The sequence below is a fragment of the Nonomuraea sp. NPDC050022 genome, assembly GCF_044460705.1.
Classification (GTDB): Bacteria; Actinomycetota; Actinomycetes; order Streptosporangiales; family Streptosporangiaceae; genus Nonomuraea.
Genome location: NZ_JBITKE010000012.1, coordinates 1 through 57671, shown reverse-complemented (window position 1 = coordinate 57671; position 57671 = coordinate 1). Strand labels below are relative to the sequence as shown.

Annotated in this window: 47 protein-coding genes (1 of these 47 running past the window's edge); 26 read left to right on the top strand and 21 right to left on the bottom strand. The window is 70.2% G+C overall.

Translation table 11 applies throughout. The annotated features are described in order from the left end of the window. Positions 1-506, bottom strand: the 5' portion of a protein-coding gene (locus ACIBO2_RS42970) for an NAD(P)H-binding protein (protein ID WP_358553417.1). Its footprint begins 394 nt before the window's first position; only the first 506 of its 900 coding nucleotides appear in the window; the start codon lies at positions 504-506; its stop codon lies off the left edge, out of view. A gap of 107 nt (positions 507-613) precedes the next feature. Here ACIBO2_RS42970 and ACIBO2_RS42965 point away from each other — a divergent pair, with 107 nt between their 5' ends. After that, entirely contained in the window at positions 614-2380 is a 1767-nt protein-coding gene (locus ACIBO2_RS42965) for a thiamine pyrophosphate-dependent enzyme (RefSeq protein WP_397304053.1), read from the top strand. 52 nt (positions 2381-2432) lie between these two features. Here ACIBO2_RS42965 and ACIBO2_RS42960 read toward each other — a convergent pair whose 3' ends face one another. The 3 genes from ACIBO2_RS42960 to ACIBO2_RS42950 all read right to left on the bottom strand — a co-directional run bounded on the left by ACIBO2_RS42960 (position 2433) and on the right by ACIBO2_RS42950 (position 5198). Further along, a complete protein-coding gene (locus ACIBO2_RS42960; protein WP_358553413.1) occupies positions 2433-3293 on the bottom strand; it encodes a PmoA family protein in 861 nt (286 codons plus the stop codon). Further along, a complete protein-coding gene (locus tag ACIBO2_RS42955; protein ID WP_358182992.1) occupies positions 3290-4372 on the bottom strand; it encodes a Gfo/Idh/MocA family oxidoreductase in 1083 nt (360 codons plus the stop codon). Before ACIBO2_RS42955 ends, ACIBO2_RS42960 begins: the two co-directional genes overlap by 4 nt. Before the next feature lie 76 nt (positions 4373-4448). Then, entirely contained in the window at positions 4449-5198 is a 750-nt protein-coding gene (locus tag ACIBO2_RS42950; RefSeq protein ID WP_225289773.1) for an IclR family transcriptional regulator, read from the bottom strand. 80 nt (positions 5199-5278) lie between these two features. Here ACIBO2_RS42950 and ACIBO2_RS42945 point away from each other — a divergent pair, with 80 nt between their 5' ends. The 8 genes from ACIBO2_RS42945 to ACIBO2_RS42910 all read left to right on the top strand — a co-directional run bounded on the left by ACIBO2_RS42945 (position 5279) and on the right by ACIBO2_RS42910 (position 15745). Further along, positions 5279-6433 (top strand): 4-hydroxybenzoate 3-monooxygenase, encoded by a 1155-nt coding sequence (locus ACIBO2_RS42945; protein WP_397304052.1) that lies wholly within the window; start codon positions 5279-5281, stop codon positions 6431-6433. A gap of 19 nt (positions 6434-6452) precedes the next feature. Then, complete coding sequence (gene pcaH / locus ACIBO2_RS42940; RefSeq protein ID WP_358553405.1) at positions 6453-7121, top strand: protocatechuate 3,4-dioxygenase subunit beta; 669 nt, start codon at positions 6453-6455, stop codon at positions 7119-7121. Beyond that, positions 7118-7642, top strand: coding sequence for a protocatechuate 3,4-dioxygenase subunit alpha (locus tag ACIBO2_RS42935; RefSeq protein WP_358553403.1), 525 nt, complete (start codon positions 7118-7120; stop codon positions 7640-7642). Before pcaH ends, ACIBO2_RS42935 begins: the two co-directional genes overlap by 4 nt. 55 nt (positions 7643-7697) lie before the next feature. After that, positions 7698-9257, top strand: coding sequence for a lyase family protein (locus ACIBO2_RS42930; RefSeq protein WP_358553401.1), 1560 nt, complete (start codon positions 7698-7700; stop codon positions 9255-9257). Between the two features lie 8 nt (positions 9258-9265). After that, positions 9266-10495 (top strand): 4-carboxymuconolactone decarboxylase, encoded by a 1230-nt coding sequence (gene pcaC, locus ACIBO2_RS42925; protein ID WP_397304164.1) that lies wholly within the window; start codon positions 9266-9268, stop codon positions 10493-10495. 157 nt (positions 10496-10652) lie between these two features. Continuing rightward, the gene (locus ACIBO2_RS42920) at positions 10653-10895 is read left to right on the top strand and encodes a DUF6229 family protein (protein ID WP_357951270.1); all 243 of its coding nucleotides are present in this window, start codon (positions 10653-10655) and stop codon (positions 10893-10895) included. Positions 10896-10901: 6 nt separating this feature from the next. After that, positions 10902-13835, top strand: a complete 2934-nt coding sequence (locus tag ACIBO2_RS42915) for a type 2 lanthipeptide synthetase LanM family protein (protein ID WP_397304051.1) — start codon at positions 10902-10904, stop codon at positions 13833-13835. Continuing rightward, positions 13832-15745, top strand: a complete 1914-nt coding sequence (locus ACIBO2_RS42910; RefSeq protein WP_358553395.1) for an ABC transporter ATP-binding protein — start codon at positions 13832-13834, stop codon at positions 15743-15745. Before ACIBO2_RS42915 ends, ACIBO2_RS42910 begins: the two co-directional genes overlap by 4 nt. Here ACIBO2_RS42910 and ACIBO2_RS42905 read toward each other — a convergent pair. Continuing rightward, the gene (locus tag ACIBO2_RS42905; RefSeq protein ID WP_397304050.1) at positions 15711-17804 is read right to left on the bottom strand and encodes an AAA family ATPase; all 2094 of its coding nucleotides are present in this window, start codon (positions 17802-17804) and stop codon (positions 15711-15713) included. The two genes, ACIBO2_RS42910 and ACIBO2_RS42905, sit on opposite strands and share 35 nt — an antisense overlap. Positions 17805-17952: 148 nt before the next feature. Next, positions 17953-18654, bottom strand: a complete 702-nt coding sequence (locus tag ACIBO2_RS42900; RefSeq protein WP_358553391.1) for a Glu/Leu/Phe/Val dehydrogenase family protein — start codon at positions 18652-18654, stop codon at positions 17953-17955. On the opposite strand from ACIBO2_RS42900, the gene ACIBO2_RS42895 reads away from it, so the two are divergent. Continuing rightward, on the top strand, positions 18614-19132 hold the full coding sequence (locus ACIBO2_RS42895; RefSeq protein WP_358553389.1) for a substrate-binding domain-containing protein: 519 nt from the start codon (positions 18614-18616) through the stop codon (positions 19130-19132). The genes ACIBO2_RS42900 and ACIBO2_RS42895 overlap by 41 nt on opposite strands. Here ACIBO2_RS42895 and ACIBO2_RS42890 read toward each other — a convergent pair. Continuing rightward, positions 19108-19356 (bottom strand): SCO4226 family nickel-binding protein, encoded by a 249-nt coding sequence (locus tag ACIBO2_RS42890; RefSeq protein WP_358553387.1) that lies wholly within the window; start codon positions 19354-19356, stop codon positions 19108-19110. The two genes, ACIBO2_RS42895 and ACIBO2_RS42890, sit on opposite strands and share 25 nt — an antisense overlap. 212 nt (positions 19357-19568) lie before the next feature. Here ACIBO2_RS42890 and ACIBO2_RS42885 point away from each other — a divergent pair, with 212 nt between their 5' ends. The 3 genes from ACIBO2_RS42885 (at position 19569) to ACIBO2_RS42875 (ending at position 21923) form a co-directional block, all read left to right on the top strand. After that, the gene (locus tag ACIBO2_RS42885) at positions 19569-20372 is read left to right on the top strand and encodes an SAM-dependent methyltransferase (RefSeq protein WP_397304049.1); all 804 of its coding nucleotides are present in this window, start codon (positions 19569-19571) and stop codon (positions 20370-20372) included. Positions 20373-20666: 294 nt separating this feature from the next. Next, the gene (locus tag ACIBO2_RS42880; protein WP_086663560.1) at positions 20667-20870 is read left to right on the top strand and encodes a cold-shock protein; all 204 of its coding nucleotides are present in this window, start codon (positions 20667-20669) and stop codon (positions 20868-20870) included. A gap of 165 nt (positions 20871-21035) precedes the next feature. Beyond that, positions 21036-21923, top strand: coding sequence for an ACT domain-containing protein (locus ACIBO2_RS42875; RefSeq protein ID WP_358553383.1), 888 nt, complete (start codon positions 21036-21038; stop codon positions 21921-21923). Between the two features lie 11 nt (positions 21924-21934). On the opposite strand, the gene ACIBO2_RS42870 is transcribed toward ACIBO2_RS42875, so the two are convergent. Continuing rightward, on the bottom strand, positions 21935-22519 hold the full coding sequence (locus tag ACIBO2_RS42870) for a glycoside hydrolase family 2 TIM barrel-domain containing protein (RefSeq protein WP_397304048.1): 585 nt from the start codon (positions 22517-22519) through the stop codon (positions 21935-21937). Positions 22520-22559: 40 nt separating this feature from the next. On the opposite strand from ACIBO2_RS42870, the gene ACIBO2_RS42865 reads away from it, so the two are divergent. Genes ACIBO2_RS42865 through ACIBO2_RS42845 form a run of 5 tightly spaced genes read left to right on the top strand, consistent with a single transcriptional unit; the run spans position 22560 to position 28483 of the window. Then, complete coding sequence (locus ACIBO2_RS42865; protein ID WP_397304047.1) at positions 22560-24152, top strand: ABC transporter substrate-binding protein; 1593 nt, start codon at positions 22560-22562, stop codon at positions 24150-24152. Then, positions 24149-25093: an ABC transporter permease gene (locus ACIBO2_RS42860; RefSeq protein WP_358553377.1), complete on the top strand. Its 945-nt coding sequence runs from the start codon at positions 24149-24151 to the stop codon at positions 25091-25093. Before ACIBO2_RS42865 ends, ACIBO2_RS42860 begins: the two co-directional genes overlap by 4 nt. 2 nt (positions 25094-25095) lie before the next feature. Next, a complete protein-coding gene (locus ACIBO2_RS42855) occupies positions 25096-25965 on the top strand; it encodes an ABC transporter permease (RefSeq protein WP_358553375.1) in 870 nt (289 codons plus the stop codon). 47 nt (positions 25966-26012) lie between these two features. Continuing rightward, positions 26013-26810, top strand: a complete 798-nt coding sequence (locus ACIBO2_RS42850) for a creatininase family protein (RefSeq protein ID WP_358553373.1) — start codon at positions 26013-26015, stop codon at positions 26808-26810. Positions 26811-26836: 26 nt separating this feature from the next. Beyond that, complete coding sequence (locus tag ACIBO2_RS42845; RefSeq protein ID WP_358553371.1) at positions 26837-28483, top strand: ABC transporter ATP-binding protein; 1647 nt, start codon at positions 26837-26839, stop codon at positions 28481-28483. 20 nt (positions 28484-28503) lie between these two features. Here the strand turns inward: ACIBO2_RS42845 and ACIBO2_RS42840 are convergent, their stop codons facing one another. After that, a complete protein-coding gene (locus ACIBO2_RS42840; protein ID WP_357951292.1) occupies positions 28504-29184 on the bottom strand; it encodes a GntR family transcriptional regulator in 681 nt (226 codons plus the stop codon). Positions 29185-29243: 59 nt separating this feature from the next. Between ACIBO2_RS42840 and ACIBO2_RS42835 the strand changes: the two genes are divergently transcribed. Both ACIBO2_RS42835 and ACIBO2_RS42830 read left to right on the top strand, forming a co-directional pair. Continuing rightward, positions 29244-29993: an HpcH/HpaI aldolase/citrate lyase family protein gene (locus ACIBO2_RS42835; RefSeq protein WP_397304046.1), complete on the top strand. Its 750-nt coding sequence runs from the start codon at positions 29244-29246 to the stop codon at positions 29991-29993. Positions 29994-30003: 10 nt separating this feature from the next. Continuing rightward, complete coding sequence (locus tag ACIBO2_RS42830) at positions 30004-30798, top strand: carbon-nitrogen hydrolase family protein (protein ID WP_397304045.1); 795 nt, start codon at positions 30004-30006, stop codon at positions 30796-30798. Between the two features lie 106 nt (positions 30799-30904). Here ACIBO2_RS42830 and ACIBO2_RS42825 read toward each other — a convergent pair whose 3' ends face one another. The 9 genes from ACIBO2_RS42825 to ACIBO2_RS42785 form a co-directional block, all read right to left on the bottom strand. Beyond that, complete coding sequence (locus ACIBO2_RS42825; protein ID WP_397304044.1) at positions 30905-32311, bottom strand: DHA2 family efflux MFS transporter permease subunit; 1407 nt, start codon at positions 32309-32311, stop codon at positions 30905-30907. Between the two features lies 1 nt (position 32312). Further along, positions 32313-33860: an AMP-binding protein gene (locus ACIBO2_RS42820; protein WP_358553362.1), complete on the bottom strand. Its 1548-nt coding sequence runs from the start codon at positions 33858-33860 to the stop codon at positions 32313-32315. Positions 33861-34201: 341 nt separating this feature from the next. Beyond that, entirely contained in the window at positions 34202-35050 is an 849-nt protein-coding gene (locus ACIBO2_RS42815; protein WP_397304043.1) for a family 3 encapsulin nanocompartment shell protein, read from the bottom strand. Positions 35051-35062: 12 nt separating this feature from the next. After that, entirely contained in the window at positions 35063-35791 is a 729-nt protein-coding gene (locus ACIBO2_RS42810; RefSeq protein WP_397304042.1) for a hypothetical protein, read from the bottom strand. Further along, positions 35788-36771, bottom strand: a complete 984-nt coding sequence (locus ACIBO2_RS42805; protein WP_358553356.1) for an aldo/keto reductase — start codon at positions 36769-36771, stop codon at positions 35788-35790. The genes ACIBO2_RS42810 and ACIBO2_RS42805 overlap by 4 nt, the downstream gene beginning before the upstream one ends. A gap of 2 nt (positions 36772-36773) precedes the next feature. Continuing rightward, positions 36774-39917 (bottom strand): amino acid adenylation domain-containing protein, encoded by a 3144-nt coding sequence (locus ACIBO2_RS42800; RefSeq protein WP_397304041.1) that lies wholly within the window; start codon positions 39915-39917, stop codon positions 36774-36776. Beyond that, the gene (locus tag ACIBO2_RS42795) at positions 39914-41122 is read right to left on the bottom strand and encodes an FAD-binding oxidoreductase (protein ID WP_358553352.1); all 1209 of its coding nucleotides are present in this window, start codon (positions 41120-41122) and stop codon (positions 39914-39916) included. The genes ACIBO2_RS42800 and ACIBO2_RS42795 overlap by 4 nt, the downstream gene beginning before the upstream one ends. Before the next feature lie 266 nt (positions 41123-41388). Continuing rightward, a complete protein-coding gene (locus ACIBO2_RS42790; protein WP_397304040.1) occupies positions 41389-42252 on the bottom strand; it encodes an amidohydrolase family protein in 864 nt (287 codons plus the stop codon). 195 nt (positions 42253-42447) lie between these two features. Continuing rightward, positions 42448-42948 carry a calmodulin-binding protein gene (locus ACIBO2_RS42785; protein ID WP_397304039.1) on the bottom strand — a complete coding sequence of 167 codons (501 nt, stop codon included), beginning with the start codon at positions 42946-42948 and terminating at the stop codon, positions 42448-42450. Positions 42949-43206: 258 nt separating this feature from the next. Between ACIBO2_RS42785 and ACIBO2_RS42780 the strand changes: the two genes are divergently transcribed. Then, positions 43207-43761: an ATP-binding protein gene (locus ACIBO2_RS42780; protein WP_358553346.1), complete on the top strand. Its 555-nt coding sequence runs from the start codon at positions 43207-43209 to the stop codon at positions 43759-43761. A 250-nt stretch (positions 43762-44011) separates the two neighbouring features. Here the strand turns inward: ACIBO2_RS42780 and ACIBO2_RS42775 are convergent, their stop codons facing one another. Next, positions 44012-46006 (bottom strand): ATP-binding protein, encoded by a 1995-nt coding sequence (locus ACIBO2_RS42775; RefSeq protein WP_397304163.1) that lies wholly within the window; start codon positions 46004-46006, stop codon positions 44012-44014. Between the two features lie 257 nt (positions 46007-46263). On the opposite strand from ACIBO2_RS42775, the gene ACIBO2_RS42770 reads away from it, so the two are divergent. Beyond that, positions 46264-48621, top strand: a complete 2358-nt coding sequence (locus tag ACIBO2_RS42770; protein ID WP_358553342.1) for a LuxR C-terminal-related transcriptional regulator — start codon at positions 46264-46266, stop codon at positions 48619-48621. On the opposite strand, the gene ACIBO2_RS42765 is transcribed toward ACIBO2_RS42770, so the two are convergent. After that, on the bottom strand, positions 48622-50124 hold the full coding sequence (locus ACIBO2_RS42765; RefSeq protein WP_358553340.1) for a CYTH and CHAD domain-containing protein: 1503 nt from the start codon (positions 50122-50124) through the stop codon (positions 48622-48624). Between the two features lie 366 nt (positions 50125-50490). Between ACIBO2_RS42765 and ACIBO2_RS42760 the strand changes: the two genes are divergently transcribed. The 4 genes from ACIBO2_RS42760 to ACIBO2_RS42745 all read left to right on the top strand — a co-directional run bounded on the left by ACIBO2_RS42760 (position 50491) and on the right by ACIBO2_RS42745 (position 55831). Continuing rightward, positions 50491-51087 carry a helix-turn-helix domain-containing protein gene (locus ACIBO2_RS42760; RefSeq protein ID WP_358553338.1) on the top strand — a complete coding sequence of 199 codons (597 nt, stop codon included), beginning with the start codon at positions 50491-50493 and terminating at the stop codon, positions 51085-51087. Then, complete coding sequence (locus ACIBO2_RS42755) at positions 51087-52823, top strand: ABC transporter ATP-binding protein (RefSeq protein ID WP_358553336.1); 1737 nt, start codon at positions 51087-51089, stop codon at positions 52821-52823. The genes ACIBO2_RS42760 and ACIBO2_RS42755 overlap by 1 nt, the downstream gene beginning before the upstream one ends. An 85-nt stretch (positions 52824-52908) precedes the next feature. Next, complete coding sequence (locus tag ACIBO2_RS42750) at positions 52909-54861, top strand: ABC transporter ATP-binding protein (protein WP_397304038.1); 1953 nt, start codon at positions 52909-52911, stop codon at positions 54859-54861. 97 nt (positions 54862-54958) lie between these two features. Beyond that, a complete protein-coding gene (locus ACIBO2_RS42745; RefSeq protein ID WP_358553332.1) occupies positions 54959-55831 on the top strand; it encodes an LLM class F420-dependent oxidoreductase in 873 nt (290 codons plus the stop codon). Between the two features lie 55 nt (positions 55832-55886). On the opposite strand, the gene ACIBO2_RS42740 is transcribed toward ACIBO2_RS42745, so the two are convergent. Beyond that, a complete protein-coding gene (locus tag ACIBO2_RS42740) occupies positions 55887-57029 on the bottom strand; it encodes an SGNH/GDSL hydrolase family protein (protein ID WP_358553330.1) in 1143 nt (380 codons plus the stop codon). Positions 57030-57671: the final 642 nt, after the last annotated feature.

The following is a 57671-nucleotide window of genomic DNA, read 5'->3' as shown; positions in this document are numbered from 1 at the left end:
ACGGGCTGCCAGGGGAGCGTGCGGTCCACCGGGATCGCGGGGAAGGCGGCGGCCAGTTCCCGGAGCAGCTGGTCGAGGTGCTGGTGGAAGGTGGTGCAGCGCAGGATCGTCCAGCCGACCCCGCTCTCCCTGATCAGCCGCTCGGCTTCGAGCTTGTCCTCGAGATACCCGGTCGCGGCCTGGTCGGCGCCGACGATCGAGGTGAACACCAAATGCGGCACCCCGGCTTCCTTGGCCGCGTCGAGCAGCACCGCGGTACCCGCTACATCGACGGAGCCGGCCCGGTGGGCCTTACGGGCGAAAGTGGCGAGATGGATGATCGCATCGACGTCCCGCACGGCGCTGTACACGCCTTTGCCCCAAGTCAGGTCACCCCATACCCATTCGATGTCCCGGCCCGAGTGCGCCTGGCGGCTCAACGCCCGCACCGCGTGACCCGTCCTGAGGAGTGTGGGCACTACTGCTTTGCCCAGCATGCCGGTTGCGCCCGTGACCAGAATGTGCATTCCCCGCCCCTACCCGCAGCCTGGGAATTCTCCCGAAATGACAACGAAATTCATCGCATGCTTGGTCAAAGGGTCTGTCTACTTCGGTCGAGGGTAGGGCCGGGGTCATGGCACGCATAGCAGCGGAATCCCTGGTAGAGCGGCTCGCCGAGTGGGGCGTCGACACCGTCTTCGGCATGCCGGGCGACGGCATCAACGGCATCATGGAGGGCCTGCGACGCCATCGCGACAAGGTGCGCTTCGTCCTGGTGCACCACGAGGAGGCCGCCGCGTTCATGGCCACGGGCTACGCCAAGGCGACGGGGCGGATCGGCGTCTGCCTGGCCACCTCCGGCCCCGGCGGCATCCACCTGCTCAACGGGCTCTATGACGCCAAGCTCGACCACGCTCCCGTGCTGGCCATCACCGGGATGCAGGAGAGCTCCGTGCTGGGCACCGCCTACCAGCAGGAGGTGCAGCTGGATCGGCTGTACGCGGACGTGGCCGAGTACAACATGATGATCACCAATCCGGCCCAGCTGCCGGCGCTGGTGGACGTGGCGATCCGCACCGCCTACGCGCGGCGCGGGGTCGCCCACCTCACGCTGCCCAACGACCTGCAGGTGGCCGACGCGGACGCCGACCCCTGGCAGCACGTCGCCCCCGCCAGGACCCCGCAGACCGCGCCCGTCTACCTTGAGGCCGCCGGGATCCCCCGCCAGGAGGACATCGAGTGGGCGGCCGAGGTGCTCAACACGGCCGAACGGCCCGCCATCCTGGTCGGGGCGGGCGCGCTGCACGCCAGGGACGAGGTGCTGGCGGTCGCCGAGGCGCTCGGCGCGCCGGTGGTCAAGACGCTACCCGGCAAGGCGGTGGTCCCCGACGACTCGCCGTACACGACGGGCGGGATCGGGCTGCTCGGCACCCGGCCGAGCGAGGACCTGATGGAGGAGGCCGACGTCCTGCTCATGGTGGGCACCAACTTCCCCTACTCCAAGTTCCTGCCGGAGCCGGGAGGGACGCGGGTCGTGCAGCTGGAGGCCGACCCCGCCAGGGCCGGGGCGCGGATCGCCACCGACGTGCCGGTCGTGTGCGACGCCAAGGAGGGCCTGCGTGCCCTCCTGCCGCTGCTCTCCGCCCGCGACGGGAACGCCCATCTGGCGAAATATCAGAAGCAAATGGTCAAGTGGCGTGAGGACATGGACGCGCTGGAGAACGCCGACCGCGACCCCATCGCGCCCCAGTACGTGGTGTCGGTCCTCGACGACCTGGCCGCCGACGACGCCATCATGACCTGCGACAGCGGCACGATCGCCACCTGGGCCGCCCGGCACTGGACGATCCGCGGCGGGCGCGCGTTCTACCTGTCGGGCAACCTGGCCTCGATGGCGCCCGGCCTGCCGTACGCGAACGCCATGCAGCACGCCTACCCGGGCCGGCAGGTGATCGCGTACGTCGGCGACGGCGGGTTCGCCATGCTCATGGCCGAGTTCCTCACCGCCGCCCAGCAGCGGCTGCCGGTCAAGGTCGTCATCAACAACAACCGCTCGCTCGGCATGATCCTTTGGGAGCAGATGGTCCTCGGCTACCCCGAGCACGGTGTGCGCTTCCCTGAGCCGGCCGGCGACTTCGCCGGCTGGGCCCGGGGCTGCGGCGGGTTCGGGGCCAAGGTCACCAAGGCGGGCGACCTCGTGTCCGCGGTCCAGCAGGCGCTGGCCTACGACGGGCCCGCGCTGGTGGACGTGGAGGTGAATCCGAACGAGCCGCCGCTGCCCGCCAAGGTCTCCTACGACCAGGCCAAGAGCTTCGCCCAGGCGTTCATCAAGGGCCAGCCGCACCGGGCCGCCATCGCCACCACCCTGTTCAAGGACCGGATCCAGCGGCTCGGCGACTAGCCAGGCGCCCGGTGATCAGCAGCGGCTCGGCGACCAGCCGGCGAGTCAGCGGCTAGTCGGCGGCTCGGCGCTTGGCCAGGTGCTCCTCGATCCGCTCGGTGCCCCACCAGCCGGTCGCCAGCACGATCCGGTAGCGGCGGGCGATCGTCTGCCCGCGCGCCAGCTCGAACTCCTGGTGGAAGGCCCATGAGGGATTGACGGCGGCGAACGGGCCACTGCGCACGAACCAGTGCGATTCCGGCCCCGGATCCGGTACGAAGATCAGCGTGGACGACCGGTCCACCTCGTCGTGCCGCCCCTGGAAGGCCAGCCAGCGGGCCCGCTGCCCCATCATCTCCTCGCCGCCCATCCCGTCGGGGCCGAGCACCTCGCCGCCGGTGAACGAGCGCGGGCCGCGCCAGAACAGGCCGCTGTATCCGGCGAGCGGGCGGCCGTGCGTGGTGGGGCTGCCGAAACGTAGCGGCTCCTCACGCAGGCCGGTGAGGGTTGTGTGCCAGACCAGCTCCCAGGAGCCGTTGGCCGGATCGACCGCCTCGACGGTGAGCTCGCGCCGCTCCTCCACCCAGGGCTCGCCGCGCGAGCTGCGCCAGGTCAGCTGCCCCGACAGGCCGTCTTCGCGTACGTCGAGGCTGTCGTGGCGCATCGTGCCGTTGTTGTCCAGGTCGATGTAGCGCTTCTCCTCGCGGACGAACGTGCCGCCGCCCCAGAAGTTCTGGCCGGACACGTGCGAGGCGGTCAGTTGCAGGCCCTTGTGCCAGCGGTGGTCGTGCGGCCGGTAGGAGGTCACCACGTCACCGGCCAGCGTACGCATCGGGTGGATGTACGGCTTGGGCGCCTCGAACGGCTGCGGGTCGGGCTCGTGAACGTAGCGCATCAGCTCCACGCCGTGCGCCTCGAAGACGATCGCGCTCATGAAGGGCTCCATCCGGGGGTGTCGCCGTGCAGGCTGCGGTAGAAGGGATCGCCGGGGCCCACCTCGCCCGCGTGTACCGTACCGCCGGTCAGCGCCGCCTTGTACATGGCGGTGATCAGCTCCAGCGACCGGCGCCCGTCCCGGCCGCTGGCCCGGGGCCGCCGGCCCGCGCGCAGGTCCGTCACCAGGGCCCGCAGCTGCTTCAGGTGGGAGGTGGGCTCGTCCTCGGCGGGCGGCCACTCGATCGGGCCGGCGTGCTCGGCCGGGGTGCAGGTCCAGTCGTCGTTGGTGTAGCCGTACAGGTGGGTCAGCTCCAGGGTGGCGTCGGCGAGGTCGATGCGTATGTGGCTGACCTGCCGCGGCGACAGCACGCTGTTGACCACCGTGGCCAGGGCGCCGGACTCGAAGCGGACCAGCGCGGTCGTGACGTCGTCGGTCTCGACGTCACGCGCCAGCCTGGCCGCCATGGCGCGCACTTCGCTCCACTCGCCCAGCAGCTCCAGCAGCAGGTCGAGCTGGTGGATGCCGTGGCCCATCGCCGGGCCGCCGCCCTCGGTCTCCCAGCGCCCGCGCCACGGCACCGCGTAGTAGGCGTCGTCGCGGTACCAGGTGGTCTGGCAGTGCGCGACGTACGGCGTGCCGAGCGCGCCCTTCTCGATCAGCCGCCGCAGGTGCTGCGCGCCGGAGCCGAAGCGCTGCTGGAACACGATCGCCGCGTACGGCCCGCCCTCCTGCTCGGCCGCGACCATGGCGTCGTACTCGGCCAGCGACAGGCACGGCGGCTTCTCGCACCACACCCACGCGCCCGCGCGCAGCGCGGCGGCCACCTGGGCGGCGTGCAGGGAGGGCGGGCTGCAGACGTCGACCAGGTCGGGGCGTACCTCGGCGAGCATGCCTTCGAGGTCGTCCGAGGCGTACGGCACGCCGAACCGGTCGGCGAACGCCTGGGCCAGCTCGGCGGTCGCGTCCACGACGGCGACCACCTCGATGTCGTCAGACAGCTCCTGGAAGGCGGGCATGTGCGCGAAGCTCGCGATCGCGCCGCCGCCGACGATGGCGACGCGCAGGGGGGACGGCACGGGCGACCTCCTTGGGAGACCTTTGGAAAGCGCTTACCGGAGCACGTTATGGCCCACGGGCAGTTCTGGGCAAGGGCTACGGCGTGGCGGCACACGCTCTGGCGATGCCGTTCGCGGCGGTCAGCAGGGGCTCGACCAGCCGGGGGAGCTCGCGGGCGCGCCTGGAGGACAGCACCATGCCGAGCGCGGCGATGGCCCGGCCGTCGACCAGGACCGGGGCCGCGGCCGAGCAGGAGCCGAGCGTCATCTCCTCATACGTCAGCGCGTACCCCTGGGCGCGTACGGTGGCCAGCTCGCGCGCCAGCCGCCCCGGCTCGGTGATCGTGTGCGGGGTCGGCCGTTCGAGCACGCGGTCCAGGTACGACCGGACGAACCACTCGGGCTCATAGGCGAGCAGGGCCTTGCCGACGCCCGTCGGATGCATGGGCAGCCGCCCACCCGTCCTGGACACGATCGGCACGGCCCGCCGCCCGGCCACCTTGTCCACGTACAGCACCTCCAGCCCGTCTCGGACGGCCAGGTGCACGTTCTCGCCGGTGCTCGCGAACAGCTCCTGCAACCACGGATGAGCCAGGTCCTGGAGCTTGGCGGGCGCGAGCTGGCCCAGCTCCCACAGCCGCAGCCCGATGCGGAGCCGCCCGTCGGGCGCGCGGCTCAGCGCCTGCCACTCCTCCAGCTCGCCGACCAGCCGGTGCACCGTGCTCAGCGGGACGCCGCTGCGCCTGGCCAGGTCGGTCAGCGTGAGCTGCGGGTGCCCGGAGTCGAACGCGCCCAGGATGGCGAGCACCTTGGAGGTCACTGTGCGCCCCTGGGATCCACCTGACATACCGCAAATCCTGCACAATTCTTCCGCTCAGTGGAAGAGGCAGCTCGAACAATCGGCCGCCGAAGCAGGATGCTTCCTTCATGCGCACTCAGGTAGGGATCATCGGGGCGGGGCCCGCCGGTCTGCTGCTGTCCCACCTGCTCCACCTGCGCGGCATCTCCTCCGTGGTGCTGGAGAAGCGCGGCCGCGAGTACGTGGAGCGCCGCGTGCGCGCCGGCGTGCTGGAGCAGGGGACGGTGGACACGCTGGTCGAGGCGGGCGTCGGCGCGCGGTTGCTGCGCGAGGGCCTGCCGCACCGGGGCATCGAGCTCAGGTACGGCGGGCAGGGCCACCGCATCGCCTTCGAGAAGCTGGTGCCCGGCCGGTCCATCACCGTGTACGGCCAGCAGGAGGTGGTCAAGGACCTGATCGCCGCCAGGCTGGAGGCGGGCGGTGACGTGCGGTTCGAGATCGAGGACGTGGCCGTGCATTCGCTGGAGGCCGAGCCTTACGTGACGTTCGGCGGCGAGCGGCTCGACTGCGACGTGATCGCCGGTTGCGACGGCTTCCACGGCGTGTCCAGGCCGTCCATCCCGCCGGGCGTTCTGCGGCTGTTCGAGCGGGACTATCCCTTCGCCTGGCTCGGCATCCTGGCCCGGGTGGCGCCGTCGTCCGAGGAGCTCATCTACGCCAGGACCGAACGCGGCTTCGCGTTGCACAGCATGCGCTCGCCCACGGTCAGCCGCTTCTACCTGCAAGTTCCGCCCGACGCCACCGTGGCGGAGTGGCCGGACGAGCGGATCTGGGCCGAGCTGAAGGCGCGGCTGGAGACCGTACCCGGCTTCGTCCTGGACACCGGCGAGATCTTCGACAAGGGCGTCACGCCGATGCGGGCCTTCGTCGCCGAGCCCATGCAGTACGGCCGCCTCTACCTCGCCGGCGACGCCGCCCACATCGTGCCGCCCACCGGCGCGAAGGGGCTGAACCTCGCCGTGGCCGACGTACGCGTCCTGACCGAGGCGCTGGACCGGTTCTTCGCCACCGGCTCGGCCGACCTGCTCGACGCCTACTCCGAGTCCTGCCTGAAGCGGGTCTGGCGGGCCCAGCACTTCTCCTGGTGGATGACGACCCTGCTGCACACGTTCGACTCCGACGACGACTACGGGCGGCGGCTGCAGCTGTCCTACCTGGACTACGTGACCTCCTCCGAGTCGGCCGCGACGACGCTGGCGGAGAACTACGTGGGCTTGCCATGATCAACTTCGAAGGGCGGCCATGACCCATCCTCCTTACCTGAGCCCCGGCTACCGCAGCACGATCCTGCGCGCGCCCGCGCGGCCACCGGTGGCCTTCAGGAGCGATCCCGACGCGATCGAGCTGACCGGCCCGGTCTTCGGCCACGACGAGGTCGGCTCGCTCGACTCCGACCTGACCAGGCAGCACGTCGGGGAGCCGCTCGGCGAGCGCATCTCCGTCACGGGCCGCATCCTGGACTCCGCCGGAAAACCGGTCCGCGGCACGCTGGTGGAGCTCTGGCAGGCCAACGCCGCCGGCCGCTACGCCCACGAACTCGACCAGCACCCCGCCCCCCTCGACCCGAACTTCACCGGCGCCGGCCGCTGCCTCACCGACGAGGACGGCCGCTACCGGTTCGTCACGATCAAGCCCGGCGCCTATCCCTGGCGCAACCACCACAACGCGTGGCGGCCCGCGCACCTGCACTTCTCCGTGTTCGGGCGGGCCTTCACCGAGCGGCTCGTCACGCAGATGTACTTCCCCGGCGACCCGCTGATGCCCTTCGACCCGATCCTCCAGTCGATCCCCGACGAACCGGCCAGGCAGCGGCTCGTCTCGGCCTTCTCCATGGAGCTGACCGAGCCCGAATGGTCGCTGGGCTACTCCTTCGACATCGTGCTGGGCCGAACCCCGATGGAGTCGTCATGAACCTCACGCCGTCCCAGGACGGAGCCTTCATAGAGCTCACGCCCTCCCAGACCGTGGGGCCGTTCTTCAGCCACGCGCTGCCGTACCCGCACGACTGGGAGCTGGTGCCTGCCGGGCACGCGGGCGCGATCATGCTGACCGGCCGCGTCCTGGACGGCGCCGGTGAGCCGGTGCCGGACGCGCTGCTGGAACTCTGGCTGGGCCGCACCGGCGACCGCGGCGCGCTGCTGCGGGGCGACGGGGAGGTGTCCGGCTTCGGGCGTTGCGCTACGGCTCCTGATGGTTCGTTTCGCTTCCGTACGGCGCGGCCTGAGGGGGCGTACCTGTCGCTGCAGGTGTTCGCCCGGGGGCTGCTGCGGTCGTTGCTGACCCGCGTCTACCTGGAGGATCTGCCCGATCCGCTGCTGGACGGCTTGGAGCCGGAACGGCGGGGGACACTGATCGCGACGGGGTCGGGGGACCGGTACCGGTTCGACGTGCGGCTCCAGGGGGATGGGGAGACGGTGTTCCTTGACTTCTGACGGGACTGCCGCTTTTGGCGGGGTTGCCGGCGGAGCTTCTGACAGCGCTGCGGGGGTGGCCTCTGGCGGCCACTCCGGCGGGGCTGCCGCGGACAGCGGGCTGCTGGCGCCGGTGCGGGCGGGCACCCGGGTGGAGGCGGTGACGTCGGACGCGGCCTGGCTGCGCGCCATGCTGGACGCCGAGGCGGCGCTGGCTCGTGCGCAGGGGCGCGCCGGGCTGATCCCCGGTGCGGCGGCGGCCCTGATCGACCGGGTGGCCTCGGGGTTCACCGCTGACCTACCGGACCTCGCCCACCGAGCCAGACAGGCCGCCAACCCCGTCGTCCCCTTGGTCGCCGACCTGCGCAAAGCCGTCACCGCAGCCGGGGCCAGCGCCGCCTCCTCCGAAGCCGCCGCCTCTTCCGGTGCCTCCGGTGCCACCGGGCCCCGAGGGGTTGGTAGCGCGGCTACCGGAAGCGCTGGGGACGCGCGAGAGGCCATCGGGAGCGGAGGGGCGGCCGTCTTCGTCCACCGGGGGGCCACCAGCCAGGACATCTGTGACACGGCCGCCATGCTGGTCGCCGCGCGTGCCGTCAGCTTGATCGCGGCGGATCTGGACGCGGCCATGGAGGTGCTCGCCGGATTGGCGGAGCGGCATCGCGACACGCTGATGGCGGCTCGCACGCTGAGCCAGCAGGCGGTCCCGACGACATTCGGGCTGAAGGCGGCGGGCTGGCTGACCGGCCTCCTGCGCGCCCGCGACCGCCTGACCGCGCTACGCCTCCCCGCCCAGCTCGGCGGCGCGGCCGGCACACTAGCCGCCCTCGTCGAAACCGTCCGCACCGCCGACCCCGAACTCGCCCACGCCGAACCAGGCCGCACCGCCGACCCCGAACCCGGTGGTGGCGAGAGTGCGCAGGCGCGGGTGCTTCGGCTGGTCGAGCTCTATGCCGGGGAGCTCGGGCTGGCCGCTCCGCTGGCGCCGTGGCATGCCGAGCGGTCCGTGGTCGCCGAGCTGGGCGCGGCCCTGGCCGGTACGGCGGGCGCGCTCGGCAAGGTGGCGACCGACGTGATCCTCATGGCCCAGACCGAGGTCGGCGAGGTGGCCGAGTCATCCCGGGGCAACTCCTCGGCCATGCCGCAGAAGCGCAACCCGGCCCTGTCGGTGCTGATCCGGTCGGCGGCGCTGCAGGTGCCCGCGTACGCCCAGCTGCTGGGACAGGCGGGGGAGCACGAGCGGGCCGCGGGCGCCTGGCAGGCGGAGTGGTCGCCGCTGCGCGAATGCCTCCGCCTGACCGGCGGCGCCGCGGAGACGGCCGCCGAGCTGGTCGCCGGGCTTCAGGTGTTCCCGGACAGGATGCGGGACAACGCCTGCCTGACCGGCGGGCGCATCGTGTCGGAACGGCTCGCGGTCCACCTCGGCCGCGATGCGCTCAACGAGGCGCTGAGCCGTCCAGGTCCGCTGGAAGGGCCGGAGGAGCTGCTGGATCCCGAGGGCTATCTGGGCGCCGCGCCGGAACTCGTCGATCGCCTCCTGGCCGACTACCGAGAGCGTCGCGTCCCCTCCGACTACCGCAAGCGCAGCGTCCCGGGCGAACACCGCGAGCGCCGCGTCCCGGACGACTACCGGAAGTGATCGTGAGCATGAAGCTGCATCACCGCGTCGACGGTCCCGCCGGAGCGCCGTTGCTGGTTCTCGGGCCGTCGCTCGGCACCACGCTGGACATCTGGCAGCCGCAGTTGAGCGCGCTCACCCAGTCGTGGCGGGTGCTCCGGTATGACCTGCCGGGCCACGGCGGCTCGGCCCCTGCCACCTGCGGCCTGACGATCGACGACCTGGCGCGGGCCGTACTGGACCTGGTGGGCGATGTGGAGGACACGGAGGCCGGAGAGTTCGCGGTCGGCGGCATCTCTCTAGGCGGCGCCATTGCCACCACGATCGCGGCCGGTCAGCAGGAATCCGGCGAACAGCAGGCCAGTCAGCAAGAGCCGGGTCAGCAGGAATCCGATCAGCAGCCGGCCGGACAGCGGCAGGCCGGTCGGCGGGGTCGGGTGCGGAGTCTGGTGCTGTGCTGTACGTCGGCGCGGTTCGGGGAGCCGGGGCCGTGGCTGGAGCGGGCGGCGCTGGTACGTGCCTCCGGTGTGGCCCAGCTCGCCCCGGCGCTGGCGGCCCGCTGGTTCACCGTCGGCTACGACGGCCGCTGGGTGACGGACATGCTGGATCGCGTGGACGCCGAGTCGTACGCGGCCTGCTGCACCGCCATCGCGTCCTGCGACCTGACCGGACGCCTGGCCGCCATCACCGCCCCCACGCTGGTCGTCGCGGGTGCCGACGACCCGGCCACGCCCTTGGACCAGGCTCTCACGCTGGCCCAAGGCATCCCGGGGGCGCTGTTGCGCGTGGTGCCCGGCGCGGCTCACCTGGCGAGCGTGGAGCGGGCCGACACCGTCACGTCCGCGATCGTCGGCCACCTTGGCGGCGACTCCGGTCACACGGCCGGGATGCGTACCAGGCGTGAGGTGCTCGGCGACGCCCACGTGGACCGGGCCGTCGCCGCCACGACCGGCTTCACCCGCGACTTCCAGCACCTCATCACCCGCTACGCCTGGAACGAGATCTGGAACCGGCCCGGCCTCGACCGCCGTACCCGCAGCTGTGTCACCCTGACCGCGCTGGTCGCCCGCGGCCACCTGGACGAGCTGGCCATGCACGTGCGCGCGGCCCTGCGCAACGGCCTGACCCCGGACGAGATCGGCGAGGTGCTCCTGCAGACGGCGATCTACTGCGGGGTCCCGGCCGCCAATGCCGCCTTCGCCGTCGCCCAGCGCGTCCTGGCCGAAGTCCCGACAGAAGTCCCGACAGAAGAAGACTGATCCCACGAGCGGGTCGAGCGCGTGTCTCCCATGAGCTGGCACGAGCATGCGCCACGGCAAGCCACGCCCGTGCTCGATGTCCTGGCTGCAACGGATTTGCAACGTCGGTTGGCAGCATCTTGAGCGGATTGTTCGGCTCAAGGAAGGGACCGATCTCATGCCCAAACTGACCCCGGAGCAGGCCGACCGGATCGTGGCCGGCTGGCGGAGCGGTACGCAGCTCGTCGAAGGATGGGACAACCCGGCTGGCCCGCTGTTCGCCAGCGGTGAGTACGCGGAAGCGGACATCACCCTCGAATCCATCCTCGCCGCGTCGGGCTGCAACCCGCCTCCCCCTCCGCTCACCGAGGGCGGCTGCGGCACCGCGTGCAGCGCCTCCGCCGGGCGCTTGTGCTGCTGACCTGACATGGGGGAATACACCGTAAGCGACACCGTGCTGGACCGCCTGCTCGAACCTTCACTGGAGCGACTGGCGGCCCGGCTCGGGTCCGTCGCGGGCCTGGCGGAAACGGAGCGCCGGGCCGTACACGCGGGCGCCGCCACGGCGCTGTTGAACACCGTGCGCATGAGGACCAACCGGGTGCTGCTCCTGGAGCTGAACGCGGCCAGGATCACCGGCAGGCTCACGGGCGCCGACCCGGAGGCCAGGTGGCGGGATTGGGAGTCCCAGGCGGCGAACCCGGAGTTCTGGGAGTCACTGGGCGGCCACTACCCGACCCTGCTCCCACGCCTGCGACGGCTGATCGGCCACAGGTGCGCGGCGGCGATGAGCCTGGCCTGCCGCTTCGCCGCCGACCGCCCACTGCTCACGACGCTGCTCCGGCCGCTCGAGGGGGGCGAGCCGGGGGAGCTGGTGAGCGTCGAGTTCGGCGCGGGCGACAGCCATCGCGGCGGGCAGAGCGTGGCGATCCTGACCTGCGCCGCGGGCAAGGTCGTCTACAAGCCGCGGTCCGTAGCCGTTGACCTGGCCGCGGCGCGGCTGCTGAGCCGGCTGCTGGCCGACGAGCCCGCCGACACCCGGATCAGGGTCCCCGACGTGGTGAGCGGCGACGGCTACGGCTGGGCCGAGCACGTCGCCCATCGGTACTGCGCCGACGACGAGGAGACGCGCTGCTTCTACCGCAACCTCGGGCACTGGCTGGCCGTGATGCGGCTGATCGGCGGCACCGACCTGCACGCCGAGAACCTGATCGCCGCAGGACCGATCCCGACCGTCGTGGACTGCGAGACGCTGTTCACGCCCCAGCCGCCGACGCGGGTCTCCGGCTACGGGCTCGCGGCGGACCGGGCGGGGGCGCTGATCGGCGGTTCGGTGCTGGGCACCGGGCTGCTGCCGGGCCGGGGGCTGGCGCTCGGCTGGCGCGGCGTCGACATGTCCGCCATCGGCTCACTGCCCGGCCAGCAGCCGGTCACGGAGCTGCCGGTCATCCTCGGCGTCGGCACCGACGAGGCGCGGATCGGCCTCGCGCCCGTACGCGTCCCGCTCTCGCTCAACCACCCGAACCCCGAGCCCGTGCTGAGCAAGCACTGGGACCTGGTGGTCGACGGGTTCACCCGGCTGACCAGGCGGCTCAGGAAGCTCGACGAGGGCGGCGAGCTGGCGGGGTGGCTGGGGGAGTTCGCCGACCTGCCGATCCGGGTCGTACTCAGGTCCACCGAGAGCTACGCCGAGCTGCAGCGGATGCTCTGGCACCCGCACTCGCTGCACGACGAGCCCGCCGCCCGGCGGCGCGCGGCGGACCTGCTGGCCAGGCAGGCGGCCAACGCGCCCGGTCGGCCGGACGACCCCGAGGTGATCGAGGCGGAGGTCGAGGAGCTGCTGGACGGCGACGTGCCGTTCTTCGCCACCACGCCGCGCCGTGGCCGGCTCACCGGGCCGCGCGGCACGCAGTGGGGTCCCGCCCAGGACCTGATCGCGGGGACGCTGGACCGGTGGCGGTCGGCCGACCTCGCGCTGGAGCACCAGGTGATCCAGTCCGCCCTGGTCAGCGCGTACCTGAACGAGGGCGGCGTACCCGACCAGCGGCGCCTGCTCCCGGCCGTACTGAACACCGACGACCTGGACCGCAGGCGGCGGACGCTGGCGGCCGACATCATGCGATCGCTGTCCGACGCCGCCGTACGCGCCGAGGACGGCACCGTCACCTGGATCGCGCCGGTGCTCAACCCGACCGGATGGGCGGTGCTGCCGCTCGGCCTCGACATGTACGGCGGCGCGGCCGGCATCGCCGTACTGCTGGCGGGCTATCTGCGTGAGATGGAGGCGGGACGGGCCGACCCGGTGCCGGACGTCGGGCAACTGCTGGCCGACGTGCTGCGTACCGTGCGGATGGCGGAGGAGCAGTGGGCCAAGGACCGGGCCGAGATCAAGACGCGACGGCCCGCGCCCGCCGGCGGCTACCTCGGGCTCGCCTCGCGGATCTGGGGCTGGCTGCTGCTGGTACGCCTGGGCGTGATCGAGCCGGCCGAGGCGTTCTCACGGTCGGCCGACCTCGTCCGCGAGCTGCCCGCCGCGCTGGAGTCCGACCCGTCGCTCGACCTGGTACGCGGCATGGCGGGCGCGGTGGTGCCCCTGCTGCGGCTCCACGAGAGCGCGGGCGACGCCGAGGCGGGGGACCTGGCCAGGACGATCGGCCGCAAACTGGTGTCGGCGGCACAGGTACGCGGCGGCACCGCGTGCTGGACGATCGACGGCTTCCCCGACGGCATCGGCGGCCTGGCCCACGGGGCGACCGGCATCGGCTGGGCGCTGTCCCGGCTGGCGGCGGCCACCGGCGACACCGACTGCGCGAGCGTCGCCGAGGCCGCCTTCGCCTACGAGGAGACCCTGTACGTCCCCGAGACCGGCAGCTGGCGCGACCTGCGCGGCCCGGACCAGATCGGGGCGGCGTGGTGCCACGGGTCCGTCGGGATCGCGGTCGTGGCGGCCGACCAGCTCATGGAGGGCCGCGGCGACCCGGAACGACTGCGTGACCTGCTGCGGCGCGCGGCGCAGGCCAGCCAGGCCGACGGCATCGGCTGGAACCACACCCTGTGCCACGGCGACTTCGGGGCCTGGGAGGTGCTGGACCTCGCCGTCACCGCGGGGCTCGGCGCGGGCGGACTGGACCGGCCCCGGCTGGAGGCCCACCTGCTCGGCAGTGTCGAGGAGCATGGGCCGGTCAGCGGGTTCGCCAGGGACGCGTTCGTTCCGGGGCTGATGCCGGGGCTCGGCGGAGTCGCGTACCAGTTGCTCCGCATGCATCCCGAATGCCCACTGCCCTCGGTGCTGCTGCCCGACCCCGGCCCGGTCTCCAGCATGGTTCCCAGCACAGTCTCCAGCACGGCGAAGCCGTCTTGAGCGCGTCCGCCGATGCCCAGATGGTGTCGCCTTACTGGCAACTCGACGACGCGGGCGACATGGGCTTCTGGCGGATGTGCCGGCGGCTGCCGGCCACCAGCCGGGCGGTGCTCGCGATCGTGGCGCGGGCGGCGCCCCGGCAGGCCGTCACGGTCGTACTGCTGCAGGTCGTGTCGGGAGCCGCCACGGCCTTCGGCCTGCTGGCCACCACGGGGGCGCTGGAACGGCTGCTCGCCACCGGCCCCACCGTGGAGGTGGTGGCGGCCGCGCTGCCCATGATCCTCCTCGTCGGCGGGGCGTACCTGCTGCGGGGGGCGGTCGAGACGGCCATCGCGGCCGCGTACGCCCGGCTGACGCCCGCGGTGCGCCGGATGGCGGAGGGGGAGCTGTTCGCGGCCGGGCTCCGCGTCGAGCTGGCCGCCTACGACGACGCCGGCTTCTACGACCGGATGCAGCGGGCACGCGACCGGGGCCTGTTCCACCTCGCGCGGGCCGTGGACAACCTGGTCGACCTCGTCGGCGCGGCCCTGGCGTTCGCCGCCGCGTTCACCGGGCTGGCCGTCCTGCACGCCGCGCTGCTCCCGGTGCTGGTGCTGGGCGTACTCCCGTCGGCCTGGACGGTGCAGCGCTCGGCCCGGCTGGCGTACGCGCACATGACCCGCACGGTCACCTTGAACCGCCGGGTCCAGATGATCACCGAGCTGGGCACGCAGCGCGAGCCCGCCCCGGAGATCCGCGCCTGCCAGGCCGAGGAGTTCCTGCTGCGGGAGTACGCCGAGGTCGCCGATCCGCTGCGCGACCAGGAGGTACGGGTGAAGGCCGGCCAGGTACGCGTCGGCACCGTCGGCCGGGCGCTCACCGGGCTCATGTCCGCCATCACGTTCACCGTGCTCGGCCTGCTGCTGCAGGCGGGCTGGATCCCGCTGGCGGTGGCCGGCGGCGCGGTGATAGCCGTGCGGACCGCGAACGCCGCGCTCAGCCGGCTGGTCCACTCGGCACACCAGCTGCTGGAGCAGGGCATGTACGTGGCGGATTACCAGGAGTTCGTCGACGACGCCGCCTCCAGGAGCCGCGCGGCGGCCACCCGCACCCGCATGGCGCCGGTCGCGCCGGAGGTGATCACGCTGAGCGGCGTCGAGTTCGGCTACCCGGGCGGGACCCGCGAGGCGCTGCGCGGCATCGACCTCACCGTCCGCACCGGTCAGACCATCGCCCTCGTCGGCGAGAACGGCTCCGGCAAGACCACGCTCGCCAAGATCATCGCGGGCCTGTACGAGCCCACCAACGGGCAGGTCAGCTGGGACGGCGTGGACATCCGCGAGATGGACCCGCACAGCGTCGGCGACCGGATCATGATGGTGCTCCAGGACCCGATCCGATGGCCGCACACCGCCCGCGCCAACGTACGAGCCGGCCGCCACGACCGCGACGACCCCGGCGACCTGGCATTGCGCGCCGCCGCCGAGCTGGCGGGCGCCGACACCGTGGTGGCCGACCTGCCCAACGGCTGGCAGACGCTGCTCTCGAAGTACTTCCGCGGCGGCCAGGAACTGTCGGGCGGTCAGTGGCAGCGGCTGGCCGTCGCCCGCGGCGTCTTCCGCGACGCGCCCGTACTGATCTGGGACGAGCCGACGGCGCCGCTGGACGCCAAGGCGGAGTTCGCCGTGTACGAGTCGCTGCGCCGCCTCGCCACCGGCCGGATCGTCATCCTGATCACGCACCGGCTGGCCAGCGTACGCAACTCCGACCGGATCTACCTCCTGCACGAGGGCGCGCTGGCCGAGCAGGGCACGCACGACGAGCTGATCACCCGATCCGGTCGATACGCGGAGCTGTACGAGCTGCAGGCCCGCATGTACGCCGACGAACTCCCCCTCAGCGGAGTTCGGGGCGGTGGCTCCGGCCGTTGAGCACCGGCCTGTTGCCGCGGTGTCCGAGCAGGTCGGCGGCGCGGCGGCGGTAGACCAGCTGGGTCGGGACGGGCGTGGCGGCGTACAGGGCCTCCCTCGTCACCTCGTTGGCGAACTCGTACCCGCTGCCCGTCACCACGAGCAGGCCCACCCTCAGCGCGCGCTCACACAGCTCGGCGGCCACCTGCGGCGGCAGGCCGAGCAACTCGCCGGCCAGCGCGGGCTCGAAGGCACCCCGGAACACCGAGGCGGCCCGCAGCAGGCGCTCCACCAGCGAGCCGGTCCGGTGAACCCGCGCGAGCACCGCCGCGCTCAGCCTCGCCGGCACCCCGTGCTCACCCGCCGCCAGGCCGCGCAGCAGCTCGACGACGTACAGCGGGTGGCCGTGCGTACGCCGGAAGACGTCGTCCGCCCACCTGCCCTGACCGCTCCGCGTGGCCAGCCGCCCGACCGCCCGCGCGGGCAGCGGCCCCAGCTCCAGCCGTACGACTGCATGCCCGAGCGCCTCCAGCGCCGCCGCGCCCTCCCCTGAACGCGCCGTCGCGACGACCAGCAGGCGCGCGCCGGAGACCCGGCGGGCCAGGTAGTGGACGAGCTCGACGGTCGCCGTCCCGGCCAGATGCAGGTCCTCCAGCACCAGCAGCACCGGCTCCCTGGCCGCCAAGGCCCGCAGGAACGCGGTCACCGCCTCGTACGACGATCTCCGCCCGGTCTCGCCGACCGTGCCGTGGCGTCCCTGCCGCAGCGTCGGCGCGGCCTCCGGGATCACCCTGGCCAGCGCCTCCGCCCCATCACCGACCATGTCGCGGAGCACGGGCCCGGCCAGACGGGTGATCGGTGGTGTCAACGCGTCGGTGAACGGCTGGAGGAAGAGCGAACGCTCGCTCTCATGGCACCGCGCTCGCAAGATGGTCCCGCCGGTGGTCCGCGCGACCCGTACCGCCTCCTCGGCCAGCCGGGACTTGCCGATGCCCGCCTCACCCACGATCAGCAGCGCACCGGTCCGCCCCGCCACGGCCGCCGCCCAGGCCTGGGAGATCCCGGCCACCTCCTCCGCCCGCCCTGGCAGCGCGGCCTCCGCCTCCGCCCGCGCCGCCAGGGCGGCGGCCCCCTCCTTCGCCGCGCCCTCCTTTACGGCTCCGTCCTTCACCGCTCCGGCCTTTACGGCTCCCGTTAGGGGACCGGCCCCTTCCTTGGCGGTCCCCTCCTTCGCGGCTCCGGCCTTCGCGGCTCCGGCCTGCACGGCTCCGGGCTTTACGGCTCCGGGCTTTACGGCACCGCCCAGGGGAGCGGGCGGCTGCTCGCGAAGGACCGCCAGGTGCATGGCCCGCGTCTCGGCCGCCGGATCCGTGCCCAGCTCGGCCGCCAGGAGGTCGCGCAGCCGCTCGTAGGCCAGCAACGCCCGCGCGGGCTCGCCCGCCTCGGTGTGGGCCCGCATCAGCAGCCGGTGCGCGGCCTCGTCGAACGGGTCCGCGGCCACCGCCGCCTCGGCCGCCCGCCGCGCCCGCCCCGGCTCGGCGATGCGCAACGCCGCCGTCGCCGCCGCGTGGAGCGCCCGCCTGAGCAGCCCTGCCGCCTCACCACGCGCCGGCGCCGCCCAAGGAGCGTCGTTGTCCCCATCCAGTACGGCACCGCCGTCGAGCAGGTCGATCGCCCGTGTCGCCGCGGCGACGGCCACGGCCGCCTCGTCCTTCGCCAGCCGACTCTCCGCCTCCGCGGTCAGCGCGGCGGCCTCGTCGAGATCCACACTCACGGCCGGTGGCACGCCCAGCCGGTAGCCCCGCCTGCCGCCCGTCACGGCCTCAGGGCCGAGCGTCCTGCGCAGCCTGCTCACCAGCGTGGCGACGTTCTCCACCGGCCGTTTCGGCGGGCAATCGCCCCATAACACCTCCACGACGCGGTCGGTGGGCACAGCGTGGCCGCGCTCGACCGTCAGCAGTTTCAGGAGTGTCGCGGCCCGGCCGCCGACCGCCCCGCGCATACCGTCCTTCTCGACCGCGAACGAGCCCACCAGCCGGATCAGCACCCTGCTCTCGCGGCCGTCTGTCCTGTCGATCATGTTCTTCCGCCGCCTCCCCGAGCCCCTCACCTTGAGGCGTGACATCGAGGGACAGCGATGTTCCACGGAGCGGGGGGCGGCTCGGCCGGCGCGTACCCCGGTCACCAATGGCGACCAAGAGCTCTGACCGCGCACCGGCGACGTGCCGTCACTGGGCTCCGGCGACGCGACCCGCGGTGAGTCTCGCGTGGGCGATCGCGGTGGCGGCTTCCACCGTCGTGATGTGTTCACGGTCCGCCCGCTCGAAGACGTCGGCGACGATCCCGCCCACGCGTTCGACTCGCGCGGCCGAGCGGGCGTCGTCGTGCCCGAGGAGCTGCCCTTCCAGGTACACCAGCCCACCGGCGTTGACGAGGAAGTCCGGCGCGTACAGGATGCCCCTTCGGGTGAGCGCGTCGGCGAGGCCGGGTTCGGCCAGTACGTTGTTCGCGCCCCCGGCGATGACGCGGCACCGCAGCCGCGGCAGCGTCTCACCCGTCACCACCTCGCCGAGAGCGCAGGGGGCGAACACGTCACAGGAGGCCGAGAGGATGTCCTGTGGTGACATCCGTCGCGCGCCATACCGTTCGGCCACGTCGCGGGCACGTCGATCGACGAGGTCGGCGATCAGCACCTCGGCCGACTCCGCGCGCAGGAGGCGCGCGAGGTGGGATCCGACGTTGCCTGCTCCCTGAACGGCCACGGTCGCGCCCGCGAGATCGCCGGAGCCTGCGGAGGCGCGCAGCCCAGCCCGGATCGAGGCGAGAACTCCGAGCGCCGTGTACGGGGAGGGATCGCCTTTGTCGCAGACGGGCGCCGTTTCGCGGCCGATGACCTCGATATCCGCCTGCACTGTCCCGACGTCGTTCACCGGGATGAACCGGCCGCCCAGCGCGGCGATGAACCTGCCGAGGGCACGCAGAAAGACACCTGGATGTCGACCCGACCACCCGCTCGTGGCCGGGCGCCAGCTGGATCGCCGTCGACTGGCCGAGCACCCATGGATCACCTTTCCGCCGCGCCCCGGTGAAGCCCGCCAGCCCTACGCCGACGCACTGGAACGGCTGCTGGGCAGAGACGCGCTCACCACGACGGAGATCGTGCCGATCGACAGCCTGACCGCTCAGCTCAAGATGGTCGAAGCCGGATTCGGCCTGGCCCTGCTGCCACGCAGCGGAGTCGAGGACGAGGTCAACTCGGGCCGGATCCGCGTCCTGGACATCGCGGAGGCCGCGTTCTCGATCCCGGTCGCGCTCGTCCACCGACGCCACGGCTTCCTGAGCGGTGCCGCCAAAGCCCTCCGGGACCTGCTCCTGGAGGGTGATCAGAGCGACAGCGGTACGGGGTGAATCTCGTCGGCGGGGTGGCCCGACCGCTGGTGAATCCGTTGTACGGCCTCCGCGCTCGGTGCGTCGGACAGGCAGTAGATGACGCCTTCCTCGGGGTCCGCCCACGCCTGCACGAAGGACACTCCCTCGTCGGCCTGTATCGCGAGGTCGGCCTCGTGCGCTTCGCGGAACTGCTCGTCAGTGATACCCACCATGTCGTGGTGGACGTCCATGAACCTCGTCATGGCTTCCTCCTGTAGACATCTGTCGCCGCAGACATGCTGTAGACACCCGGCGCACGTCGTTCTCAGCCTAGATCCGACATAAGTCATCAATCACCCCAACATTCCTCAAATGGCATATCCGGGAAACATCCGCCTCCCGGCTTACCCGGCATATGATCATTCAACGGCCTTATGATCATTTCGACTGTTCCCGATCTCGCGAGGAGTCCACCGTGACCGAAAATTCGGACTTGTGGGCAAAAGGCATCGACACCACCCGGCCCAGCATCGCCAGGGCCTATGACGTCGTGCTCAACGGCAAGGACAACTTCGAGGTCGATCGCACGTTCGTCGCCGAGATCGTGAAAGTCGTCCCCGAGATCTACGATGTGGCCACGTACAACAGGGAGATCCTCGGCCGGGGCGTGCGCTTTCTCGTCGAGCGCGGCATCACCCAATTCATCGATCTCGGCTCCGGTTTGCCGACGGTGGAGAACACGCATCACGTCGCGCAGCGCGCCAACCCGGACGCGCACGTGGTCTATGTCGACAACGACCCGATGGTGCTGGCCCACGGCCGGGCGATCCTGGCCGAGAACGACCGGACCGGGGTGGTCACGTCCGACCTGCGTGAGCCGAAGGCGATCCTGGCCGACGAGACGGTCCAGCGGCTCATCGACCTGGACCAGCCGGTAGGCGTGATGCTGGTCGGCATCCTGCACCACCTGCACGACAGCGAGGACCCGAAGGGTATCGTCGAGGAGTACATGGCGGCGGTCCCGTCCGGCAGCTACGTCTTCATCACCCATTTCTGCTCCGCCACCCAGGACGCGCGTGACGCGGAGAAGAAGTTCCTCGCACTGCTCGGCACCGGCCGCTTCCGGACCCCCGAGGAGATCACCTCGTTCTTCGATGGGTACGGACTGGTCGAGCCCGGGGTCGTCCCGCTGCCCTTGTGGCGTCCCGAGGACACCGTCCCCGAGGTGCTCAGTGTCGGCCAGCGCCTCATGTACGGCGGCATCGCCAGGAAGCCCTGACCCGCCCGCACTGGTGGGGCCGGGGGTCTCGCCCCGCTGCCCCCTGCTCCCCGTCCCCGGCGCCTCGCCGATCGTGAGCGGCGCGCCGACGCGGGGGCGACACGTCGGTGTGGCGGCCATGGTAAGCTGGTCTCAGTTGCAGTTCTGGTACCCAAATGAACTTTGTGTGCGCCTGACGGGACGTAAACCTCAGGCGCATTTTGTTTGCCGGTCATTTCCGGATGGGTCATTTCGGCGACGTGGGGCCCGTGACCTGCGGGTTCTGTCTATTGCGCCTACCTAAAGGAGATCGACATGGCGACTGGCACCGTGAAGTGGTTCAACTCTGAAAAGGGCTTCGGCTTCATCGAGCAGGACGGCGGCGGCGCTGACGTCTTCGCCCACTACTCCAACATCGCTGCCCAGGGCTTCCGCGAGCTGCAGGAAGGCCAGAAGGTCAGCTTCGACATCACGCAGGGCCAGAAGGGCCCGCAGGCCGAGAACATCGTTCCCGCCTGACGCTAGTCACGCACGACGAGCCGGGGTTCGCACCTGAAGAGGTGCGGGCCCCGGCTCGTCGCATTGAGGGCATGTGTCGCGAGCCCGGCCGCCCCGGGCGAGGGTTAATGTCGGTGAAACCGCACGTCGCGTGGTTGCGAAACAGCGGACTGCCATCCTGCCCGCATGAGCGATGCGAAAGACGTAGATCGGGCGCACACTCCTGAGCAGGGCGCCGCCTCGTGGAAGCGTGAGGTTGTAGAACTGGCGGTGCTCTTCGTCGCGGTCGGTCTGGCCCACCTGTTCGCCACTCTTATGGGGCACGCCGCCCCAGGCCCCGCGGTGCTGGTCACCCTCGGTGCGGGGCTCATTATGTGCACCTTCGTCCACAAACGCCTGGCCCACCGACGACCCGGCCGCAAACGCCTGGGCCGCAAACGCCTGGGCCGCGAAGGCCACAAACGATGTGGAACCGAGCGCCAAGCCGCTGAGGTGATCGATATCGAAGGAGGCCGGCCGATGAAGTTGTGGCGCATCCGCACGCGGGTGGTCGACCGGCCGGGCCGTCTGGCGGAGTTGGCCACGGCGTTCGCCAGGCTGGACTGCAACGTGCTGGCCCTGCACATCGCCGCGACCGGCAGCAGCGCGATCTCTCCGTCCGGCTGCGACGCCCTGGACGAGTTCGTCGTCGAGGCGCCCACGCAGCTGAGCGAGAAGGACCTGTGGTCGGCGGTCGAGAAGGCCGGCGGGCTCGACATCGTCATCGTCCGCGCCTACGTCAAAGACCTGGTCGACCCCGGGGTCCAGGCCCTCGTCCTGGCCAATGCCGTCAGCGACGACCCGGAGCAGCTGCCCCATGCGATGGCGGAGCTGCTGCGCGCCCCGGACGTCCAGTGGCGACGCCCCGGAGACACCCTCGCCGACAGCGGCGAGTCCGGCACCACTCTGGTGATTTCCGTCCATCCCGAACGGGCGCTCCTGGTCAGCCGCCCCGCTCTGCCGTTCACCCCGACGGAGGCGGCCAGAGCCGCCGCACTGGCCGCCAGCGTGAGACAGCGGCGCTACTCCGACTGAACGCCGCCCGCTCAGCCAAGGCTGCCTCGTGTACGCGTCACCGCAGCGACCCACCAGATGCCGCCGTACTCACTGACGAAGTACGGCTGCCCCCGATAGGCAGCGGACATCGGGCCATCCGGGCTCGTGTTCATGAACGGCCGCCGGGAGACGAGGCCGGCATGGTTCGCGGCGAAGACCGCCGGATCCTGCTCGTAGTCGTGCGAGTCCACGACGTCCGTCTCCGCGACGCGGTGCGCGTAACCCGACACATCCAGGACGGGACGCGTCGGGTCGGCGAGCTTCGTGGCCAGCCACATCGCTCGCGTCACGTCGTCGAGCTGGGTGATCCGGTCTGTCAGTATCTGCGAGGTCTCGTTCAGCGGGCACCAGCCGACGATCGACGGATGGCTCAGGTCGCGGCGCACGGCTTCGAGCCACTGCGTCACCATCGACGCCGTCGGCCGCTGGTTGTCCCCGGCCGGTGAAGCCGGACGACGCCAGTTGGGGCGATCAAGGCCTTTCTGAAGATCGGTTTTTGCCCTGCTCCTACCGCACATTCGGCTCGCCCGCAACCCGTTGACCCTCGAGGTAAACGCCATGTATACCTGGGCCATACCTGATGCATCCTCCAAGCGCCGACGAGGTGGAGATGTCATGGCAGTAATCAGCAGGCGGACCTTTCTCGCAGGCAGTGCCGCCGCGCTGGGTACCACCACCCTGGCGGCCTGCGGCAATCCCACGACCTTGCCCGAATCCATGCAGGTGGTCCGCGCCGGTAGCGGTGGCCCGAGCCGGGGCGGAATCCTGTACTTCGGTCTCTCCACGGACCCGGCCAATCTCGACCCGCATCTCAGCACCGGCAGCGCCTCCGACTACCTGCGGCAACTCGCCTACAACGGGCTGGTGCAGTACAACGGCGCCGGAGAGATCGTCGGGGACCTCGCGGCCGAGTTCGGCTGGGCGGATGAGCTGACCTACAAGGTCAAGCTCCGCTCAGGAGTCACCTTCCACGACGGCTCCCCGATGACGGCCGAGGACGTGGTCTTCTCCTTCCGCCGCATGATGGACAAGGAGACCGCGGCGGCATCGGGGCCGCTGCTCACGCAGGTCACCTCCGTCGAGGCGCCCGACGCCACGACCGTGACCTTCACCCTGAAGCAGCCCGACGTGGCCTTCCCCTTCGCGCTGGCCGCGCCCACCTCCAACGTCGTCTCCAAGAAGTGGATCGAGGCGGGGGCGAACACCAAGACGCAGGTCATGGGCACCGGCCCGTTCCGGTTCGTGGAGCGCATTCCGGGAGTGAGCACCACCTTCGTCCGGTTCGAGCATTACTTCGAGTCCGGCCTGCCGTACCTCAACGGCATCGTCTTCCAGCCGATGAGCGACGACTACGCCCGCGTGATGGCCCTGCGCACGGCGACCGTGGACATGATCGACTATGTCCCGGCCACCCACGTCGGCGTCATCTCCGAGAACCCCCGGCTGCGGTTCGCCTCGGACAAGACCTTCGGCTTCGGCTTCGTCGGGTTCGTGACCAGCAAGCGGCCCTTCGACGACGTGCGGGTCCGCAAGGCGATTGCCATGTCGATCAACCGGCAGTCGGTCCTGGACACCGCGCTGCTCGGGCACGGCAGGCCGATGGACGGCGCCCTGATGTCGGAGACGTTCGCTCCGTACGCGCGCGGGCTCGACGGCACCATGCCGTACGACCCGGAACAGGCGAGGTTCCTGCTGAAACAGGCCGGGCAGGAGGGCCTGACCCTGCCGGTGGTCACCACCAGTTCCTACTCGGTCATCGCCCGGCCCGCCCAGGCGATGCTGCCGGGCCTGCGCGCGGCCGGCCTGAACGTGAACCTCACGCAGCAGGAATGGCTGACCTTCCGGGCCAGCGTGACCGACAAGGTCTTCCCCGTCCACTCCTGGGGGACGGCGCCGAAGTTCGGCGACCCCGCGTCGCTGGGCGACTTCATCGGCAGCACCGGCACCTTCGCCAAGTACCTCGACTTCGCGGACGACAAGATCGACGAGCTGCTCGCCCAGGGGCGCAAGACCTCGGAGCAGAGCCTGCGCGACGAGATCTACCTCGACATCGAGAAGCGGGCGCTGGAGCTGGTTCCGATGACCTACACCGTCCGCCGCGAGCAGGGCGAGGCTCACTACACCTACGTCAAGGGTTACGAGCACCCGCCGAAGGGCGCCTGGACGGCCACGGCCCTGCGCCGGACCTGGATGGAGAAGACGGCGTGAGGCGATTCCTGGCCAAGCGGTTCGCGCAGGCGATCCTGCAGTTGCTCCTCGTCGGCACCATCGTCTTCTTCTTGGTACGCCTCATCCCGGGCGATCCCGCCAAGGCGGTGCTGGGCGAGGCGGCCACCGAGCAGCAGATCGCCCAGACCCGGCTGGCGATGCACCTCGACGAGCCCTTCTTCGGGCAGTTCATCGGCTTCTGGGCGCGGCTGTTCCAGGGCGATCTCGGCACCTCGCTGATCAGCGGGCGCCCGGTGATGCAGGACCTGCCCTCCCGCATCGGCAACTCGCTGGAACTGGTCCTGATCGCGCTGGCCGTCTCGCTGGTGGTCGGCATCGTCCTGGGCCGGATGGCCGCCACGCGCGCCGACAAGCCGTCGGACCACGTGCTGGTCGCCGGATCCATCTTCGGGATCTCCCTGCCCGTCTTCGTGGTCGGCACCCTGCTGCTGCTGGTGTTCGGCATCCTCATCCCGATCCTGCCGCCGGCGCGCTTCGCCTCACCGTTCGAAGATCCCCTCACGCACCTGCACATCCTCATCCTGCCGGTGGTCACGCTGACGGCGGCCTCGTGCGCGGTGGTCACCCGGATGACCAGGGCGTCCATGCTGGAGACCCTCAACGCCGACTACGTCCGTACGGCCCGCGCCAAGGGGCTGGTGGAGAAACGCGTCATCAACCGGCACGCCCTGCGTACGGCGATGCTGTCCGTGGTCTCCGTGACGACGGTGGAGCTGACGACACTGATCGGCAGCACGGTCCTGGTGGAGACCATCTTCGGCTGGCCGGGGATGAGCTCCCTGCTCATGAACGCCGTCGGGCAGCGCGACTACCCCGTCATCCAGGCCGTCGTCCTCGCCGCGGCCACCATCGTCATCCTGGTCAACCTGGTCGGAGACCTGGTCGTCAGGGCACTCGACCCCCGGGCGGAGGACAACTGATCATGGCCACTGTGCTGTCAGGCGCACCGGCGATCACGAGCGCCGACAGGAAGACCTTCCTGCGGCGGCTGCTGGCCAACCGCAGAACGTCCGTCGCGGGCGCCTTCCTGCTGCTGGTCGCGCTCGTCGCGCTGTTCGCCCCGTTCCTCGCGCCCTACGACTACCGCGACATCGTCGGCAAGCCGCTGACCTCCGGCTCGGCGCTGGGCATCGACGACTTCGGCCGCGACGTACTGTCCCGCCTGCTGATCGGGCTGCGGGTCTCCCTCGGGGTGGCGCTGTCCGCGGTCCTGGTGGCGGCGGTCATCGGCGTCGCGCTCGGACTGGTGGCCGGGTACGTCGGCCGCTGGGTCTCGACGATCATCATGCGCGGCATCGACGTCCTGCTGAGCTTCCCCCCGATCGTGCTGGCCATCGCGGTGGTGGCGATCCTGGGGCCGGCCCTGGTGAACGTCGTCCTGGTGATCGGCGTCCTGTACATCCCGAGATTCACCAGGATCGTGTACACCCAGGTGCTGTCCATCAGGAATTTGGAGTACGTCGAAGCCTCGAAGATCATGGGCGCGAAACCGGCCGGCATCCTGGTCGGCACGATCCTGCCGAACGTGGCCGCGCCCATCATCGTCCAGCTCAGCCTGTCGGTCAGCTTCGCCATCCAGATGGAGGCCGGACTGAGCTTCCTCGGCCTCGGCGCGCAGCCGCCGCTGCCCTCGCTGGGCACGATGGTCGGCTCGGGACGCGACTTCCTGGAGGTCCAGCCGACGCTGCTGATCTACCCGTCCGTGCTCATCATCCTCGTCGTCCTCGCCCTCAACGTGTTCGGGGACGGCCTGCGTGACCTGCTCGACCCGCGCCGCCGTGGCACCAGCTGAGTCGTGGCACCCACCGAGTCCTGGCACTAACCGAAAGGAACCACCACATGACCCTCCCTTCCACCCACAGGCTCGGTGAGCTCTCCTGGACCCAGGTCAAGGAGCTGGCGGAACGGGACCCGATCATCCTGCTGCCGATCGGCGCCGTCGAGCAGCACGGCCCGCACCTGCCCATCCACGAGGACTCCATCGTGGCCGAATGGGTCGCCGACAAGCTGGCGGCGGAGAACGGGTGCTATGTCGCCCCGGCCCTCCACTATGGGCACTCCGGCACCTTCCGCGGCTACAACGGCAACCTCTCCTTGAGCCAGACGACCCTGCGCAACGTCACGTACGAGATCATCGAAGCGCTGGTCCAGTCCGGATTCCGGCGCATCATCATCGTCGACAACAACGGCGGCAACGTCGGGCCCGTCACCGGCGCCGCCCTTGACGCGCGCCGCGACCTCGGCGTGCTGATCGGGCACCTGTACCCGTGGCAGCTCGGCTACGCGCTCATGCGCGACGTCTACGAGGACCCCGCCACGGCGTACGGACACGGCGCCGAGCCCGAGCACTCCGCGATGCTCGCGATGTTCCCCGAGCAGGTGCGCAGTGAGCTGGCCGTCCCCGGCGGCCTGGCGTCCGGCAGCGGCTGGACGCCGACGAGCTACCTGGAGACGGCGATCCCCGGCCAGACCGTACGCGGGACCGTCTTCTGGGACTTCTCCGAGGTGAGCGAGACCGGATGCACCGGCGACGTGAGCCTCGGCGACGCCAAGATCGGCGAGATCTGGATCGAGCGGGTCATCGGTTTCTGCTCCGCCTACATCCAGGAGTACGACCGCAACACCAAAGCCGAGTAGCCCTGCATGAGCATTTGGGGAGACACATGACAACCGACACGATCCTCTCGGTCGAGCAGCTCTCGGTGGACTTCCAGATCGCGGGCGAATGGACCTCCGCCGTGAAGGACGTCAGCTTCTCGGTCGCCAAGGGCGAGGTGGTGGCGCTGGTCGGGGAGTCCGGCTCGGGCAAGTCGGTCAGCTCGATGTCGGTGCTCGGGCTGCTGGCGCCGAACGCGCGGCGTCGCGGGAGCATCCGGTTCGGCGACACCGAGCTGATCGGCCTCGGCGAGGAGCCGCTGCGCGCCATCCGGGGCAAGCGGATCGCGATGATCTTCCAGGAGCCGATGACCGCGCTGAACCCCGTCTACACCATCGGCGAACAGATCATCGAAGCCATCCAGTGCCACGAGCGCCTGCCCGTCGCCGAGGCCCGCTCGCGGACCCTGGAACTGCTGCGCAAGGTCGGCATCCCGGAGCCGGAGTCGCGGATCGACAGCTACCCGCACCAGCTGTCCGGCGGTCAGCGGCAGCGCGCGATGATCGCCATGGCGATCTCCGGCTCGCCGGAGGTCATCATCGCCGACGAGCCGACCACCGCCCTCGACGTCACCGTGCAGGCGGAGATCCTGGAGCTCCTGCGCCGCCTGCAGAAGGACCTCGGCTCGGCGGTCATCGTCATCACCCATGACATGGGAGTGGTGGCCGACCTGGCCGACCGGGTCGTGGTGATGAAGCAGGGCGAGGTCGTGGAGGAGGCGCCGGTCGCCCGGCTGTTCGCCGACCCCCGCCACGAGTACACCCGCAAGCTGCTGGCCGCGGTGCCCCGGCGCGGGCAGGCGGAAGCGGCCCGCGCCACGGCCGCGCCCGCTGATGGCATGACGCTGCGGGTCATCGATCTCGAGGTCGAGTACCCGGGCCGCCTCGGTCGCAAGGGCTTCAAAGCGGTGCACGGCGTCAGCTTCGCCATCGAGAAGGGGAAGGTCCTCGGTCTCGTGGGGGAGTCCGGCTCGGGCAAGTCCACGATCGGCCGGGCGATCGTCGGGCTGGCGCGGGCCTCTGCGGGCGCGATCGAGATCTGCGGGCGCGAGGTGACGGGGCTCAAGGCCGGGCAACTGCGCGACTTCCGCCGGACGTACTCGATGGTCTTCCAGGACCCCGGCTCCTCGCTCGACCCGCGCCGGTCGATCGGCGACTCGATCGCGGCACCGATGATCATCAATCGGTACGCCGGTCGCGCCGCCGTACGCGCGCGGGTGCTGGACCTGCTGGAACAGGTGGAGCTGCCCAAGAGCTGGGCCGACCGGTTTCCGCACGAGCTGTCGGGCGGTCAGCGGCAGCGCGTCGGGATCGCCCGCGCGCTGGCGCTGGAGCCCGAGTTGCTGATCGCCGACGAGCCCACCTCGGCGCTGGACGTGTCGGTGCAGGCCACCGTCCTGCGGTTGTTCCAGGAGTTGCAGGACAGGCTCGGGTTCTCCTGCCTGTTCATCAGCCATGACCTCGGCGTCGTCGAACTGCTCGCGCACGACGTCGCCGTCCTGCAGCACGGGCGGCTGGTCGAGCACGGCCCGGCTCGCGAGGTGCTGAACGAGCCGCAGACCGACTACACCAAGCGGCTCGTCGCGGCGGCGCCGGTGCCCGATCCCGTCGAGCAGGCCGAGCGCCGCGAGCTGTGGCGGGCCATGGCGAAGTGATCGAGCTGTCTATCGGGTGTTCACTTCAGGCGGGAGACCACCGACTCGTCGGGGCGCAGATGGTTGCGCAGCGTACGTTCGGCGGCCTCGAAGTCGTGCTCGGTCAGCGCCGCGAGCAGGGCGCGGTGCTCCGGGCCGATGACCGCCAGCCGGTTGGGCCGCAGCGAGATCGCGCTGACCCCGATCCGCTGGTGGCGCGGCTGGAGGCTGGTGAACAGGTCGGTCAGGACGGTGTTGCCCGTCGCCTTCACAAACGAGTAGTGGAAGAAGAAATCCATCTTCGCGTGCTCGGCGATCGCGTCGCGGTCGCCGGCCCGGCACCGCGCCAGCGTCGAGGGCTCCTCCATCAGGTCCAGGTGCGCGGACAGGCCCGCCGGGATGTCGGTCTTCGTCTCGCACAGGATCCGGAAACCGTGGATTTCGAGCACCTGCCGCATCTCGTAGGTCTCGAACAGCTCGCCGGCCGTGACGCTGCGCACCTGGGCGCCGCGCCTGGGCTGCAGGTCGATGTACTTCTCGGCCGCCAGACGGTGGAACGCCTCCCGGACGGGAGTCCGCGACACGCCGGCCTCGTCGCAGACCAGCTTCTCCTCCAGGAAGGAACCCTCAGGAAACCGGCCACCGAGGATCGCCTCCCTCGTCCACCGGTAAGCACGCTCACCGGCCGTCGTCGCCGGGACCCTGTCCGGTTCCCAATCCATGCCACCCCCCATGTTCATGTGTATACACAGCGTATACCAATTTCTGTTAGGAGTATCCATTGCAGGACCAGCAAGACCGGAGATACGCCGCCTGGCTGTCCGGTCCGAGCTTCGCCGCGGCCGAGATCGTGGCGGACCTGGGTTACGGGGCGGTGGTCCTCGACATCGAACACGGCTCGTTCGATCTGGCCGATCTGGAACGCTATATCCCGTTCCTGCGCGCTCTCGACCTGGAGGTGCTGGCCAAGGTCCTGGGGCCGGAGCGGGGCCCGATCCAGCAGGCCCTCGACTTCGGCGCCACCGCCGTCGTCGTGCCCCACATCGAGGGCGTCGCGCACGCGGCCGCCATCTGCGCGTTCGGAAAGTTCCCGCCGCTGGGCGACCGGAGTTTCGCGGGCGGCCGTACGACGCGCTACGGCGGCTTCGACGACGAGTGGACCGCCCGGCAGGACCGCGAGACCCGCGTCTACCCCATGATCGAGGACGCCGGCGCCCTGGAGCAGATCGCCGACATCCTCGCGCTCCCCACGGTCGACGGCGTCTTCGTCGGCCCCAGTGACCTGTCCCTGCGCCGGGAGCGCGGCGCCTACAGCCGGTCGGCAGGCGACTTCGCCGACCTCAAGATCGTGGCGGACGCGGCCCGCGCCGCCGGCAAGCCCTGGGTGCTGCCCGCGTGGTCGGCGGAGGAGAAGGCGTTCGCGCTGGAGAACGGCGCCGACCAACTCGTCCTGACCATGGAGCACGGCGCCATCATGGCCGGTTTCCGGGCCGCTCTCGACCAGACCCGCGAACTCACCCGCAATCGTTAGGAGACACAGCATGCTCGTCACCGTCGGCCAGTTCGGCGCCACCACCGACAAGTCCGCCAACCTGAAAGCGGCCACCGCACTGATCGAGCAGGCGGCGGCCCAGGGCTCCCAGCTCATCGTCCTGCCGGAGAACGCCATGTACTCCAACTCGGACGTCACGGCCGACATCGTCTCGGAGACCGAACCCCTTGACGGCCCCTTCGCGACCACGATCGGCGCGCTGGCGAAGCAGCACGGCATCGCCGTCGTCGCCGGCATGACCGAGGCGCCGGGGGGAGGGTCCGGCAAGCCCAGTAACACCGTGATCGCCGTGGACTCCGGTGGCGACCTCGTGGGCGTCTACCGCAAGGTCCACCTCTACGACGCCTTCGGCTACCGCGAGTCCGACCGGGTCCAGGCGCACAAGCCCGAGCCGCTGATCTTCACCCTGGGCGACCTGACCTTCGGCGTCATGACCTGCTACGACCTCCGCTTTCCCGAGATGGCCCGGTTCCTGGTCGACGCCGGGGCCGAGGCGCTCGTCGTACCCGCCGCGTGGGTCGCCGGGCCCGCCAAGGAGGATCACTGGATCACGCTGGCCCGCGCTCGCGCGATCGAGAACACCGCCTACGTCATCGCCTGCGGGCAGACCGGCCCGAACTACACCGGTCACAGCTCCGTCGTGGACCCGATGGGCCAGATAGCGGCCTCGGCGGGCGAGGCTCCGGGAGTGGCGTCCGCGGTCATCGGCGCGGAGCGGGTGAAGACCGTACGCGCCAAGAACCCCAGCCTGACCAACCGCCGCTTCGAGGTCGTCCCCGCCTGAGGACCGGCACCTGAGGACCGGCGTCTGAGGGACAGCGCCTGAGGGACAGCGCCTGAGGGGGCGCCGCGCGCCGGAGGGACGCCGCCCACCTGAGGGGCGGCGTCCGTCACGGCGTCTTCGAGCCGGGTTCGTGCCGGCCGGCGTCCGCCGTGGCGGGTGCTTCGGGGCTGCGCAGCCCCGAGGCGGCGATGGCGATGAGGGCGCAGAGCCCGAGCATGGTCGCCCAGACGCCGTGGTACGCGGCGGTCGAGCCGAGCCGATCCCCCGACAGCACCAGGACGAGCGCGGAGACGCCGATGACCGCTCCACAGGCGCGCGAGGTGACGGACATGGCGGTGCCGGTGGCCAGCCGGGCGGGCGGAATCTCGGCGACGGCGGCACCGCTGAGCGCGTTGACCAGCACGGCGATGCCCATACCGGTGGCGACGACCGCGGGCAGGACCACCGTGAGGTACGCCTGACCGCCCCCGGCCGCGAGCGCCAGGTAGCCGGTGGCGAGCGAGAGCAGCACCACCCCGCCCAACGCCAGCCTGCGATGCCCGGTCTTCGCCGCCAGCCGGCCGGCGAGCGGCGCGGTGAGGACCTGTACGACCGCGCCGGGAGTGACGGCGAGCCCGGCCTGGGCCTCGGAGTACCCCCAGATCTTGGTGAGGAACAGGATGTTGGCCAGCGGTAGGGCGAACATCACCAGCCCGAGCAGGAACATCGCGAGGTTGGCCCGCTGGGTGCTCCGTGCCCGAAGGATCTTCAGGTCCACGATGGGAGCGGGATGCGAGCGCGCCCGCCGGACGAAGACCACGCCGACGAGGACACCGGCGACGAGGGCGAGGATCGTACCCGGGCTGCCCGGCCCCCACGCGTCACTCTGCACGATGGCCAGCGAGGGCAGGCCGATGGCCGCCACCAGCAGGACCAGGCCCACGATGTCCGGCATCCGCGACGGGGCGGACGGCGGCGTCCGCGCCAGGGTCCGCCACGCGCCGAACAGCACGACGAGCCCGACCGGCAGGTGGAGGAAGAACACCGTGCGCCAGTCCCAGACGGCGACCAGGAGGCCGCCGAGCGAGGGCCCGGACGCGGTCGCCACCGACTGCGTCGCGCTCCACAGACCGATCGCCGTGCCGCGCCGTTCCGGCGGGTAGTACGGCAGGATCAGCGCGAGCGTCAGCGGGGTGATCACGCCGCCGCCCACACCCTGCACCACCCTGGCCGCGATCAGGATGCCGGCCGAGGGGGCGACCGCGCACAGGGCGGCGCCGACCACGAACACCGTCAGCCCGGCGAGGAACACCCGCCGATAGCCGAACCGGTCCGCCAGGCCGCCCGCCGGCAGCAGCGCCGCCGTGAACGTGATCGCGTAACCGTTGAACACCCACGAGAGTTCGGGCAGCCCGCTGCTCGGAAAGCTGCGGAGCATGTCGGGAAAGGCGATGTTGGCCAGCTGTACGTCGATCGCACCGAGAAAGGCGCTCCCGCACAGCACCGCCAGGGGGAGCGCCCGGGATCCGCGCACCTCAGCCGGACGCCGCGCCGAACCGCTCGCGGAGCTCGACCTTTCGGATCTTGCCCGTGACGGTCCGTGGCATGGCCTCGACGACTTCGAGGCGTTCGGGCCAGAACCAGCTGTTCACGCCTGCTTTCTCCAGGTGCGTCCGCAGATCCTCCAGCGTGGGTGGTTCGTCCGTCGGCGTCACGACGGCGCAGACCAGCTCGACCAGCTTCGGATCCGGGATGCCGATGAGCGCGATGTCGCGGACGGCGGGGTGCCTGCCCAGCAGCGCTTCGATGTCGCTCACCGGCAGCTTGAGACACATGTTGGCGATGATGATGTCCTTGGTCCGGCCGGAGATGCGCACGCCGCCGTACCCGTCGTCGCGGGCGAGGTCGCCGGTGTCGAACCAGCCGTCCGGCGTGACCGACTTGGCGTAGATCTCGTCGCGCCGGTAGTAGCCGAGGCATTGGGCCGCGCCGCGTACCTGCAACGCGCCGATCTCGCCGACCGGGACCGGCTTGTTCTCCTCATCGACGATGCGCGCCTGCATGCCGGCCACGACGGTGCCGTCGCTCTCTCCGGCCCGCTCCGGCGGGTCTTCGGGCCGGGTCATGGTGACGCCGCCGTTCTCGGTCATGCCCCACAGCGCGTACACCCGTACGCCGAGGATCTCGCTCACCTGCTCCACCAGGTGCGGTGGGACGGGCGCCGAGCCGGACACGAAGATCCGCAGAGTGGGGATCTTCCGTGGGTTGGCCTCCTGCTCCTCGCTGATCTCCCGGGCGAAGGGCGGTGTGCCGTAATACATCGTGACGCCGTGCTCGGCCATGAGGTCGAGGTAGACGCCGGGGTTCCAGAGGTCGGCCGTGACCGCGGTGCCGCCCAGCATCAACGCCTGCAGGTACGTCATCACCAGGCCCACATAGTGCATGGAGGTCTGCGCCGTCATGATGACCAGGCTGTCGTCCAAGCCGTACGCGTCCCCGTAGCCGCGGATGGCGGCATGCAGGGTGTTCTGGCTGTGCAGCGCGCCTTTGGGCTCTCCGGTCGTCCCCGAGGTGAACAGAATGAGGAACGGATCGTCCGGACCCAGCGCGCGCCCGGCCAGCTCCGCAGGGTCACCGGGTTCGGGGTCGAGGAGGTGCTCCTCGAACCCGAGGGACCCGGCCGGGCCGTCGCCGCCGAGGACGACGACGTGCTCCAGGGCCGGGATCTCGCTTGCGAGCGTCATCGCGGTCTCCGCGGTCGGCAGGTCACCGAGGCGGTTCACGGTGATGAAGACGCGCGCCTCGGTCAGCCGGATCATGAAGTCGAGCTCGCGATGCCGGTAGATGGGGAACTGCGGTGCGATCCGCGCGCCGATCTTGATGCAGGCCAGCGTCAGGGGCAGCATCTCGCGGCGATTGGGTAACTGGACGGCGATGTAGTCTCCCGGCCGTACGCCCAGCCGGATCAGGCCGTGGGCGATCCGGTCGGTCAGCCGGTCGAGCTCGGCGTAGCTGACGACGTCGGTTTGGCCATCGGCGACGCGCCGACTGATAAGTGCAGGCTTGTCGGGAAAATCCGTCACATGATGCCGAAGGTCATCCAGGAAAGTCGCGCTTCGCCACCAACCGTTGCGCCGATATTCCTCATGTGTGTCCGTCACGCTCGCCCGCCTTCCATCAGGCGCCCCGCGGACGCCCTCGTCTGCTGTTCCGCACGAAATTCAACGTACGGCATTTACCGCAATTCATCGCCTACGGGTTTTATCCTCCCCGGAGAGGCCGCCCTTTTGCTCCCCCGGAGTGCCTCCGCCACGATGCGCCGTGTTCTTCTGCTCCCCCGGAGGGGGTATCTGTCCCCAGAGACCCCAGCCACCACGGACCGTCACAGGAGCCGAGACGGTTGGGGGACGAAGGGGGACCATGGTCACGACGCAGGAGTGACGAGGTAGAACAGAGCCGGCAGATGGACCGCCACCCCCTCGTACACCTCCGCACACACGGCCACACCAGGCCGGGCGAACGTGCCCGGCGGCGGTTCGGCCACCCGGATCACCGAGTGGCGAGCGTCCAGGAGCCGGGCCGCCACCGAGATGTCGCCGACGAGGGCGGACCCCGGGCTGATCCACCGGTTGCGGCTGATCTTCATGCCGTTGCCCGCCGCCAGGTCGGCCAGCAGGCCGTTGCGGCCGACGAGCCGGTGGTAGTAGTCGTTCGGGTTGATGATCATCGCGTGCGGGGTGGCGCCCGACTGCTCGACCTCGTCGCAGGCCGTCAGGACTCCGGTGACGTAGTCGGTGTCGTAGGGGAGCCGGGCGATCTCCGGGTGGTCGAGCAGGGCGTTGGTCAGGGCCAGGTTCTCGGCGGTGGCGAGCCGTACCAGTAATCGGTAGTCGAGGAAGGTGGCCAGCGCGTCCGGGTCGTCGGCCAGCCCGTCGGGGATCTGCACCCACGCCCGGATCGGGTGCACCCCCGCCTCGCTCATGCCGAACCTGAAGGCCGCCTCCCGGCGGACGTCGGAGCCGCGTACCGCCTTCTGCTCTTCCGCGGTGGGCCGGGACTCCGTCCAGAACCGGGCGGTGTCGTCGGTGGGGCGGACCTTGAGCAGGTTCCGTACGGTCAGCCGTGGTCTGTCCTTGGTCGGCTCGTGTGCCTCGGTGATGGTGTAGTCGAAGGTCACCTCGGCGCGGCCCGGGTCGGCCGCGAACGCCCGCGCGAACGCCTGGCCCGGGGACTGCTTCACGGTGGTGAGGGCTGGGGCGGTGTCCGTTGACATGGGGCCTCCCGGTCAGAAGTCGTGCTGGATGAGCCGCTGGTAGAAGGGCAGATGGTGGTCGTAGAAGGCCCTCAGGGCGGAGTGGTTGTCGACGGTGTCCGGGTAGGTGTTGCGGCGGTCCTCGAAGCCGGCGCTGCCGATCGCGTCGAGATGCCACCGGCGGGTCCGCCGCCACTCGGGCCGCTCTCCGGAGTCCCAGGTGAGCGCGTGCGCGAGGAAGGGCAGACCGGCGTACGCGCAGAAGACCTCGGCGACCTTCGCCGGCTCCGCGACCAGCCGCTCCGTGCGGATGACGAGCGGCCTGCGCCCGGTCGCCGACCAGGCCAGCTCGAACAGCCGGTACAGCCGTTCGTAGCCGATCTCCGCGCAGGTCACGGCTGGTTTGATCGCGTAGTGCGAGCTGATGGTCGGCTTGGGATCGCGGACGATGAAGGTGTGGACGATCCCGGCGAGTTCCTCGGGATGGTCGAAGAGATAGCCGTAGTCGTAGTCGAGGACCTCCTTGACGAACACCGGCCGCACGAGGGCCAGCTCCCTGAGGCCGATGAGGAGTTCCTTCTCCGATCGCGCCACCGCCCGGCCTCCGTCCGGTGACGGTGATGGGAGCGGCACCGCGCCTTCCTCGGTCAGGGCGAGGAACGGCTCGTGCAGGACGGCCACGTCGCCGCGCTCGATCATCATGCGCAGGAACGCCGTCGAGGCCGAGCGGGAGTGCGCCCACATGACGATCAGCGGGTTCACCCGGACCACCAGGCCGGGACGCGATCCCAGCGATGCCGGCGGAGCTCCTGGAGCAGCGCGTCGTCGAGCGGCCGGCCGTCGCTGACCGAGAAGTTCGCCCGTACATGAGCGGGTTTGCGCATGCCCGGGATCACCGTGCTGACCGCCGGGTGGTTGAGGATGAAGCGCAGGGCGAGCTCGGGCAACGAGGTGCCCTCGGGGAGAGCCGCCTTGAGGCGTTCGACCCGTTCGACGCTCGGCCCGAGGTTCTCCGCGCAGAAGTACGTGCTGCGCCAGTCCTCCTCCGGCCAGGTGCTGTCGGCGCTCAGCGTGCCGGTGAGGGTGCCCTCGTCGAACGGTACGCGGGCGATGATCCCGATGCCGTCGCGCAGCGCGCGGTCGAACAGCTCGTCCTCGGGCGCCTGGTCGAAGATGTTGTAGATCACCTGGATGACGTCGATGAGGCCGGTGTCGAGCGCGGCGAAGCAGTTGGCCGGCTCCCACCGGTTGACGCTGATGCCGACCGCGTCGATGACCCCCTCACGCTTGAGGTCGATGATCGCCTCCTGCCAGCGTTCGTCGGCCGCCCAGCGGTCCTCCCAGGTGTGGAACTGCATCAGGTCGATGCGCGACACCCCGAGGTTGTCCAGGCTGCGATGGGTGTACTCCCTGATGTGGTCCGCGGGGTAGGCGTCGTCGAGGGTGTCGTCCGGTCCCGGCGGCCATTCGCGGTTCTTCGGGGGGATCTTCGTGGCGACGTACAGCTTCCGGTCGGGATGGCGGCGCAGCAGCGCGCCGAGCATCTGCTCGCTGACGCCCCGGCCGTACACCCAGGCCGTGTCGAAGAAGTCGCAGCCCAGCGCCACGGCCTCGTCGAGGCAGCGCGGGGCGAGGTCGTAGTCCCAGCCGGTGAAGTTGCCGGGGCCGCCGCCGATGCCCCACATGCCGTATCCGACCTCGCTGACCGCCCAGCCGAGGTTCCCCATCTTGCGGTGTCGCATCCCTAGCCTCTCTGTCGCGTGGTGATCAGCGGGCGTCCCTTCACCGCGCGACCGTCCCCGCTCCCGCTCGTCAGCCGGGCGTGGTACGCGGTGATCGAGCCGTCCAGGCCGTCGTCGTCGAGCTGCCAGCGCTGCTCCAGCCGGCGGCATTCGTCCTTTCGGAACAGCGCGGGGTTGTCGGTCAGCAGGCCGGCGAAGGCCCGCTTCAGCCGGTCCTCGCTCGTGCCCTCCGGAGCGGGCAGGAGGGACGCGAGGATGGCCAGCTCGCGATCGGAGGTGGCCCGCCCCGCCTCACGGACCAGCGTCACGAAGTCCCCGCACGGGATCGGCGCGATGACCGCGCCGGCGCGCGGCAGGACGTCGTCGAAGCTGACGCTCTCCGCGCGGAAGATGTGCAGCGTACGGCCCCAGGCGCCGTCGTCGCACACCGCCGCCGCCACGCGGGCCGCCACATAGTCGACCGGGGTGTAGTCGGAGCGCGTGGCGACCTCGGGCATGACGCCCAGCCGCAGGAAGGCCGACAGCAGCAGATGGGTGAAGGCCACCGGATTCGGGTATCCGTTGTCGGCGCTCGGCATCACCTCGCCGAGCCGCAGGATGGTGACCAGCGCGCCGCGGCGCCGGGCCTCGGCGAGGTAGCGTTCGGCGATCCACTTGGACCGGCCGTACCCGCCGGCGGGCGTCCTGGCGAGGGCCGGCTCGTAGTCCTCCGGCAGGCGGTCGTTGTGCCGCAGCGCCTCGTCCTGGAGCGCCCCGAGCGTCGAGACATAGTGCACCGGCACCGGCCGGTAGGCCATCGCGAGCCGGACCAGCTCGATGGTGCCGCGCACGTTGACCTGACGATGGGCGCGATAGTCGAACAGGAAGTTCACCAGTGCGCCGTTGTGGAGCACCAGGTCACACGTACGCGCCAGGTGCTCCCAGGTCCGGGCGGTCAGCCCGAGGCCCGGTAACGCCAGGTCGCCCGCGTACCCCTCCAGCCGGTCGGCGAACCGCGGCTCCCACAGACCCCGCTCCAGCAGCGCGCCGACGACCCGCGCGGTCGCGCCGGTGTCGTCGGCGGCCCGCGCGAGGCAGCGAACCCGCAGGTCGGTACGGGCCAGCAGCTCATGGACCAGGCGGCTGCCGACGAAGCCGGTCGCCCCGGTGACCAGCACGGTCCGCAGCCTGCCCGACCTGTCGGCGGGCCGGATGGGCTCGCCCTCCGGCACCGTCGAGTCGTGGGCCATGAGCACGGACTCGTCCTCGATGGCCACGCCGTCGCGCCGCCGGGCCTCGATCAGGGGCGTCAGCTCGTTCGCGGTCGGGTGGTCGTACAGATCCTTGACGTCGACGCGCACACCGCACTCCGCGGTGATCATGTGCACGACGGACAGGGCCTGGATGGAGTCGCCGCCCGCCTCCGCGAAGTGCGTGTCGCCCGTCAGTCCGGGCCGGCCGAGCGCCGAGCGCAGCGCCCGCAGGACCTGATCGCCCAGGTTCGTGGTCGGCGCGCTCTCGGCCAGCCGGGCGGTGTCCTCGGCCAGTCTGCCGTCGAGGACCGCCTGGAGCCGGCCGCGGTCGACCTTGCCGTTGTCGTTCAGCGGCATCTCCGGCAGCAGGAAGAAGTAGCGGGGCATGCTGGTCCTGGGCAGAGTGCGGCGCAGGTGCCCGCTGAGCGCCGCCTCGGTGAGACCGGCGCCGGAGACGAACAGCGCCAGCGCCTTCGTACCGCGCTGCTCGGCCACCAGGACCTCCGCCTGCCGGACCCCGGGGCACTTCTCGGCGGCCACCTCGATCTCGCCCAGCTCGATCCGGACGCCGCGGATCTTGACCTGGAAGTCCTTGCGCCCGGAGAAGAACAGCCGGCCCTCGTGGTCCAGATGACCGAGATCGCCGGTGAGGTAGAGCCGGGGGCCGGGGATGATCTCCGGGAACGGGTTGGGGACGAACGCCTTGGCGGTGGCCGCCGCGTCGCCCAAGTACCCCTCGCCGAGGCACTCGCCGCCGATGGCCAGCTCGCCGGTGGTGCCGGCCGGCACCGGGCGCAGGTCGTCGCCGACCACCACGGCGTAACAGTTGTCGATCGGGCGGCCCAGCGGAATCGTGTCCCCGTCCGCCGCGGACACGGGATGGAAGACCATCCCGATGGACGCCTCTGTCGGCCCGTAGCCGTTGGTCACCCGCAGGCCCGGCAGCAGCGCCATCAGCCGGTGCACCGCGCGCGGGTTGACCGCCTCGCTGCCGACGACGAGCCGCCGCAGCGAGGACAGCTTCCGGAGCGCCTGCTCGTCGCTGTCCACGATGGCCACCAGCGCGTTGAAGACGCTGGAGACGAAGTCCGCGGTCGTGATGCCGTACTCGGCGATCAGGTCGATGGTGTGCCGCAGGTTGAGGAACTCTTCCTGTACGGGCAGCACGGTGTGACCGCCCGTGGTCAGCGGCCAGAACAGCTGCCAGAGCGAGGAGTCGGAGGTGTGCCTGCTGTTCTGCAGGACGACGTCCGCGCCCGTCGCGGTGAAGTAGCGCGTCATGAAGCGAAACCGGTTGGTCAGCCCCGCGTGCCGGTTCATCGCGCACTTCGGCGTGCCCGTGGTGCCCGAGGTGAAATAGCCGTAGATCAGGTCATCGGGGCCGACCGGCACCGCCGGGCGCCGGGGCGACGGGACGATCCGGTCGACCTCGACGGTGACCGCGCGGTGCCGTAACTCCCGTGGCAGCGCGTCTGCGGTGGCGCACAGGATCGGCCCGCCCGGCAGCACCCCGAAGGTGCCGCGGATCCGGTCCTCCGGCCACGAGGGGTCCAGCGGTACGAACGCCGCGCCCAGCTTCATCAGCGCCAGATACGTGACCGGCAGTTCCAGGGAGTTGACCAGCAGGACCGCGACCACGTCGCCCTTGCCCACACCGTGCCCGGTCAGCGTGGCCGCCAGGCCGTTCACCAGCTCGTCCAGCTGCCGATAGGTGAGCATCCGGCCCTCGAACGACACCGCCGGGCGCTCGGGACGGCGGTCGGTCTGCTCCTCGATCAGCGCGGAGATCGGGCGGAACGCCCCGAAGTCGACCGCTCGGCCGGCGAAGCTCTGGGATTCGATCGATAATGGGGAAGGGGCTGATTGCTGCCCCTCGGACCCTTCCTGGTCGTTGCCGGTCGGCTGTCCGGTCATTTCCACCTCTCCGTTAGGAATGCCGCCCTACTCGTAGGCGTTCCATGCCGTTCCAGATGAGTGCGTTCCGGTGAGAGGTGGTCGTAGGCGACGTCCGGCGGGGTGCGCGTCGCCGCCGCGGCGGCGATCCGGCCGACGGCGGGCGCGGTCTGCACGCCGTAACCGCCCAGCGCGGCCATCCAGACGAAGCCCGGCGCGTCCGGGGCCTCGCCCACCACGGGCGTGTCGTCCGCCACCACACTGCGCAGGCCGGCCCACGCGTGCCTGACGCTGCGGATCTCCAACGTGGTGGCCCGCTGTAATCGCTCCACGCCGATCGCGACGTCGAGGTCGTCGGGACGGACGTCACCGGGCGGCATGGGGGTCGTGTCGGCGGGTGAGACGAGCAGGCGTCCCGACTCGGGCTTGAAGTAGAAGGTGTCCGCCACGTCGGTGACCATCGGCCACCGCGCCGCGCCGACGCCGTGGGGGAGGCCGGCGTCTTCGGACAGGCCAGCGTCTTGAGGCAGGTCGGCGTCTTCGGGCAGGTCGGTGAGGAAGGCGGTGCGCCGTAGCGGCCGCAGGCCGATGAGCCGGACCCCGGCGAGCCCGGCCACTTCGTCGGCCCACGCCCCGGCCGCGTTGACCACGATCGGCGCGGCGAACTCGCCCGCGTCGGTCGCCGCGTGCCAGAGCCCGTCCCGCCGGGACAGCCCCCGCACCCGCGCCGACGTGATCACCTGGCCGCCACGCGCCCGAATGCCGCGGAGAAAGCCCTGGTGGAGCGCGTCCACGTCGATGTCCATCGCCCCGGGTTTCAGCATGGCGTGGCTGTACCAGCCGGACCGCACGATCGGGCAGAGCCGGTGTACCTCATCGTGGTCGATCTCACGGACCGGAGTCGGGGCCGACAGCCCGTCGGCCAGCATCTCGGCGAACTGCTCCTCCGCGCCTACGGGACACAGCGTCAGCACGCCGCGCGGGGTCAGCAGCGGACCGTCCGCGAAACCGGGCGGTGGCGTGGTGAGGAACGACCGGCTCGCCGTGGTGAGCGCTCGTACGGCCGGGTTGCCGAAGTACTCCGAGAAGAGCGCGGCGGACCGTCCGGTCGCATGGTAGCCGGGAGCGTGCTCCATCTCCAGCAGCGTCACGGTGCCGAACTCGGCGAGGAAGTATCCCGCGCTCGCGCCGGCCACCCCGCCGCCCACGATGAGAAAATTTCTCACGGTCGTAACCGATCATATTTCGGGCCGGACCCGCAATATTTTCTGGGCTTCCTGACTTCTGGTATGGAACCAGCGGGAATATAAGCGTCCTGAAGCGTCTTCGGAAAATGGCAGGTCAGAAAATTAGGACCGATGCCGGGCGGGGAGCTGGCCTGTCCGAAACTGGCCCTGCCTTAATGATGGCAAAAAGGGCAAAAAGGCACTATGTCGCCTTTTTGTGTATATGGCTGTCTTTAATGCAGCTTAGGGACGTCCATGATCAGGGGTCATGGGTGGAGCCGGAGCAGGCCCACGGCGTTGTCCTTGAGGATCATCGGACGGACCTCGGGCTTGATGTCGAGCTTGGCGAAGTCGGCCAGCCAGCGGTCGGGGGTGATCACCGGGTAGTCGGAGCCGAAGAGCACCTTGTCCTTGAGCAGCGTGTTCGCGTACTGGACGAGCTGCGGGGGGAAGTACTTCGGCGACCATCCGGACAGGTCGATGTAGACGTACGGCTTGTGCGTGGCCACCGCGAGCGCCTCGTCCTGCCAGGGGAAGGACGGATGGGCCAGGATGATCCGCAGCTCGGGGAAGTCCACGGCGACGTCGTCGACCAGCATCGGATTGCCGTACTTCAGCCGGATCCCGCCCCCGCCCGGCACTCGCGCGCCGATGCCGGTCTGCCCGGTGTGGAACAACGCGGGCACCCCGAGCTCCTCGATGACCTCATAGAGGGGGTAGGCCATCGGGGCGTTCGGCGCGAAGCCCTGGATGCTGGGGTGGAACTTGAAGCCGCGCACCCCGTACTCCTCGACGAGCCTGCGCGCCTCACGGGCGCCCGCCCGTCCCTTCCATGGATCCACGCTGCCGAACGGGATCAGCACATCGGCGTGCTCGGCGCAGCTCTCCGCCACCTCCTCGTTGGAGATGCGCGGGTGACCCGTGGCGTGCTCGGCGTCCACGGTGAACACGACCGCGGCCATCTTCCGCTCACGGTAGTAGGCGGCGATCTCGGGGATGGTCGGCCGCGCGTGCCCCTTGAAATACTCCGCCGACGCGCCGAACAACTCCGGACTGAGCGAGCCGTGGCCGTCCTTGGACACCTCGGCGTGCGTGTGGACATCGATCGCGACGAGCTCCTCGACGTTCATGCCGGGTCCGAGTGCCAGGAGTCGGTACGACGGGCGACGACTGATTTCCCTGTGAGATTCACCGCTCGAACGTAAGGCGCTTCTGTGACCATGGTCAAGTTTCTGCCGAACGAAGCTGAGGGACCCGTTCACACCGAAACCTCCGCGGGCGTGACCGCGGAGGTTTCGGTGGTGCGGGGAGTGGCTGTTGGGTTCTCAGGGGGCGGGGACCTCGCGGACCAGCTTGGACGTCCAGGGGCAGAAGACGCAGCCGGGCAGGAAGGCGCCGCATGCCTCATCGAGATGGTCTTCGGTGTAGGTCACCGTGGCGTCGCAGACCTCGATGGCCACCGCGAAGAAGCTGATCGTGTTCGGATCGTAGTGGAAGCTCCAGTGCGGGTTGTAGGTGGCCGGTCTCTTGACGATCCGGCCCAGGACGTGCACCTCCTCCTGCTCCTCGCCGCTGAGGATCCGCCGGGCGTGCTCGATCTTCGCGGGGTCGGTGAGCTGGAAGACGAACGGCCTGGCGCGCTCCGCGGTCTGCATCTCGAAGTAGACCGGCGCGACCGCCGCGCGAGTGGGGGCGGCCTGGAGGGAGGCGGGCACGCACGAGCGTGCCGCGGCGGCATGGGCGGGGGCGGCCGTGAGCGTGGGGGCGCCCGCGGCGAGCAGTGCCGCGAGGGCAAGGGCTGACGCCGCGAGGGAGGGGATGCGCATCGGCTTCCTTTCGATCAGGAGTGGACCCTCTGCACCGATGCCCATCAGCCAAAACTACCTAACGTAACTGTACGACTACAGAAAGCTACCGGTTGGGCATGATCAGCCGGTCGACTAGGTAGGTGTCCCGGGGACTACCTACGTAGTCGAAATAGGTAGTCGTATGGGGATTTCTCACGTCTCGTCATCGCGAGGTGTGAGGAAGGCTTGTGGCCAAAGTACCAATGCCGCCGAAAGTGAGGATCGAGGCTGCGAGCCATGTACAAGCATCAGCCCCCCAAGTCCACCCCCCTTCGTTCCCGACCGCGAGGCGAAATCTTTCGCCACCTACTGCTTGGAGCAGGGATGGGGTCTGCGTCGCAAGGGGATGGTGCACATGAGCGACACCGGTTCGCGGCCAGGGTCGAGAACGACTGTCCAGCCGACGCGCGGCGGGTTGCCTCATGGAGGCTCCCGCACCAGCTCGGCTCGGTGCCCAGGGCACGCCATCTGACACGTGCGCTGCTGTCCCAATGGGGCTTCGACGGCCAGAGTGAGGTCGCCGAACTGCTGGTCAGCGAGTTGGTCACTAACGCGCTGAAATATGTGAAAGGGACCGTCGATCTCAGCCTCTCCGCTGAGGACGGGTTGCTGCGCTTCGAGGTCGAGGATGCCAATCCCGAACTGCCTCAGGCGCGTAGACCCCGCCCGGACGAGGAGAGGGGGCACGGTCTGCACCTGGTCGACACACTGTCGTGTTGCTGGGGAAGCATCCGCACCCATCGGGGAAAGGTCGTCTGGTGCGAACTGCCTGTCGGCGCGCGCCAGTGCTGAAGCCCGGGCCCACTCGCCCACGATCCGGAAAGGTTACGAGAGAGAGTCCATGCGCCAGATCCGTGTCCGCAAAAGTCCTATCCGCACCAGAGATGATCGGCCAGATCTGCGGACGCCATCAGGACGGAGGTTGCCATACTGAATAAACGATCATTACGGAACCCCCTGAACAGAGGGACGCCGGAGCCGATCGGGTCACCGCTGAGATCGGTCCCGGCGTCCCGCCTTGTCGGCGAGGGTCAGGTGAGGGTCACTCGCCGTCGGCCCGCTCGATCGCGTACGTGATCGTCCGCTTCAGCCCGAGCCGCGCCCCTTGACGGAAGGCCGCCGCGAACGCCCGCCCGCCCAGCTCCTCGTGGGCGCGCGCCATGCACTGCTCGTGGCCCCGTACGTGGGGAAACAGCCGGGTCGGTGAGGCGCCCATCGCCCGCCACAGCGGATGCGCGGTGCCGAGTATCGTGGCCGCCCGTTCGTATCGGCCCTGCGCGCAGGCCGTCCAGGCCAGCACCTCCAGGCATTGCGTGAGGCCCCACCGGTCGTTGAGCGTGTTCCTCAACTCGGCCGCCTCCCTCATCAGGGCTTCGGCCCTGCGCCAGTCGCCCTGGTTCCACGCGGCCATACCCAGGGCGAACAGCGCGTATCCGCGCGACAGCTGTGCGTCCCGGGCGTCCGACAGCGCGAGGAACCAGTCGCCCAGGGTGATACTGAGCTCCGGGGCCTCGGCCGCGCCGTAGGCGGCGGCGTAGAACCGGTTGATGGCGGCGGCGTCGACGTCTCCACCGGCCAGGTGTCCGGCGCGGGCCTCCTCCAGGAGCGCGAGACCTCGCCGGGGCTCTCCTGCCGAGAAGGCGGCGATGCCCGAGACCTGGGTGGCGAACGCGAGAGCCGATTCGTCACCCAGCCGCTGGGCCAGGATCCGACATTCCTCAAGCTGCGGCAGGGCCGTCTTCAGGTCGCCCTGATGGAGGGCGAGCAGGCTGTCGACCCACAGGGCGTGGGCCCGGGCGGAGTTCGCCTCCGGCACGAGCCGCAGGCCACGGTCCAGCCAGTGCCGGCCCTCGGTGAGAGAGCCGGCGATGATCCAGAAGACCCACAGCGCCGAGGCGATCTCCAGCCCCACGGACGCCTCGACCGTCCGGCCGAAGCACAGGTCGAGCGCGACGCGCAGATTGGGCAGCTCACGATGCAGGGCCCTGAATCCCTCAAGCTGGTGGGGAGAGAGCCGATCCAACCGGTGCCGCTCGACCTCACCCCGGTAATACTCGACGTATCGCCGGCCCAGCGCCCTCGCCTCGGCCGGGGACAACTCCTCACGGCCGTATGAGCGGATGCTGTCGAGCATGCGGTAGTACACCCCGGTGTCGCGCTCTGTCGCGATGAGTACGGACTTGTCCACCAAGCCGGCGATCAGATCGACGACATCTTCCTTGTCGATCTCCGCTCCCGGGCAGATCGCCTCCGCGGCCTCCAGCGCGACGCCGCCGGCGAACATCGACAGCCTGCTCCACAGCCGCTGCTCCGCCGCCGAGCACAGTCCGAAACTCCAGTCCAGGGTGGCGCGCAGCGACCGGTGCCGGGGCAGGACGGAACGGGCGCCCTCGACCGGCGCCTCGAAGTGCTCGTCCAGCTCACGCAGCAACTGCTCCACGGGCGTCGTGCGCAGCCGCACCGCGGCCAGTTCGATCGCCAGCGGGATCCCCTCCAGGCGCTGTGACAGCCGGGCCACCGTCGCGGCGTTGGCCGCGTCGACCGTGAATCCGGGTCGTGCCCGCGCCGCGCGCTCGGCGAACAGGCGGACCGCGTCGTGGCGGGCGATGTCGCGCACCACCTCGCCGGGATCCGATGTGGTCAGCGGCGGCACGTACAGCACCTGCTCGCCGTAGACGCCGAGCGCCTGCCGGCTGGTCGCCAGGATCCGCAGCCGCGGGGCGCCGCGCAGCATGCGGTCCACCAGGAGGGCGCACTCCTCCAGCAGGTGCTCGCAGTTGTCCAGCACCAGCAGCATCCGCCTGTCGGCCAGGTAGTCGACCAGCGTGGTCATGGAGCAGGGGCCCAGCTCACGCAGGCCCAGCGCCGTGGCCACGGCCGACTCCAGAAGGTCGCCATCCTCGAGAGTGGCCAGCTCGACCAGCTCGACCCCGTGCGCGAACGCCCCGCGCAGGGCCTCGCCCGCCTGCACGGCCAGCCGGGTCTTGCCGACTCCACCGGTGCCCGTCAGGGTCAGCAACCGGGTATGGCCCAACATTCGCCGCACAGCGGACATCTCATGCCTGCGCCCGACGATGCCGGGTCCCTCTACCCGCCGATGTTCCGGAGAACCGGTCACCTCCGCGTCCATCCTGCCTTGTGGCGCCGCTGTAATCGCGCCATCACTCACCACCAGGCTATGTCCACTTCATCGCGCTGTGCACCGGAAAACGGTCTGGGCATAACCTAGGTAGTTAAGGGCCCGGATTCAGCACGGTGGTGACCTGCTTGGCCGAGCCGGCACGAGGGCGCGTCATGGCAACAGGGGAGTCCCGGCGGCAGCGGAGCGGATGGCTGCCGGCCGAGGTGACGAGTTTCGTGGGACGTCGGCACGAGGTGGCCGAGGTCAAGACGTTGCTGTCCGCGTCCCGGGCGGTGACCTTGATCGGCGTGGGCGGGGTGGGCAAGACCCGGCTGGCCCTGCGCGTGGGGCTCGAGGTGCGGCGGGCGTTCCGCGATGGCGTGTGGCTGGTCGAGCTCGCCTCGCTGGAGGATTCGGAGCTGCTCGCTCAGGTCGTGGCCGAGGCCCTGGAGATTCGCGATCACACCGCCTGCCCGCCCCTGCAGGTGCTCGTCAGCCACCTGCGCGACAAGCAGACGCTGGTGATCCTCGACAACTGCGAGCACCTGGTCCACGAGTGCGCCGTGGTGGCCGACACGCTCCTGCGGGCCGCCCCTGAGCTGCGGATCCTGGCCACCAGCAGGCAGGCGCTGGGCATCGGTGGCGAGCAGATGCTGCCCGTGCCGACGCTTCCGCTGCCGAACTCCGACCGCCCGGGGATATCCGCGGAAGCGCTCATGCAGTGTGACGGGGTGCGGCTGTTCACCGAGCGGGCCCGGGCCGTGCTGCCGACGTTCGCCGTCACCGAGGACAACCGGGACCTCGTGCTGCGGATCTGCCGCCGGCTGGACGGGCTGCCGCTCGCCATCGAGCTGGCGGCCGTGCGGCTGCGGGCGCTGTCGCTCCAGCAGCTCCACGACCGGCTGGACGACCGTTTCCGGCTGCTCACCGCGGGCTCGCGGGCGACGCTGCCGCGCCATCAGACGCTGCGCGCGATGATCGACTGGAGCTTCAGCCTCTGTTCGGAGCGGGAACAGCAGATGTGGGAGCGTGCGTCGGTGTTCGCCGACACGCTGGACCTGGAGGCGGCGGAGGCGGTCTGCTCCGGCGACGGCATCAGCCGCGAGGAGATCATCGACCTGGTGATGGCCCTGGTCGACAAGTCCGTCTTCCTCCGGGAGGAGCATGGCCGGGTAGTGAGATACCGGCTCCTCGACACCATCCGCCAGTACGGCCGCGAACGGCTCACCGCCTCAGGCCAGGAGTCCACGCTGCAACGGCGACACCGCGCCTACTACCGGGCACTGGCGGCGCGGGCCCACGCGCAGTTGTTCGGCCCCTCGCAGGTGGCCTGGTTCGACCGGCTGCAGCTCGAACACGCCAATCTGCGTACCGCCCTCGACAGCTTCTACGGCGACCCGGCGGAGGTCAGGGCCGGCCTGGGCATGGCGGCCGACCTGCTCTACCACTGGATCACCAGTTACTACCTCGGCGAGGGCCGGCGCTGGCTGGACCGAGGGCTGGCCCTGGACACCGAGCCGAGCGAGGTACGCGCCAGGGCCCTGTGGGCCAACAGCTGGCTGGCCATCATCCAGGCCGACATCACCGCCGCCTCGACCATGCTGGAGGAGAGCCGGATCCTGGGGGAGCTGCTGGGTGACGAGCTGGTCCGCGGGTACGTCGCGCTCTACTCCGGCATGATCGCCATGTACCGCGGCGACACCGAAACGGCCATCAAGCTGTACGAGGAGGCCGCGGCACGGCACCGCAGCACCGAGAACCCCGTGGGTCTCGCCCTGGCCCTCATCCGGCTGTCCCTCGCGCACTCCTACCTGGGTGACTCGTCGCAGGCCATCTCCCTGGGCGACGACTGCCTGGCCGTGTGCGACACCTTTGGGGAAGGGTGGCACAAGGCGTACACGATGATGGCGCTCGGTGTGGAGGTGTGGCGGCAGGGAGACGTCCGCCGCGCGACCGAACTCGAGAAGGAGAGCCTGGCCTTCAACCGCTCGCTCGACGATCCGCTGGGCGTCGGGGTCAACCTCGAGGTGCTGGCCTGGATCGCCGAGACGGAGCATCACCACACCAGGGCCGCCCGGCTGCTGGGCATCCTGAAGACGGTCTGGAGTTCGATCGGTGCGCCGCTGTCCGGGTACGGGCACCTGGTCCGCTACCACGACGAATGCGAGAGCCGCACGCGCGCGGCCCTGGGGGACGCGACCTTCGACACCGAGCTCAAGCGGGGTGCCCGGCTCTCCTACGACGAGGCGCTCGGCTACGCGCTCCAGGAGGAGCCGCCTCAGGGCGAGAAGGCGGCGAAGGCGGAGCCGGCGCGGCTGACCCGCCGCGAGACGGAGATCGCCCAGCTGGTCGCCCAGGGGATGACCAACAAGCAGATCGCCGCCGCGCTGGTGATCGCCCCGCGCACCGCCGAGGGACATATCGAGCACATCCTGAACAAGCTCGGCTTCAACTCACGCGCCCAGATCGCCGTGTGGGTCGGCGACCGGGCCCGAGCCGCGGACGGGGAGGCTCCCGATTCGCGGGACTGACTATTTCGCGAGCGCGCGCAGGAGCTTGGGTTTGGCGGCCTTCTTCCAGATCGGCGCGAGGGCACGGTACGCCTCGGCGGCCTCGTGGCGTTCCTCGGCGAGCAGCAGGCCGAGGGTGAAGGCGTCGGCCGCCGACAGGTTCGCCCTGGTGGCGAGCTGGGTGAGCTGTTGCTGGGCGACCAGCGCGTCCTGGCGGCGGCCGAAGGCGTCCTGCAGTCGTTCGCCGTGCTTGGCGAGCTTCGCGGCGGGCTTGCCGAGTACGTCGGTGGCGGCTTCGGCGGTGTAGCGGGCGCGTTTGGCCGCCTTGCGGGTGGCGTGCAGGGCCTGGTCACGCTCCGCGCCCAAGGGCAGGCGCTCGGCCTTGGCGTATTTGGCCAGGACCTTGCCCCAGCTCTTGGCCACCAGGGCCGAGGGTCGGCGGTTCGCCCTGCCCTGGAAGGGCGGGTCGGCGATGAGATCGTCGAGGGCGGCCAGGAGAGCGAAGTAACGCGGTGTCCGCAGCGTCTTCTTGAGCGCCCGCCTGGCCCTGTGCTCGCGCGCGGCCAGCACGGCAGGCCATTCCGCCTCCCGGGGACCGCCGGCGGGCTGGTCGGCGAGGCGGCGGGCGAATCGGGCGGTGAGCACTTCGAGATCGCGCACCGTGCCCAGCTCGGCGGCCAGCCACTTCAGCTCCGCGTCGAGCGGGCCGATCCGGTCGCTGTCCAGCAGCCGCGCGTGGGTGCGCAGGAGGCTGCGGATGCGCCGCAGGGCCACGCGCATGTCGTGCACCGAGTCGTCGTCGTGGTCGGCCAGGCGTACCAGCGGGTCGTTGGCGAGCAGTTGCCCACGTTGGCGCCGCACGTACGCGATCAGGACCGCCCTGGCGCTCCGCCCGTCCTTGCGGCCACTTTCCGGGGGCAGGTCGGCGCCCAGCACGCGCGCCAGCTTGGAGCCGGATGACGACGGCGCCAGCCCGGCGTCACGCAGCCTGCTCTCGACGGCATCGAGTACGTCCATGCGGCCGTCCACCAGCTCGACCTCGATCTCGCGCCACGAGACGGGCGGCCGGTCGGCGTTCTGGCGGCGGCCCTCCACCACGTCGTCGCTGACCTCGGCCAGCACCCGGCCCTCTTGGTCGCGCAGCTTGCGTGTCGTGCGGGTGGTCCGGAGGGTGGCGACCGGGACGAGGTCGCGCCCGCGCAGATGGGCGGCGACGAGGTCGGTCAGCCGGGTGGGCACCTGGTGCACACCGGCGCCCAGCGGCGCGCGCACCTCCCGCTTGGCCCCCTTGGCCACCGGCAACTTGAGATGCCACCCGGCGTCCTGGCCGCCCCGGCGGCGGCGCAGGGTGATGCCCTGGGCGGCGAGCGTCAGGGCCGGGGTGTCGACGTAGTCGGCCACCAGCCGCCACGTCTCCGGCTCGTCCACCGTGACCTTGCCGTCCGGGCCGGTGAAGTCCTCGATCGCGATCTCGGCGGGGCCGTTGACATCGTACTTGCGTTCGATCTCCACAATGTTCCTCAACTCTCCGAAACCCCCACTACCCCGGCGAGTCCCACAAAACGTGCAAGAAGCCCCTTCCTGGGGCTCATCCACGACGGACCGTCTTCGTCCGCTCCTCTGGAGCCTTCCGCTGGGACCTCTGTGACGACGGACCGTCTTCTTCCGCTCCCGGAGGAGGATCCCCCTCGGGCCTCATCCACGACGGACCGTCTTCTTCTCTCTCCCCGCTGGGGTCCCTCCAGAAGGACCCCAGCCACCATGGACCGTCGCTGGGACCGAGACGGTCGCGTGACGCCGCACCAAGGGGTTTGGTCGAAAACCAGTTGAACGAGTGAGTACTCGCTCATTAGGATCGTCCGCATGACGAAGAGGCGAAGGGTGCCGGCTATGGCGCCAGAAGAGCGTCGGGCCACACTCATCGCCGCCACGCTGCCCCTGTTGCGCGAATTCGGCACCGCCGTGAGCACTCGCCAGATAGCCGAGGCCGCCGGTGTGGCCGAGGGGACGATCTTCGGGGTCTTTCCCGACAAGGCCTCGCTGGTGCGGGCGGCGCTGATGAGCGCGTTCGACCCGAAATCGGCGGTGGCCGCGCTGACCGGCATCGGCACGACGACCGAGCTGCGCGCGCGGCTGCGCGAGGCGGTCACGATGCTGCGGGCCGGAATGAACGCCAACGCCAACCTGATCGCCGGGCCCAAGGAGCTGATGGTCGACGACGTCGAGTTCCGCGAGCATATGTTGGACAGCCGGCGTCAGATCCTGGCCGCGGTCACCGCTCTGCTCGAGCCCGACCGCGACCGGCTGCGCCGCTCTCCCGAGGCCACGGCACAGCTGCTCCTCATGTTGGTCGCGGTGAGCGCGCATCGCGGTTTCGGCCATGGCGGCGAGTTCGGCGACATGGACGACGCGGAGATCGTCTCCGTTCTGCTCGACGGGCTGCTCCTGCGGCCTTCCCCCACTCCTTCGACAGAAAGCACTTCTTGATGCTGCTCCGTCTCTTGCGGGCACAGCTCAGGCCGTACGGGAAAGAGATCACGCTCGTCGTCCTCTTCCAGTTCGTGCAGACACTGGCCACGCTCTATCTCCCCACCCTCAACGCCGACATCATCGACAACGGCGTCGTCAAGGGTGACACCGGATACATCGCACGCGTCGGGCTGGTGATGCTCGGGGTGACGCTCATCCAGATCATCTGCTCGGTCGTGGCCGTCTACTACGGCGCCCAGACCTCGATGGCCCTGGGCCGGGACTTACGGGCCGCGATCTTCCACCGGGTCCAGGACTTCTCCGCCCAGGAGGTCAACCGGTTCGGCCCGCCGTCCCTGATCACCCGCACCACCAACGACGTGCAGCAGATCCAGCTGCTCGTGCTGATGACGTTCACGATGATGGTGGCCGCGCCGATCATGTGCGTCGGCGGGATCGTGCTGGCGCTGCGCCACGACGTGGCGCTGTCGTCGCTGCTGCTCATTGTGCTGCCCGTGCTGCTCGTCATCGTGGGCCTGATCGTGATGCGCATGCGTCCGCTCTTCCGCACGATGCAGGAGCGCATCGACCGGATCAACCAGGTGCTGCGCGAGCAGATCACCGGCATCCGGGTCATCAGGGCCTTCGTCCGCGACCGGCACGAGCGTGAGCGTTTCGCGGTGGCCAACGACCAGCTGACCGACGTGTCGCTGCGGGTCGGGCGGCTCATGGCGCTGATGTTCCCCACGGTCATGCTGGTGGTGAACGTGTCGAGCGTCGCCGTGGTGTGGTTCGGCGGCCATCGCATCGCCGACGGGAGCATGCAGGTGGGCGCGCTGACCGCGGTCATCTCCTACCTGATGCAGATCCTCATGTCGGTGATGATGGCGATGTTCATGTTCATGATGATCCCTCGGGCCGAGGTCTGCGCCGAGCGCATCGAGGAGGTCCTCGACACCGAGCCGACCGTCCACCCGCCGGCCACCCCCGTCGCCCCGGAGAGTCATCTCGGTGAGCTGGAGCTGCGGTCGGTGGACTTCCGCTATCCGGGCGCCGACGAGCCGGTGCTGTGCGACGTGAGCTTCGCGGCGCGGCCGGGCCGTACCACCGCGATCATCGGCAGTACGGGCAGTGGCAAGACGACGCTGCTCAACCTCATCCCGCGCCTGTTCGACGCGAGCGCCGGTGAGGTGCTGGTCGACGGCGTCAGCGTACGAGACCTCGACCCGGCCGTGCTCTCCCGGGCGGTCGGCCTGGTCCCGCAGTCGCCGTACCTCTTCTCCGGCACGATCGCCTCCAACCTGCGCTACGGAAGGCCGGACGCGACCGACGAGGAGCTGTGGCAGGCCCTTGACGTGGCGCAGGCCCGCGAGTTCGTCGAGGCGATGCCCGAGGGCCTGGACGAGCCGATCGCCCAAGGTGGCACGAACGTCTCCGGCGGCCAGCGCCAACGCCTGGCCATCGCCAGGACGCTGGTGCACCGGCCCGAGATCTACCTGTTCGACGACTCCTTCTCCGCCCTCGACTACGCCACCGACGCCCGGCTGCGCGCCGCGCTGGCCGAGGAGATCACCGACGCCACGATCGTCATCGTGGCCCAGCGGGTCAACACGATCCGCGACGCCGACCGCATCCTCGTGCTCGAGGACGGCCGCGTGGTCGGCAGCGGCGACCACGCCGAGCTGATGGCGACCTGCCCGACCTATCGGGAGATCGTGCTGTCTCAGCTCACCGAACAGGAGGCCGCGGCATGACCGAACTCATCGACTCGCACAGCACCTTGGTCAGGCGACCGAGCGTTATGCGATCAAGCGTTATGCGATCAAGGAAGGAGGGTTCATGACCACCCCGACGCCCGCGCGCCGCCCCGCGCCCGCTTTCGGGCCGGGCCGGATGATGTCCGGGCCGGCCGAGAAGGCGCACGACTTCGGCGGTTCGTTCCGCCGCCTGCTGCGGCTGCTGCACCCCGAGCGCGCGATGCTGGCCGTCATCCTGGCTTTAGGTACGGTCAGCGTCGCGCTGACCGTGACGGGACCCAAGACCCTCGGCCACGCCACGGACCTGATCTTCTCGGGCATCATCGGCGCCCAGTTGCCCGCCGGGATCACCAAGGAGCAGGCCGTGGCGGGGCTGCGCGCCAGGGGCCAGGGCACGTTCGCCGACATGGTGTCGGCGATGAGCGTGGTGCCCGGCCAGGGCATCGACTTCACCGCGCTGGCCCAGGTGCTGGGCTGGGTGCTGGCGCTCTACCTGGTGGCGGCGCTGCTCGGGATCGTGCAGTTCCGGCTGACCACGATCGTCGTGCAGCGGGCGGCGTCCCGGCTGCGCGAGCGGATCGAGGCCAAGCTGGCGCGGCTGCCGCTGAGCTACTTCGACGGCCAGCCGCGCGGCGAGATTCTCAGCCGCGCCACCAACGACACCGACAACATCGCGCAGACGCTGCAGCAGACGATGAGCCAGCTCATCTCGTCGGTGCTGACGGTCGTCGGCGTACTGGTGATGATGTTCTGGATCTCGCCGATCCTGGCGATCATCGCGCTGGTCACGGTGCCGCTGTCGGTCTACGTCACCACGGTCATCGGAAAGCGGTCGCAGCCGCAGTTCATCAAGCAGTGGTCCTCGACGGGCAAGCTCAACGGCCACATCGAGGAGATGTTCGGGGGGCACACGCTGGTCAAGGTGTTCGGCAGGCAGAAGGAGGTCGCCGAGGCCTTCGACGAGCACAACCAGGCCCTGTTCAACTCCAGCTTCCGGGCCCAGTTCATCTCCGGGCTCATCCAGCCGGCGATGATGTTCATCGGCAACCTCAACTACGTGCTGGTCGCCGTGGTGGGCGGGTTCAACGTGGCCTCGGGTTCGATCTCGCTGGGCAACGTGCAGGCCTTCATCCAATACTCCAGGCAGTTCAGCCAGCCGCTGACCCAGGTGGCCGGCATGGCGACCCTGGTGCAATCGGGTGTCGCCTCGGCCGAACGGGTCTTCGAGCTGCTGGAGGCTCCGGAGCAGTCCGCGGAGCCCGCCAAGCCCGCGCGCCCCGATCAGGTCAGGGGCCGTGTGGCGTTCGAGAACGTCTCCTTCCGCTACGATCCGGACCGGCCGCTGATCGAGAACCTGTCGCTTACCGTCGAACCCGGCCAGACCGTGGCCATCGTCGGCCCCACGGGAGCGGGCAAGACGACGCTGGTCAACCTCATCATGCGCTTCTACGAGGTGACCGGCGGCCGTATCACGCTCGACGGCGTCGACATCGCGGAGATGTCCAGGGAAGAGCTGCGCGACAACATGGGCATGGTGCTGCAGGACACCTGGCTGTTCGGCGGCACGATCGCGGAGAACATCGGCTACGGGGCGGAGGGCGCCACGCGCGAACAGATCGAGGCCGCCGCGGAGGCCGCCCACGTCGACCGCATCGCGCACACGCTGCCCGACGGCTACGACACGGTGATCGACGAGGAGGGCGCGACGGTCAGCGCGGGCGAGACACAGCTGATCACGATCGCCCGCGCGTTCCTGTCCGAGCCGGCGATCCTGATCCTGGACGAGGCCACCAGCTCGGTCGACACCCGGACCGAGGTGCTCATCCAGCGGGCGATGAGCTCGCTGCGCGAGGGGCGTACCAGCTTCGTGATCGCCCACCGGCTGTCCACGATCCGCGACGCCAGCCTGATCCTGGTCATGGAGAACGGGCGGATCGTCGAACAGGGCACGCACGAGTCGCTGCTGGCCGCGGACGGCGCCTACGCCCGGCTGTACTCGGCCCAGTTCGGCCGGGCGGTCGCGGAGGTGGACTAGCCGCCGAGGACCCGGCGACTCCTGTGTGGTACTTGGATGATCGACGCCGGGTACACGATGATGTTCGGGAGTCGCCGGAGCTTGACGGGAGCCACGCATGCGGATCGGTGTCGTCTTTCCCCAGACCGAACTCGGCGCCGACGTGGGCGCCGTACGGGCCTACGGACAGCGGGTCGAGGAGCTCGGGTTCCGGCATGTACTGGCCTATGACCACGTCGTAGGCGCCGATCCGGCGGTCCACCAGGGCTGGGACGGCCCCTACGACGTGCGGACCACCTTCCACGAGCCGATGGTCCTGTTCGGCTACCTCGCCGCGCTGACCTCACTGGAGCTCGTCACGGGCATCATCATCCTGCCCCAGCGGCAGACGGCCCTGGTGGCCAAGCAGGCCGCGGAGGTCGACCTGCTCACCAACGGCCGGTTCCGGCTGGGCGTGGGACTGGGCTGGAACCAGGTGGAGTACGAAGCCCTCGGCCAGGACTTCAGCACCCGGGGCAAGCGCATCGACGAGCAGGTCGCGTTGCTGCGCCGGCTGTGGACCGAGCAGTCACTCACGTTCGAGGGCACCTTCGACCGGGTGACCGGCGCGGGGCTGGCGCCCCTGCCCGTGCAGCGGCCGATCCCGGTCTGGTTCGGCGCGCAGTCGCCCCCGGCGTACCGCCGCGCCGGACGCCTGGCCGACGGGTGGTTCCCGCAGATGTCCCCGGGGCCGAAGCTCGACGAGGCCAAGGCCATGGTCGCGGAGGCCGCCACACAGGCGGGCCGCGACCCCGCCACGCTCGGCATGGAAGGCCGGGTCAGCTGGACGGGCGACGCGGCGGAACTACGCGAGGCGGCCCGGCGGTGGCAGGAGTCCGGAGCCACTCATATCGCCATCAACACCATGCGGGCGGGACTCCGCTCGGTCGACGAGCACCTCGCCGCACTGGAGACAGCCGCCGACGCACTCGAGGTCCGGAAGGCCGACTAGAGCTCGGTTCGTCGCCGCCCTGCAGGTGCTGGGTATCGGTGGCCCTAGCGCTTCGTCAGGTTAGGAGTGCGCCGGCGATCACGTGGGCCATGGCTTGTGCTCCGGCGTCGTTGAGGTGGATGTGATCGCCGCTGTCGTAGGCGGCTGCGACGGTGGCCGGGGCCGCGGAGTCGCGCACGGCCTGGTCGAGGTCGGCGACGGCGTCGAACTTCGCGCTGGTGCGGATCCACCGGTTGACGCGTCGGCGGAGTTCCTCGTTGCCGGGGGTGTCGAATCCGGGGCTGATCGCCCCGGCGCCGTTGAACGGCGTGAGGGTCGTGATGACCGTGGTCAAACCGTGGCGCCGGGCGCGTTCGGCGATGGCGGTGTATCCGTCGATGAGCTCGTCCGCGGACACCGGAGGGGTGCCGAGCATTCCGGGCAGGCAGATGTCGTTGAGCCCCAACTCCAGGATGAGGTGTGTCACTCCCGGTGCGGCGAGCACGTCGCGATCGAACCGGGCGGTTCCGCTTTCCCCGAAGACGTCGGTGAGCAGCCGGTTTCCGGCGATGCCCAGGTTGATCATGGATATGCCCGCGGCAGCGGCGCGGCGGGCCATTTGGTCGGTGTAGCGCAGGTTGGCTTCGGGTGTGGTGCCCACGCCGTCCGTCAGCGAGTCGCCGAAGGCGGCCACAACGCGGCGGCCGGGGGGCGTCAGCACATCGATCCCGGTGAGGTGGAAGCGGGATTCAACCTCTTCCGCGTGGGTCAGTTCGGGCTGGGAGGCCACGTCGCCGGCGGTGACGTAGCCGGTCCGCAGAGCGAAGGGGTGGTAGGTGGCGGGTCCGCACGGTGCCGCGTAATAGGTGCTGATCACCAGGTCGGTCTCGGCGGTCGTGGCGAGGTCGACGGGGTCGCTCACGGCCTCGTGCTCGGCCTCGATGGTCACGTCGGGAGTGCCACCGAAGGTGACCTCGGTGTCAGTGCCGGGGGTGATCGCGGATGCGGTGGCGTGCAGTGCGATCCGGATGCGGGCGATGGTGAGCGGTTCCTTGCCGTACAGGTTGCTGAGCCGTACCCGTAGACGGGCACCGCCGCCGCGGACGCGAACGATCTGGCGGAGGGTCTGGTCATCGAAACTGCGGGAGGGATGGACAAGCGTCGGCTCGTACGGGCTGACGGGAGCGGATCTGAAGGCCGCTATCCATGTCTGGGTCATGGGCACACTTCTCCTGGAGCGCTGGCGGATGAGGTCGTCGAAGCGGGCGGCGTCGCCGGTGGCGAAAGAGGGGTTGTCTGGCTGGGCGCCAGGCAAGTCCGGATCACGATCGGGTCGAGCACCCCGGCGCCGCAAACGAGATTGAACGCATGGGTTCAAAATAGTTATCTGGACGACTCAGTACAACTCAATAGTTCATTCATTTGAACCAGCGAGTACAATCTAGGGATGGTTAGACACATCGGCCCGCTGGAGGCCCGCTCCCAGATGGGCACCCGCCAGAGGCAAACGCCGGCTTGGCGGGGCGATCGCCTGGTCAGTGCGACGCGCGCTGGCGCAGTCCGCGTTCTGTGCGCCGAAACGCAGGCCGTCGAAGAGGATCGCCGTGATGCGCACGGCTTCGTTCTGCCAGCCTTCGGTGGCGTGCATGCCGCACGGTCGGCCTGAGCTGCCGATACTTACCCCCGAGCCGGTGCGGGACCGGACCTGTCCGGCTCGCGTGCATCGTTCTGAACTTTGGGGCCGTTCCGGCTCAGTACTGTGACTTCGCATGACCGACACCGAGTTCGAGATCACCGCGGACCTGGTCCGCGAGTTGCTGCGGGAGCAACATCCAGACCTTGCGGGGCTGGCCATCCGCGA

Coding starts and splice junctions, on each gene's coding strand:
- ACIBO2_RS42965 (WP_397304053.1), top strand. CDS start 614: ATGGCACGCATAGCAGCGGAATCCCTGGTAGAGCGGCTCGCCGAGTGG.
- ACIBO2_RS42960 (WP_358553413.1), bottom strand. CDS start 3,293: ATGAGCGCGATCGTCTTCGAGGCGCACGGCGTGGAGCTGATGCGCTAC.
- ACIBO2_RS42950 (WP_225289773.1), bottom strand. CDS start 5,198: ATGTCAGGTGGATCCCAGGGGCGCACAGTGACCTCCAAGGTGCTCGCC.
- ACIBO2_RS42945 (WP_397304052.1), top strand. CDS start 5,279: ATGCGCACTCAGGTAGGGATCATCGGGGCGGGGCCCGCCGGTCTGCTG.
- pcaH (WP_358553405.1), top strand. CDS start 6,453: ATGACCCATCCTCCTTACCTGAGCCCCGGCTACCGCAGCACGATCCTG.
- ACIBO2_RS42935 (WP_358553403.1), top strand. CDS start 7,118: ATGAACCTCACGCCGTCCCAGGACGGAGCCTTCATAGAGCTCACGCCC.
- pcaC (WP_397304164.1), top strand. CDS start 9,266: ATGAAGCTGCATCACCGCGTCGACGGTCCCGCCGGAGCGCCGTTGCTG.
- ACIBO2_RS42920 (WP_357951270.1), top strand. CDS start 10,653: ATGCCCAAACTGACCCCGGAGCAGGCCGACCGGATCGTGGCCGGCTGG.
- ACIBO2_RS42915 (WP_397304051.1), top strand. CDS start 10,902: ATGGGGGAATACACCGTAAGCGACACCGTGCTGGACCGCCTGCTCGAA.
- ACIBO2_RS42905 (WP_397304050.1), bottom strand. CDS start 17,804: ATGATCGACAGGACAGACGGCCGCGAGAGCAGGGTGCTGATCCGGCTG.
- ACIBO2_RS42895 (WP_358553389.1), top strand. CDS start 18,614: ATGACCTCGATATCCGCCTGCACTGTCCCGACGTCGTTCACCGGGATG.
- ACIBO2_RS42890 (WP_358553387.1), bottom strand. CDS start 19,356: ATGACGAGGTTCATGGACGTCCACCACGACATGGTGGGTATCACTGAC.
- ACIBO2_RS42880 (WP_086663560.1), top strand. CDS start 20,667: ATGGCGACTGGCACCGTGAAGTGGTTCAACTCTGAAAAGGGCTTCGGC.
- ACIBO2_RS42875 (WP_358553383.1), top strand. CDS start 21,036: ATGAGCGATGCGAAAGACGTAGATCGGGCGCACACTCCTGAGCAGGGC.
- ACIBO2_RS42870 (WP_397304048.1), bottom strand. CDS start 22,519: ATGGCCCAGGTATACATGGCGTTTACCTCGAGGGTCAACGGGTTGCGG.
- ACIBO2_RS42865 (WP_397304047.1), top strand. CDS start 22,560: ATGGCAGTAATCAGCAGGCGGACCTTTCTCGCAGGCAGTGCCGCCGCG.
- ACIBO2_RS42855 (WP_358553375.1), top strand. CDS start 25,096: ATGGCCACTGTGCTGTCAGGCGCACCGGCGATCACGAGCGCCGACAGG.
- ACIBO2_RS42850 (WP_358553373.1), top strand. CDS start 26,013: ATGACCCTCCCTTCCACCCACAGGCTCGGTGAGCTCTCCTGGACCCAG.
- ACIBO2_RS42845 (WP_358553371.1), top strand. CDS start 26,837: ATGACAACCGACACGATCCTCTCGGTCGAGCAGCTCTCGGTGGACTTC.
- ACIBO2_RS42840 (WP_357951292.1), bottom strand. CDS start 29,184: ATGGATTGGGAACCGGACAGGGTCCCGGCGACGACGGCCGGTGAGCGT.
- ACIBO2_RS42830 (WP_397304045.1), top strand. CDS start 30,004: ATGCTCGTCACCGTCGGCCAGTTCGGCGCCACCACCGACAAGTCCGCC.
- ACIBO2_RS42815 (WP_397304043.1), bottom strand. CDS start 35,050: ATGTCAACGGACACCGCCCCAGCCCTCACCACCGTGAAGCAGTCCCCG.
- ACIBO2_RS42805 (WP_358553356.1), bottom strand. CDS start 36,771: ATGCGACACCGCAAGATGGGGAACCTCGGCTGGGCGGTCAGCGAGGTC.
- ACIBO2_RS42800 (WP_397304041.1), bottom strand. CDS start 39,917: ATGACCGGACAGCCGACCGGCAACGACCAGGAAGGGTCCGAGGGGCAG.
- ACIBO2_RS42790 (WP_397304040.1), bottom strand. CDS start 42,252: ATGAACGTCGAGGAGCTCGTCGCGATCGATGTCCACACGCACGCCGAG.
- ACIBO2_RS42785 (WP_397304039.1), bottom strand. CDS start 42,948: ATGCGCATCCCCTCCCTCGCGGCGTCAGCCCTTGCCCTCGCGGCACTG.
- ACIBO2_RS42780 (WP_358553346.1), top strand. CDS start 43,207: ATGTACAAGCATCAGCCCCCCAAGTCCACCCCCCTTCGTTCCCGACCG.
- ACIBO2_RS42775 (WP_397304163.1), bottom strand. CDS start 46,006: ATGTTGGGCCATACCCGGTTGCTGACCCTGACGGGCACCGGTGGAGTC.
- ACIBO2_RS42770 (WP_358553342.1), top strand. CDS start 46,264: ATGGCAACAGGGGAGTCCCGGCGGCAGCGGAGCGGATGGCTGCCGGCC.
- ACIBO2_RS42760 (WP_358553338.1), top strand. CDS start 50,491: ATGGCGCCAGAAGAGCGTCGGGCCACACTCATCGCCGCCACGCTGCCC.
- ACIBO2_RS42755 (WP_358553336.1), top strand. CDS start 51,087: ATGCTGCTCCGTCTCTTGCGGGCACAGCTCAGGCCGTACGGGAAAGAG.
- ACIBO2_RS42750 (WP_397304038.1), top strand. CDS start 52,909: ATGACCACCCCGACGCCCGCGCGCCGCCCCGCGCCCGCTTTCGGGCCG.
- ACIBO2_RS42745 (WP_358553332.1), top strand. CDS start 54,959: ATGCGGATCGGTGTCGTCTTTCCCCAGACCGAACTCGGCGCCGACGTG.
- ACIBO2_RS42740 (WP_358553330.1), bottom strand. CDS start 57,029: ATGACCCAGACATGGATAGCGGCCTTCAGATCCGCTCCCGTCAGCCCG.